The sequence below is a fragment of the Propioniciclava sp. LT294 genome (assembly GCF_059516005.1).
On the sequence record NZ_JCAKNG010000001.1, the window covers coordinates 454,608 to 512,278 of the forward strand.

Annotated in this window: 46 protein-coding genes, 3 tRNA genes and 4 pseudogenes (1 of these 53 only partly in view); 31 read left to right on the top strand and 22 right to left on the bottom strand. The window is 71.6% G+C overall.

What is annotated here, in order from left to right; all coding sequences use genetic code 11:
- Positions 1-50 precede the first annotated feature (50 nt).
- From AC5YDA_RS02125 to AC5YDA_RS02140, 4 genes are all read left to right on the top strand, one after another.
- Positions 51-794 carry a trimeric intracellular cation channel family protein gene (locus AC5YDA_RS02125; RefSeq protein WP_496189422.1) on the top strand — a complete coding sequence of 248 codons (744 nt, stop codon included), beginning with the start codon at positions 51-53 and terminating at the stop codon, positions 792-794.
- Between the two features lie 5 nt (positions 795-799).
- A complete protein-coding gene (locus AC5YDA_RS02130; RefSeq protein ID WP_496189421.1) occupies positions 800-1,711 on the top strand; it encodes a patatin-like phospholipase family protein in 912 nt (303 codons plus the stop codon).
- Positions 1,712-1,721: 10 nt separating this feature from the next.
- Positions 1,722-2,891: an amidohydrolase gene (locus tag AC5YDA_RS02135; RefSeq protein ID WP_496189420.1), complete on the top strand. Its 1,170-nt coding sequence runs from the start codon at positions 1,722-1,724 to the stop codon at positions 2,889-2,891.
- Positions 2,892-2,992: 101 nt separating this feature from the next.
- On the top strand, positions 2,993-4,903 hold the full coding sequence (locus tag AC5YDA_RS02140; protein ID WP_496189419.1) for a BCCT family transporter: 1,911 nt from the start codon (positions 2,993-2,995) through the stop codon (positions 4,901-4,903).
- A gap of 64 nt (positions 4,904-4,967) precedes the next feature.
- Here AC5YDA_RS02140 and AC5YDA_RS02145 read toward each other — a convergent pair whose 3' ends face one another.
- The 3 genes from AC5YDA_RS02145 to AC5YDA_RS02155 all read right to left on the bottom strand — a co-directional run bounded on the left by AC5YDA_RS02145 (position 4,968) and on the right by AC5YDA_RS02155 (position 7,847).
- Entirely contained in the window at positions 4,968-5,210 is a 243-nt protein-coding gene (locus AC5YDA_RS02145) for a hypothetical protein (protein WP_496189418.1), read from the bottom strand.
- Positions 5,211-5,308: 98 nt separating this feature from the next.
- Positions 5,309-6,382: a redox-regulated ATPase YchF gene (gene ychF, locus AC5YDA_RS02150; protein ID WP_496189417.1), complete on the bottom strand. Its 1,074-nt coding sequence runs from the start codon at positions 6,380-6,382 to the stop codon at positions 5,309-5,311.
- Between the two features lie 208 nt (positions 6,383-6,590).
- Complete coding sequence (locus AC5YDA_RS02155) at positions 6,591-7,847, bottom strand: M18 family aminopeptidase (protein ID WP_496189416.1); 1,257 nt, start codon at positions 7,845-7,847, stop codon at positions 6,591-6,593.
- 123 nt (positions 7,848-7,970) lie between these two features.
- Here AC5YDA_RS02155 and AC5YDA_RS02160 point away from each other — a divergent pair, with 123 nt between their 5' ends.
- The 6 genes from AC5YDA_RS02160 to AC5YDA_RS02185 all read left to right on the top strand — a co-directional run bounded on the left by AC5YDA_RS02160 (position 7,971) and on the right by AC5YDA_RS02185 (position 17,209).
- Positions 7,971-9,569 carry a DNA recombination protein RmuC gene (locus AC5YDA_RS02160; RefSeq protein ID WP_496189415.1) on the top strand — a complete coding sequence of 533 codons (1,599 nt, stop codon included), beginning with the start codon at positions 7,971-7,973 and terminating at the stop codon, positions 9,567-9,569.
- Between the two features lie 45 nt (positions 9,570-9,614).
- Complete coding sequence (gene ilvA, locus AC5YDA_RS02165) at positions 9,615-10,892, top strand: threonine ammonia-lyase IlvA (RefSeq protein ID WP_496189414.1); 1,278 nt, start codon at positions 9,615-9,617, stop codon at positions 10,890-10,892.
- A gap of 68 nt (positions 10,893-10,960) precedes the next feature.
- On the top strand, positions 10,961-11,410 hold the full coding sequence (locus AC5YDA_RS02170) for a rhodanese-like domain-containing protein (protein ID WP_496189413.1): 450 nt from the start codon (positions 10,961-10,963) through the stop codon (positions 11,408-11,410).
- Positions 11,411-11,451: 41 nt separating this feature from the next.
- Complete coding sequence (locus tag AC5YDA_RS02175) at positions 11,452-12,081, top strand: hypothetical protein (protein ID WP_496189412.1); 630 nt, start codon at positions 11,452-11,454, stop codon at positions 12,079-12,081.
- 45 nt (positions 12,082-12,126) lie between these two features.
- Complete coding sequence (locus tag AC5YDA_RS02180) at positions 12,127-12,729, top strand: hypothetical protein (protein ID WP_496189411.1); 603 nt, start codon at positions 12,127-12,129, stop codon at positions 12,727-12,729.
- Positions 12,730-13,069: 340 nt separating this feature from the next.
- Positions 13,070-17,209, top strand: a complete 4,140-nt coding sequence (locus AC5YDA_RS02185) for a pullulanase X25 domain-containing protein (RefSeq protein ID WP_496189433.1) — start codon at positions 13,070-13,072, stop codon at positions 17,207-17,209.
- Between the two features lie 79 nt (positions 17,210-17,288).
- Here AC5YDA_RS02185 and AC5YDA_RS02190 read toward each other — a convergent pair whose 3' ends face one another.
- The 5 genes and pseudogenes from AC5YDA_RS02190 to AC5YDA_RS02210 all read right to left on the bottom strand — a co-directional run bounded on the left by AC5YDA_RS02190 (position 17,289) and on the right by AC5YDA_RS02210 (position 21,373).
- On the bottom strand, positions 17,289-17,738 hold the full coding sequence (locus tag AC5YDA_RS02190) for a hypothetical protein (RefSeq protein WP_496189434.1): 450 nt from the start codon (positions 17,736-17,738) through the stop codon (positions 17,289-17,291).
- A gap of 22 nt (positions 17,739-17,760) precedes the next feature.
- Positions 17,761-18,057 (bottom strand): annotated as a pseudogene (locus AC5YDA_RS02195) (class I SAM-dependent methyltransferase); the annotation flags it as partial.
- Positions 18,058-18,063: 6 nt separating this feature from the next.
- Positions 18,064-18,816 carry a hydrogen peroxide-dependent heme synthase gene (hemQ, locus tag AC5YDA_RS02200; protein WP_496189410.1) on the bottom strand — a complete coding sequence of 251 codons (753 nt, stop codon included), beginning with the start codon at positions 18,814-18,816 and terminating at the stop codon, positions 18,064-18,066.
- A 74-nt stretch (positions 18,817-18,890) separates the two neighbouring features.
- On the bottom strand, positions 18,891-19,994 hold the full coding sequence (locus AC5YDA_RS02205) for a ferrochelatase (protein ID WP_496189409.1): 1,104 nt from the start codon (positions 19,992-19,994) through the stop codon (positions 18,891-18,893).
- The gene (locus AC5YDA_RS02210; RefSeq protein WP_496189408.1) at positions 19,991-21,373 is read right to left on the bottom strand and encodes a glutamyl-tRNA reductase; all 1,383 of its coding nucleotides are present in this window, start codon (positions 21,371-21,373) and stop codon (positions 19,991-19,993) included. The genes AC5YDA_RS02205 and AC5YDA_RS02210 overlap by 4 nt, the downstream gene beginning before the upstream one ends.
- A 99-nt stretch (positions 21,374-21,472) precedes the next feature.
- Between AC5YDA_RS02210 and hemE the strand changes: the two genes are divergently transcribed.
- The 7 genes and pseudogenes from hemE (at position 21,473) to AC5YDA_RS02245 (ending at position 29,816) form a co-directional block, all read left to right on the top strand.
- Positions 21,473-22,528, top strand: coding sequence for a uroporphyrinogen decarboxylase (gene hemE, locus AC5YDA_RS02215; RefSeq protein ID WP_496189407.1), 1,056 nt, complete (start codon positions 21,473-21,475; stop codon positions 22,526-22,528).
- On the top strand, positions 22,525-23,967 hold the full coding sequence (locus AC5YDA_RS02220; protein ID WP_496189406.1) for a protoporphyrinogen/coproporphyrinogen oxidase: 1,443 nt from the start codon (positions 22,525-22,527) through the stop codon (positions 23,965-23,967). Before hemE ends, AC5YDA_RS02220 begins: the two co-directional genes overlap by 4 nt.
- Positions 23,967-24,911, top strand: a pseudogene (gene hemC, locus AC5YDA_RS02225) (hydroxymethylbilane synthase); the annotation flags it as partial. The gene AC5YDA_RS02220 and the pseudogene hemC, both read left to right, overlap by 1 nt.
- A 66-nt stretch (positions 24,912-24,977) precedes the next feature.
- Positions 24,978-25,670: a uroporphyrinogen-III synthase gene (locus AC5YDA_RS02230; RefSeq protein ID WP_496192737.1), complete on the top strand. Its 693-nt coding sequence runs from the start codon at positions 24,978-24,980 to the stop codon at positions 25,668-25,670.
- Entirely contained in the window at positions 25,667-26,635 is a 969-nt protein-coding gene (gene hemB / locus AC5YDA_RS02235; RefSeq protein ID WP_496189405.1) for a porphobilinogen synthase, read from the top strand. Before AC5YDA_RS02230 ends, hemB begins: the two co-directional genes overlap by 4 nt.
- Positions 26,636-26,680: 45 nt before the next feature.
- Positions 26,681-28,039, top strand: coding sequence for a glutamate-1-semialdehyde 2,1-aminomutase (gene hemL, locus AC5YDA_RS02240; RefSeq protein ID WP_496189404.1), 1,359 nt, complete (start codon positions 26,681-26,683; stop codon positions 28,037-28,039).
- Between the two features lie 73 nt (positions 28,040-28,112).
- A complete protein-coding gene (locus tag AC5YDA_RS02245; protein ID WP_496189403.1) occupies positions 28,113-29,816 on the top strand; it encodes an FAD-dependent oxidoreductase in 1,704 nt (567 codons plus the stop codon).
- Positions 29,817-29,910: 94 nt separating this feature from the next.
- Here AC5YDA_RS02245 and AC5YDA_RS02250 read toward each other — a convergent pair whose 3' ends face one another.
- Positions 29,911-30,171, bottom strand: coding sequence for a metal-sensitive transcriptional regulator (locus AC5YDA_RS02250; protein ID WP_496189402.1), 261 nt, complete (start codon positions 30,169-30,171; stop codon positions 29,911-29,913).
- A gap of 133 nt (positions 30,172-30,304) precedes the next feature.
- Between AC5YDA_RS02250 and AC5YDA_RS02255 the strand changes: the two genes are divergently transcribed.
- The gene (locus AC5YDA_RS02255) at positions 30,305-32,161 is read left to right on the top strand and encodes a hypothetical protein (protein ID WP_496189401.1); all 1,857 of its coding nucleotides are present in this window, start codon (positions 30,305-30,307) and stop codon (positions 32,159-32,161) included.
- Positions 32,162-32,203: 42 nt separating this feature from the next.
- Here AC5YDA_RS02255 and AC5YDA_RS02260 read toward each other — a convergent pair whose 3' ends face one another.
- Positions 32,204-33,154 carry a 4-hydroxy-3-methylbut-2-enyl diphosphate reductase gene (locus AC5YDA_RS02260; protein ID WP_496189400.1) on the bottom strand — a complete coding sequence of 317 codons (951 nt, stop codon included), beginning with the start codon at positions 33,152-33,154 and terminating at the stop codon, positions 32,204-32,206.
- A 273-nt stretch (positions 33,155-33,427) separates the two neighbouring features.
- On the opposite strand from AC5YDA_RS02260, the gene AC5YDA_RS02265 reads away from it, so the two are divergent.
- A complete protein-coding gene (locus tag AC5YDA_RS02265; protein ID WP_496189399.1) occupies positions 33,428-34,306 on the top strand; it encodes an aldo/keto reductase in 879 nt (292 codons plus the stop codon).
- A 37-nt stretch (positions 34,307-34,343) separates the two neighbouring features.
- On the opposite strand, the gene AC5YDA_RS02270 is transcribed toward AC5YDA_RS02265, so the two are convergent.
- On the bottom strand, positions 34,344-34,907 hold the full coding sequence (locus tag AC5YDA_RS02270) for a protein-L-isoaspartate O-methyltransferase family protein (protein WP_496189398.1): 564 nt from the start codon (positions 34,905-34,907) through the stop codon (positions 34,344-34,346).
- A 67-nt stretch (positions 34,908-34,974) separates the two neighbouring features.
- Here AC5YDA_RS02270 and xseA point away from each other — a divergent pair, with 67 nt between their 5' ends.
- The 7 genes from xseA (at position 34,975) to AC5YDA_RS02305 (ending at position 39,049) form a co-directional block, all read left to right on the top strand.
- A complete protein-coding gene (xseA, locus tag AC5YDA_RS02275; RefSeq protein ID WP_496189397.1) occupies positions 34,975-36,207 on the top strand; it encodes an exodeoxyribonuclease VII large subunit in 1,233 nt (410 codons plus the stop codon).
- On the top strand, positions 36,204-36,404 hold the full coding sequence (locus tag AC5YDA_RS02280; protein WP_496189396.1) for an exodeoxyribonuclease VII small subunit: 201 nt from the start codon (positions 36,204-36,206) through the stop codon (positions 36,402-36,404). Before xseA ends, AC5YDA_RS02280 begins: the two co-directional genes overlap by 4 nt.
- 140 nt (positions 36,405-36,544) lie before the next feature.
- Positions 36,545-36,617, top strand: a tRNA-Glu gene (locus AC5YDA_RS02285).
- Positions 36,618-36,734: 117 nt separating this feature from the next.
- The gene (locus tag AC5YDA_RS02290) at positions 36,735-37,814 is read left to right on the top strand and encodes a Gfo/Idh/MocA family oxidoreductase (RefSeq protein ID WP_496189395.1); all 1,080 of its coding nucleotides are present in this window, start codon (positions 36,735-36,737) and stop codon (positions 37,812-37,814) included.
- Positions 37,815-37,921: 107 nt separating this feature from the next.
- A tRNA-Asp gene (locus AC5YDA_RS02295) sits at positions 37,922-37,995 on the top strand.
- Between the two features lie 21 nt (positions 37,996-38,016).
- A tRNA-Phe gene (locus AC5YDA_RS02300) sits at positions 38,017-38,090 on the top strand.
- Between the two features lie 98 nt (positions 38,091-38,188).
- Complete coding sequence (locus AC5YDA_RS02305) at positions 38,189-39,049, top strand: phosphatase PAP2 family protein (protein ID WP_496189394.1); 861 nt, start codon at positions 38,189-38,191, stop codon at positions 39,047-39,049.
- Here AC5YDA_RS02305 and AC5YDA_RS02310 read toward each other — a convergent pair.
- Positions 39,031-39,735, bottom strand: a complete 705-nt coding sequence (locus AC5YDA_RS02310) for a phosphatase PAP2 family protein (RefSeq protein ID WP_496189393.1) — start codon at positions 39,733-39,735, stop codon at positions 39,031-39,033. The genes AC5YDA_RS02305 and AC5YDA_RS02310 overlap by 19 nt on opposite strands.
- Positions 39,736-39,865: 130 nt before the next feature.
- Here AC5YDA_RS02310 and AC5YDA_RS02315 point away from each other — a divergent pair, with 130 nt between their 5' ends.
- Both AC5YDA_RS02315 and AC5YDA_RS02320 read left to right on the top strand, forming a co-directional pair.
- Positions 39,866-40,630 carry a DUF1206 domain-containing protein gene (locus AC5YDA_RS02315; protein ID WP_496189392.1) on the top strand — a complete coding sequence of 255 codons (765 nt, stop codon included), beginning with the start codon at positions 39,866-39,868 and terminating at the stop codon, positions 40,628-40,630.
- A gap of 79 nt (positions 40,631-40,709) precedes the next feature.
- Positions 40,710-43,115 (top strand): alpha-amylase family glycosyl hydrolase, encoded by a 2,406-nt coding sequence (locus AC5YDA_RS02320; protein ID WP_496192729.1) that lies wholly within the window; start codon positions 40,710-40,712, stop codon positions 43,113-43,115.
- Positions 43,116-43,164: 49 nt separating this feature from the next.
- On the opposite strand, the gene AC5YDA_RS02325 is transcribed toward AC5YDA_RS02320, so the two are convergent.
- The 4 genes from AC5YDA_RS02325 to purF form a co-directional block, all read right to left on the bottom strand.
- Positions 43,165-44,142, bottom strand: a complete 978-nt coding sequence (locus AC5YDA_RS02325; RefSeq protein ID WP_496189390.1) for an alpha/beta hydrolase — start codon at positions 44,140-44,142, stop codon at positions 43,165-43,167.
- Between the two features lie 64 nt (positions 44,143-44,206).
- Complete coding sequence (locus AC5YDA_RS02330; RefSeq protein WP_496189389.1) at positions 44,207-44,443, bottom strand: DUF3073 domain-containing protein; 237 nt, start codon at positions 44,441-44,443, stop codon at positions 44,207-44,209.
- 151 nt (positions 44,444-44,594) lie between these two features.
- Positions 44,595-45,665, bottom strand: a complete 1,071-nt coding sequence (gene purM, locus AC5YDA_RS02335) for a phosphoribosylformylglycinamidine cyclo-ligase (protein WP_496189388.1) — start codon at positions 45,663-45,665, stop codon at positions 44,595-44,597.
- Positions 45,658-47,133, bottom strand: a complete 1,476-nt coding sequence (gene purF / locus AC5YDA_RS02340) for an amidophosphoribosyltransferase (RefSeq protein ID WP_496189387.1) — start codon at positions 47,131-47,133, stop codon at positions 45,658-45,660. The genes purM and purF overlap by 8 nt, the downstream gene beginning before the upstream one ends.
- Positions 47,134-47,265: 132 nt before the next feature.
- Here purF and AC5YDA_RS02345 point away from each other — a divergent pair, with 132 nt between their 5' ends.
- Complete coding sequence (locus tag AC5YDA_RS02345) at positions 47,266-47,811, top strand: NADPH-dependent FMN reductase (protein WP_496189386.1); 546 nt, start codon at positions 47,266-47,268, stop codon at positions 47,809-47,811.
- A gap of 56 nt (positions 47,812-47,867) precedes the next feature.
- Here AC5YDA_RS02345 and AC5YDA_RS02350 read toward each other — a convergent pair whose 3' ends face one another.
- Positions 47,868-48,557, bottom strand: a complete 690-nt coding sequence (locus tag AC5YDA_RS02350) for a DUF4870 domain-containing protein (RefSeq protein ID WP_496189385.1) — start codon at positions 48,555-48,557, stop codon at positions 47,868-47,870.
- A pseudogene (locus AC5YDA_RS02355) lies at positions 48,554-49,996 on the bottom strand (AIR synthase related protein); the annotation flags it as partial. The gene AC5YDA_RS02350 and the pseudogene AC5YDA_RS02355, both read right to left, overlap by 4 nt.
- Positions 49,997-50,185: 189 nt before the next feature.
- Here AC5YDA_RS02355 and AC5YDA_RS02360 point away from each other — a divergent pair.
- On the top strand, positions 50,186-51,106 hold the full coding sequence (locus AC5YDA_RS02360) for an N-acetylglucosamine kinase (RefSeq protein ID WP_496189384.1): 921 nt from the start codon (positions 50,186-50,188) through the stop codon (positions 51,104-51,106).
- 2 nt (positions 51,107-51,108) lie between these two features.
- On the opposite strand, the gene purQ is transcribed toward AC5YDA_RS02360, so the two are convergent.
- Together purQ and AC5YDA_RS02370 are read right to left on the bottom strand one after the other, a co-directional pair.
- Entirely contained in the window at positions 51,109-51,786 is a 678-nt protein-coding gene (gene purQ / locus AC5YDA_RS02365; RefSeq protein ID WP_496189383.1) for a phosphoribosylformylglycinamidine synthase subunit PurQ, read from the bottom strand.
- Between the two features lie 88 nt (positions 51,787-51,874).
- Positions 51,875-52,753: pseudogene (locus tag AC5YDA_RS02370) on the bottom strand (phosphoribosylaminoimidazolesuccinocarboxamide synthase); the annotation flags it as partial.
- 250 nt (positions 52,754-53,003) lie between these two features.
- Between AC5YDA_RS02370 and AC5YDA_RS02375 the strand changes: the two are divergent.
- The gene (locus AC5YDA_RS02375; protein WP_496189382.1) at positions 53,004-54,248 is read left to right on the top strand and encodes a PQQ-dependent sugar dehydrogenase; all 1,245 of its coding nucleotides are present in this window, start codon (positions 53,004-53,006) and stop codon (positions 54,246-54,248) included.
- Here AC5YDA_RS02375 and AC5YDA_RS02380 read toward each other — a convergent pair.
- Positions 54,232-56,931, bottom strand: a complete 2,700-nt coding sequence (locus AC5YDA_RS02380) for a multicopper oxidase domain-containing protein (RefSeq protein WP_496189381.1) — start codon at positions 56,929-56,931, stop codon at positions 54,232-54,234. The genes AC5YDA_RS02375 and AC5YDA_RS02380 overlap by 17 nt on opposite strands.
- Positions 56,924-57,671, bottom strand: partial view of a DUF8744 domain-containing protein gene (locus AC5YDA_RS02385; protein WP_496189380.1) — the 3' portion only. The gene runs 356 nt beyond the window's last position; only the last 748 of its 1,104 coding nucleotides appear in the window; its start codon lies beyond the right edge, outside the window; its stop codon occupies positions 56,924-56,926. Before AC5YDA_RS02385 ends, AC5YDA_RS02380 begins: the two co-directional genes overlap by 8 nt.

A 57,671-nucleotide genomic window follows, 5' to 3' on the forward strand; every position in this document is an offset into this window, starting at 1 on the left:
TGGGGAAACTCCACCCGGAAATGCGTCACGGGGGATGAGAAGATCACCCTGTGATCTGGGATGCCGAGACTCTGTTCCGCATCGTCGACGTGACGGGGGTGGTCGCCAACGGTCTGCTCGGCGGTGCCGTGGCCCGCTCCCGGAGGTTCGACATCGTGGGGTTCGCCACGCTGGCGATCATCTCGGGGCTGGGCGGCGGCATGCTGCGCGACGTGCTGCTCGGTGCCGGCTACCCGGTCGCCCTGACCGACCCGGCCTACCTCTCGGGCGCCCTCATCGCGGCCACGATCGCCTACTTCATCCACCTCGAGGGAACGATCGCCCGCGGCGCCCTCGCCCTGGCCGACGTGCTCGCCCTGGGCTGCTGGTCGGCGACCGGCACCATCAAGGCCGCCTCCCTCGGCCTGCAGCTGATTCCGTCGATCATGCTGGGCGTGATCACAGCCGTCGGTGGGGGCATGCTCCGCGACGTCCTGGTCGGCAAGACCCCGGCCGTGTTCGGCGGGAACACGTTGTACGCCTCCCTCGCCGTCGTGGGCAGCATCGAGGCCCTGGTGTTCTTCCAGTTCGGCATGCGTGAAGTCGCCATGGGTTCGTCCATCCTGACCTGCGCCGTGCTCGGGCTGCTGGCGCGCCGGCTGGGCTGGATGCTGCCCGAGCCCGTCGACTTCAGCCTGCGCTCCGCGCTGAAACCCTTGGCCCCGCGCGCGAACATCACGCGCCTGAAGGGACTCGTCGACCGTCCCGAGGCACCACGCCCCGATCACCACGCCGACTCCCCCGAGGAGGATTGACACCTATGTCCCACCCCACACGGGGCTCCACCGTCTCCGTGAACGCCCCCGGGGTCGCGCTCGTCTTCGAGGGCGGCGGCATGCGGGCGGCCTACACGTCGGCCATGGTCGTCGCGCTGGTCGAGGCGGGCATCGTGTTCCCGTTCGTGGCCGGGATCTCGGCCGGGGCGTCCAACACCGTCAACTACCTGGCGGGCGACGCCCGGCGGGCGCGGACGTCCTTCACCACGTTCGCGGCCGACCCCCAGTTCGGTGATTGGCGGACGTTCCTGCGTGGCGAGGGCCTGTTCAACTCGGACTACATCTACCGGCGGACGTCCGGGCCGGGGCAGGCGTTGCCGTTCGACCTGGCCGCCTTCGACGCCCATCCGGGCGAGATGTCGATCAGCGCGTTCCGTGCCCGGGACGGGGCGACCGTCCGCTGGGGACGCTCCGACGTCCACACCCAGCTCGACCTGATGGCGCGGGTCCAGGCGTCCTCGACGATGCCGGTGGTGATGCCACCGGTCGAGATCGACGGCGACCTCTACGTGGACGGCGCCCTCGGCGAGACCGGCGGGATCCCCTTCGACGCCGCGCGCGAGGCCGGGTACTCGCGGTTCGTGGTGGTGCTCACCCAGGAGCGCGGGTACACCAAGAAGCCGCTGCCGAACCCGTGGTTCTACCGCCGCCACTTCCGCGACCACCCGGCGGTGGCGGAGGCCCTCCTCACCCGCTGGGCGCGCTACAACGCCGCCCGCGACGAGTTGTTCGCGCTCGAGCGCGCGGGCCAGGCGTACGTGTTCGCGCCCGAGTCGATGACGATCTCCAACGGGGAGCGCAACGTCGCGAAGCTGCAGGCCGCGCACGAGCGCGGGTTGGCCCAGGCCGCGCGCGAACTCCCCCGCCTGCGCGAGTTCGTGGGGCTGCGCGACTAGGCTCGACGCCATGAATGTCGCCATCACCGGAGCCCACGTCGTCCCCGTCACCGCCGACCCCTTCGACGGCACCGTCGTCCTCACCGACGGCCGCATCGCCGCCCTCGGCACGGACGTCGCCGTCCCGGACGGTCACGAGGTGGTCGACGCCGCGGGCGCGTGGGTGCTCCCCGGTCTGGTGGACGCCCACGTCCACCTCGGCGTGTGGGAGGAGGGCGAGGGCTGGGCCGGCCAGGACACCAACGAGATGACCGACCCGGTGATGGCCGGGGCCCGCGCACTGGACGCGATCAACCCCTACGACCAAGGATTCGCCGACGCCGTGGCCGGCGGCGTGACCGCGGTGAACGTGAACCCGGGTTCGGGGAACCCGATCGGCGGCCTCACCGTGGCGATCAAGACCTGGGGCCGCGTCGTCGACGAGATGGCGCTCCGCTCCCCCTCGGGGTTGAAGGCGGCCCTGGGAGAGAACCCGAAGAGGGTCTACGGCGAACAGAAGAAGACGCCCTCGACCCGGCTGGGCACCGCGCTCGTCATCCGGAAGGCATTCACCGAGGCCCGCAACCATGCGGGCAAGGACGACGCCGGGGGCAACCTCGTGCACGAGGCGATGCTCAAGGTGCTGAACCGCGAGATCCCGTGGCGCCAGCACTGCCACCGTGCCGACGACATCGCGACCGCCCTCCGGATGGCCGACGAGTTCGGCTACGAGCTGGTGCTCGACCACGGCACCGAGAGTTGGAAGATCGCCGACCTCGTCGGCGGGCGGGGCATCCCCGTCCTGTACGGCCCGCTCATCGTGACCCGCTCCAAGGTCGAGGTGCGGGAGCGGTTGCTCTCGGCCCCCGGCATCCTGGACCGCGCGGGCTCCCCCGTCTCCCTCATCACCGACCACCCGGTCGTCCCCATCGAGTACCTCGTGACGCAGGCCGCGCTGGCCGTCCGCGAGGGCATGGACGCCGCCGCCGCCCTGCGCGCCATCACGATCAACCCGGCCCGCGTGATGGGCGTGGCCGACCGCATCGGTTCGCTCGAGGTGGGCAAGGACGCCGATGTCGTGCTTTGGTCCGGGGACCCTCTGGAGATCGCCCAGAAGGTGCTGCGGACGTGGATCTCGGGCCGCGAGGTCTACTCCTACGACCCCGAGACCAGGACGCCGACCTGGCAGCCGCGCACCTGACCGGACGCGGGTCGGTTGCCAAACCGGAGGGCTCGGGGTGCTTATTTGCGCCAAGTGACATACGGTCGAACGGCTCTGTCCGCTATCCAGGAAGCATGCCCATGACTGACCAGGACCGCCCGACCGGGTCCACGCGGAGGCTGAAACTCACCCGCGCCAGCCGATCCCAAGCAGGGAGGGCCCGCGCCCGCCGCACCCTGCTGAACTCACACGCGAGCGCCGCCTTGGCCCGCATGACGGGCGAGGGAAAGGTGTTGGATGCCAACCACCCCGCCCTCGAACCGACCGCCGACCTGCGCAACGAACGCCCCGGCACCCTCGACAAGATCGTGTTCTCGATCACCGCCGTGGTGTCCTTGGCCTTCATCGCCTGGGGCTTGGTGTCCCCCACCAGCCTGTCGACCTCGGCGGCCACGGGTCAGGGCTGGGTCGTGTCGAACGCAGGCTGGTTCTTCGCACTGGCCGCGACCGGCTTCGTGCTCTTCATCCTGTGGCTGGCGATGAGCCCCTTCGGCAACATCCCACTCGGTCGCGACGGCGAGGGCCCGGAGTTCCGCACCTCGTCCTGGATCGCGATGATGTTCAGCGCCGGCATGGGCATCGGCCTGATGTTCTACGGCGCGGCCGAGCCGCTGGCGCACTTCGTGACACCCCCACCCGGGACCGGTGCCCCCGGCAACGAGAACGCGATCCGGAACGCCCTGTCCACCACGATGTTCCACTGGGCACTCCACCCGTGGGCGATCTACGCCGTCGTCGGCGTGGCCGTGGCCTACAGCGTGTTCCGCAAGGGGCGTCCGCTCACCATGAGTGCCGTCTTCGAGCCGCTGCTGGGCCACCGCCAGACCTACGGTCCGGCCGGGAAGGTCATCGACATCTTCGCGATCTTCGCCACCCTGTTCGGCTCGGCGACCTCCCTGGGTCTGGGTGCGCTGCAGATCCTGTCCGGCGCCCAGATCCTCGGATGGATCGAAGGTCCGAGCAACACCGCGCTGGTCATCCTCATCACCCTCCTGACGACCGCCTTCATCCTGTCGGCCGTGTCCGGGGTGAGCCGGGGCATCCAGTACCTGTCCAACATCAACATGGGCCTGGCCGTCGCCCTGGCACTGTTCGTGTTCGTCGTCGGCCCCACGGTGTTCATCCTGAACCTGCTCCCTGCCACACTCGGCACCTACCTGCAGAACCTGATGCAGATGTCGGCCCGCACCGGCACCAGCGGTGAGCCCGCGCTGCAGTGGCTCGCCGGCTGGACGATCTTCTACTGGGCTTGGTGGGTCAGCTGGACGCCGTTCGTCGGCATGTTCATCGCCCGCATCTCCCGGGGCCGTACCATCCGGCAGTTCGTCTCCGGCGTTCTGCTGCTGCCCAGCGCCGTGAGCCTGGTCTGGTTCTCCATCTTCGGCGGTGCCGCCATCGACGCCGAGCAGCACGACGCTGCCCTCAGCCAGATCGGCTCCGCCGAGGAGACGCTGTTCGTCCTGCTCGCGACCATGCCGTGGCCGTCCGTCACCGCGGTCCTGGTCATGGTGCTGACGTCGATCTTCTTCATCTCCGGGGCGGACGCGTCGTCGGTCGTCATGGGCACCCTGTCGGAGAACGGAACCATCGAGCCGTCACGCCCCACGGTCATCTTCTGGGGCGTGGCGACCGGCGCGGTGGCCGCGATCATGCTGATCATCGGCGGGAGCAAGGCGCTGGCGGGTCTGCAGTCGATCACGATCATCGCAGGACTCCCCTTCATGGTGGTGATGATCGGCATGGTGGTCTCGCTGATGCGGGACCTGCACGACGACCCGATGATGGTGCGCCGCCGCTATGCCGCCAAGGCGATCGAGGCCGCCGTCGTCGAGGGCGTGGTCAGCCACGGCGACGACTTCGTGCTGGCGGTCGACCCCACTCTCCCGGGTGAGGGTGTCGGGGCGCTCGTCCAGGAGGACGAGAGGGGCACCGCCGAGACCATCGTCGCGCCACCCCCCGCGGTGGGCGAGGACGAGGCGACGCAGGTCTGACCGGACGGTCAGCGTCCGGTCCCGACCAGGCGCCGCCCGGCAGGCTGACGCGGCGTCCGGTCGGCTAGGAACCGGCCCGGTGGGTCATCTCGTCGACGATCCACCGGGCCGTCTCGCGCTCGCAGGCGCCGGGTTCGAAGTTGACGGAGAAGATGCCGGTGACCTCGGTCAGTTGCGGCACTCCCTGGAGGCTGAGGATCTCGTCCGCCTCGCGCGCGTACTCGTCGCGCGGCGCGCCGGCCGCGATCAGGCCGACGGGGTCGGCCTCCGCCAGGATCTCGATCATCTGCTCGCGCGTGAGTGCCATGGGGTGCAGCCTACTGAGGCGTGGGGGTGCCACCATGCCACCGAGGTGCAGGACACGCCGTCAGAACGGGCCGTTGCCCGGCAGACTCTGACCAACGCTCACACGTTGAAACGGAACTCCACGACGTCGCCGTCCGCCATCACGTAGTCCTTGCCCTCCAGGCGCATCTTGCCGGCGGCCTTGGCCGCGGCCTCCGAACCGGCGGCGACGAGGTCACCGAACGAGACGATCTGGGCCTTGATGAAGCCCTTCTGGAAGTCCGTGTGGATGACACCCGCGGCCTCGGGGGCGGTGGCGCCCTTGCGGATCGTCCAGGCGCGCGCCTCCTTGGGACCGGCCGTCAGGTAGGACTGCAGGCCCAGCGTGTCGTACCCCACGCGGGCGAGCTTGTCGAGACCCGGCTCCTCCACGCCCATTTCGGCGAGGAACTCCCGGGCCTCGTCCTCGTCCATCTCGACGAGCTCGGACTCGAACTTGGCGTCCAGGAACACGGCCTCGGCCGGGGCGACCAGCGAGCGCATCCGCGCCTGGAGCTCGTCGTTGGCCAGCTCGTCCTGGTCGCAGTTGAAGACGTAGATGAACGGCTTGGCGGTCAGCAGGAACAGGTCGCGCAGCAGTTCGGTGTCCAGGCCGGAGGCGAACACCGTCCGGCCGGAGTTCAGCACCTCCTGCGCCGCCAGCATGGCCTCCAGCTTCGGCTTGGCCTCCTTGCGGATCCGGGCCTCCTTCTCCACGCGGACGAGCGCCTTCTCCAGCGTCTGGAGGTCCGCGAGGATCAACTCGGTGGTGACCGTCTCGATGTCGTTGCCCGGGTTCACGTCGCCGTCCACGTGCGTCACGTCGGCGTCCTCGAAGACGCGCGTCACCTGACAGATGGCGTCCGCCTCGCGGATGTTGGCCAGGAACGCATTGCCCATGCCCTCGCCCTGCGAGGCGCCCTTCACGATGCCGGCGATGTCGACGAACGACACCGTCGCGGGGAGCTGCTTCTCCGAACCGTAGATCTCGGCGAGCTTGGCCAGCCGGGGCTCGGGCACCCCCACCACACCCACGTTCGGCTCGATCGTCGCGAACGGATAGTTCGCCGCAAGGACGTCGTTGCGAGTGAGTGCGTTGAACAGGGTCGACTTGCCCGCGTTGGGGAGTCCGACGATTCCGATGGTGAGTGCCACGGGAGAGCATTCTAAGGCCCGGACCAGCGAAGGCCCGACCGCGGTTGCACGGGGCAGGCCCGGCCGAGCCCGCCGTGGGTTCGACGCTGCCGGACCCGCGCACCGCGGGCAGCCTCCCGACAGGTCAACAGGCGAAGGATGGAGTGAACTTGTTCCCCGACTGGGGGTGTCAAGTTCACGCTGTCCGCACGCCCGGCGCCGGGGAGGCTCAGGCCCCCGCGAAGTAGGCGGTCAGGGCCTCGGCCAGCCAACCCGGGTCGAGGACGCCGGCGAGTTCACGGGTGGAGTGCATGCTCAGCAGCGGGATGCCCACATCGCACATCACCAGTCCGAGGCGCTCGGCGGTCATGGGCCCGATCGTGGAGCCGCACGGCACCGAGTTGTTGGACACGAAGTCCTGGGTGGGGACACCGGCCGCCCCGCAGGCGCGGCGCCACAGGGACGAACTGGCGGCGTCCGAGGTGTAGCGCAGGTTGGCGTTGTGCTTCAGCAGCGGCCCGCCGTTCAGCAGCGGGCGGTGCTCCGGGTCGTGCAGCTGCGGGTGGTTGGGGTGGATGGCGTGCCCGGCGTCCGCCGAGATGCACGATGAGCGGGCCAGCATGCGGTGCCACCCGTCGGCGTCCGCACCCAGGGCGCCGGCGACCCGGCGCAGCACCTGCTCCAGCAGGGGGCCGGCCCCGCCGGAACGGGAGGATGAGCCGACTTCCTCGTGGTCGAAGCAGGCGAGCACCGTGATGTCGTCCCCCTCGGCGTCCAGCAGTGCGACCAGCCCGGCGTGGACCGAGCTGAGGTTGTCGAGGCGCGGCGAGGCGAAGAACTCCTCCTGGGGCCCGAACACGGCCGGGGACTCGGTGATGTAGCAGTACAGGTCGTGGCTCGCGACGTCGGCGAGGTCGAGATCGGCGTGGTCGGCGATCAGGTCCAGCAGGTCCAGGTCGGGGCGTCCGACCGCGAAGACGGGCTTGAGGTGGGCCTGCCTGTCGAGGCGCAGGGCCTCGTTCACCGAACGATCCAGGTGCGGGGCGACCTGCGGCACGCGCAACCATGCCGGCGTCCGGACCAGCACCTGCTCCCCCGCCCGGGTCACGATGCGACCGGCCAATCCGAGCTCGCGGTCCAGCCACTGGTTGAGCAGCGGACCGCCGTACACCTCGACGGCGGCCTGCTGCCACCCGTGGGCGGACGCCGTGGGTTGCGGCTTGAGCTTCAGCGACGGGGAGTCGGTATGGGCGCCCACGATCCGGAACCCGGAATCGGCGTCAGCACCGGACGGGACATGCCACGCGACGATGGCGCCATCACGCAGGACGTAGCCACCGCCCGGTTCGAGCGCGAAGCGGGCGTCCTCGGGCTGCTCGGTGAAGCCGGCGGCGTCCAGCCGGCGGGCGACCTCGGCCGCGGCGTGGAAGGAGCTGGGGGAAGCGGAGACGAAGGCGGCCAGGTCGTTGATGTGGTCCAGTGCCATGGCTCCATCCTGCCTCGCGCAGGAAGGGACAGGGGCCCGACTCGCGGCCCCGGGCTCGCCTCCCTCCCGCCCCGGCGGCGAGGCCTGACGAGAATTGTCGGAGCCCCCTGACAGGATCAGGGCATGGACAACTTCGCCATCCTCCTCGTCGCCCTGCTCGTCGGCGTCGCCCTCGGTGCCGCCGGGGCATGGCTGGTCCTGCGTCGGGCGTCCGACACGACCGCGGTCGAGGACGCCGCGGCCACCGAGCGCCTGCGCGCGGCCGAGTCCGCAGCGCGGGCCGACTCCGAACGCGCGCGCGCTGACATCGCCAACGCCGAGGTCCGGGTGAGCCAGGCCGAGATCAAGGTGCAGGAGGCACGCGCCGAGGCCGAGCGCGCCCACCGCGCTGTGGCGGAGGCCCGCGCCGAGGTGGCGAGCGCCCAGGCCGAGGCGTCCGAGCAGTCGGCGAAGGTGGCCGCCCTGAGCGCCCGGTTGGACGCGGCCCTGGCCGAGCGCGACACCGCCCGCGCTCGCGCCGAGGAGATCGCAGCCGACCGCGACGGCCTGGTGAAGGAGTTCAAGCTGCTGTCGGGCGCCGCGCTGGACGAACAGGGCAAGAAGGCGGACGCCACCGCCGAGACCCGGCTCAAGGCCACCGAGCAGTTGATGGCCCCGATCAGGGAGAGCCTGGCCCTGTTCAACGACCGCCTGACCGAGGTCGAGAAGGCCCGTGTCGCGATGTCGAGCGAACTCGCCCAGCAGGTGCGCGCGGTCCAGTTCACCGGCGAGCAGTTGCGCCGCGAGACGAACGCCCTGTCGACGGCGCTGCGGAAGCCACAGGTCCGGGGCGCCTGGGGCGAGCTGCAGCTCAAGAGGGTCGCCGAGCTGGCCGGCATGCTGGAGCACTGCGACTTCACGCAGCAGTCGACGTCGACGACCTCGGACGATCGCGTGATCCGCCCCGACCTCAAGGTCACCCTCGCCGAGGGGAAGTTCGTCTACGTCGACGCCAAGGTGCCGCTCTCGGCGTTCCTGGATGCGCAGGAGACGGAGGACGAGCGCGATCGTGAGCGCCACCTGACCCAGTTCGCCAAGAACGTGAAGGGCCACGTGGACGCGCTGGGCGGCAAGAACTACTGGAAGGCCGACCCCGGTTCGCCGGAGTTCGTCGTCATGTTCATTCCCAACGAGGCGCTCGGCTTCGAGGCGCTGCGGATGGTGCCCGACCTGCACGAGTACGCCAGCAGCCGCAACGTCGTGGTCGCGACGCCGACGGTGTTGATCGCCATGCTGCGCTCGATCGCGTACGGCTGGAAGCAGGCCAGGCTGGCCGAATCCGCCGCCCAGGTGTCCACGCTGGGCCGGGAGCTGTACGAGCGGCTCGGGACGATGGGCCACAACGTCGACAAGCTCGGCCGCGCGCTGGGCTCGGCGGTGAAGGCCTACAACGCCTCCGTCGGCTCGCTCGAGACGCGCGTGATGGTCACGGCCCGCCGGTTCCGCGACCTGAAGGTCACCGAAGAGGAGTTGGCCGAGCTCACTCCCATCGAGGAGCCGCTCCGCCAGCTCGCGGCACCGGAGTTGGTGGAGGACGCGACAGCCGTCCCGGCCGTGATCGGACGCAAGCCGGTCACGGAGCTGCCCGAGTCGCCCGTCCTCAAGCGTGGCGAGCCCGACCTGCTCGAGCTGGTCAACGAGTCCGACCCGGAGCCCGCACCGTCGGCGCGCAGGCACGCCTGAGTGGAAGACCGACCGTCCTCGTCCCGGCAGGGGCACAATGGGCGGGTGACGCACCTGCCCAGCCACGTGGTTGAACGACCCCTGCCCGTATCGGCCTCGGATGTGGACGCGGCGGCCATCCGCCTCGCCGGCGTGATCAACGAGACACCGCTGCAGTACAACGAGCGTCTGTCCGCCGCCACCGGCGCCGAGGTGTGGCTCAAGCGGGAGGATCTGCAACCGGTCCGGTCCTACAAGATCCGGGGCGCGTACAACTTCATCGCACAGCTGTCCGAGGAGGAACGCGCGGCCGGTGTGATCGCGGCGTCCGCCGGCAACCACGGCCAGGGCGTGGCGATGGCGTGCGCCGAGTTGGGCATCCACGGGCGCATCTTCATCCCGAGCACCACCCCCCGTCAGAAGCGCGACCGGATGTTGTACTTCGGCGGCGAGTTCATCGAACTCGTGGTCGTCGGTGACTCCTACGACGAGGCGTCGGCGGCCGCCACCAAGGCGGTCGAGGAGACCGGCGCCGTCATGGTCGCCGCCTTCGACGATGTGCGCACCATCGCCGGCCAGGGAACCGTCGCCAAGGAGATCGTCGAGCAGCTGGGCCGCGAGCCCGACCGGCTGGTCCTACCCGTGGGCGGCGGCGGCCTGCTCGCCGGTTGCCTGGTGTGGCTGAACACGTTCAGCCCTCACACCACCGTCGTCGCGGTCGAGCCCAGTGGTGCGGCCAGCATGGCCGCCGCACTGGATGCCGGTGGCCCGACCACGCTCACGAAGGTCGACACGTTCGTCGACGGCGCCGCCGTGCGACGCGCGGGCGGGCTCACGTACGCCATCGCCGACCAGCTGGCACCGCACGTCATCTCCGTCCCCGAGGGTGCGGTCTGCTCGGAGATGCTCGCGCTCTATCAGGCCGAGGGCATCATCGCTGAGCCCGCCGGGGCACTCGCATCCACCGCCCTGCGACTCCACCCACCGGAGCGGGGCGAAGTCGTGGTGGCGGTCATCTCCGGGGGGAACAACGACGTCTCCCGCTACGCCGAGATCGTCGAGCGATCCCTCATCTACGAGGGCCGCAAGCACTACTTCCTGGTCAACTTCCCGCAGGAGCCGGGGGCCTTGCGCCGGTTCCTCGACGAGGTGCTGGGCCCCGACGACGACATCACCTACTTCGAGTACGTCAAGCGCAGCAACCGTGAGGTGGGCCCCGCACTCGTCGGCATCGAGCTGGGCGATCCCGCCACCCTCCCCGACCTCCTCACGCGCCTCGACCGCAGCCCGATCCGGGCCGAGCCGGTGGATCCCGAGAGCCCGTTCTACCGATTCCTGATCTGACCGTTTCGGAATCACATACCCCCCGGGGTATGATTCCCCCATTGTCCGTCCGAGCCCGGGGAGTCACCATGCGCGTCCGTCGTACCGCGTCCGTCATCGTCGCCGCCGTGGTCGCCCTCACCGGGGCAGCCTGCACGGCCACGAGCCCGGGCGCTCCCGTGCCCGCGAGCAGCGCAGCGACGCAGGGAGCAGTCCCGGCCTTCGGTGCGGCGCTCAGCGCCCATCAGTTCAAGGCCTCCCTCGACGTGCCGGGCGTGACGGTCCTCGACGTCAGGACGCCCAGCGAGTTCGCCGGCGGCCACCTCGAAGGGGCGCGACTCGCCGACATCAACGGCGACTTCGAGAAGGCTGTCGCCGGACTGGACCGTTCGGCGCCCTACGCCGTGTACTGCCGCTCCGGCGCCCGATCCGCAGCCGCCCTGGCGGCGATGAAGAGGCTGGGCTTCACCAACGCCTGGCACCTCGACGGCGGCATCGGCGCCTGGCAGGCGGCCGGCAACCCGGTGGTGAAGGGCTGACCGACAGCCCCTGGGCCGCCCCCTGCGGCCATGATGAGGCCATGAGGTTCTACGCACGCCCCTCGTGGCAGTTGGCCCGTCAGGTCATCGGCGACCTGTTCCTCGTCCTGTGGGGTGCGACCTGGTGGCTCGTGGGCCGTTTCACGGACGGCACGATCCGCGCCATGGCCGAGCCCGCTCGCCAGACCGAGCGGATCGCCGGAGACCTCCGACGCCAGGTGGGCGACGCAGCCACACAGGCAGCGGGGGTACCGGTGGTGGGCGGGGGCCTCCGGCAGCCGTTCGACGGCATGTCCGCGACCCTGGGCGGCCTCGCGTCCGCGGCGGCCGACCAGGTCGTCCTGCTCGAGCGGGTGGCCACGGTGACGGGCTGGATCGTGTTCCTGATGCCGCTGCTGTTCCTCGCCGTCCTGTGGATCCCGCGCCGGCTGGCGTTCGCATCCCTGGCCGGCCAGACGCGCAGCCTGCTGCTCACCGGCCACGGCCACGACCTGCTCGCCCTGCGGGCACTGGCCAACCAGCCCCTCGCCGAGGTGCGCAAGGTGGCCGACAACCCGATCGCCGCCTGGCGCACCGGCGATCCCGAGGTCATCGCGCGGCTCGCCGATCTCGAGCTCGCACGGGCCGGGGTGGGCCGCCCGCGTCGGCGCGCGCCTCGCAGCGACGGCTAGGACGGTGCCCGCTGCATTTCCCACGGGGACGCCTACCCTTGTCAGGTGACCTCTCCCCAGCGCCCCCACCGACCCGTGCTGCGTTCCCCTGACGCCCTCGAGGCGCTGGGAGCCGGATCGGACCCGATCGCGCAACTCCACGCCGCGCACGAGACCGCAGCCGCCCTGCTCCACGTCGGGCGGGCAGCGGGCGATCCGGCGGTGACCGCGCGCCTGGTCACTCTGGTGGATGAGATCGGCCTGTCGACGCTCGCGGACCTCTGGGCGCACCGTCCAGCCACGTCCCTGCCCGGGGCGCTGTGGCGCCTCTACCTGCTGCGCGAGTGGATGGTGACCGACCCGGACGGCGTCGCGCGCGAGTACGCGGCCGGCGTCCGTTTCACCGAGCCCAACCACGCCGTGGCCGGCATCGATCCGCCCGGCCCCGACGAGGTGCGCCGTGTGGCGGATGAGATCCTGCGCGGGGTGTTCACCGGCGATTTCGCGATCGCCCTGGAGCGCGCCGCTGCGTTCTGCCACGTGGTCGCCTCCGGGCGCGCCGAGGTCGGGCGCGACCGCGCCGATCTGGAACGGGCGGCGCGGCTGCAGGACATGGCGTACGAGCTCGTCGAGTGCGCCCGGCTCTGGCGCAAGGGCGACCTCGACTGACCCCGCACTTGGTTCAGGCCGCAGGAACGCTTATCCTCGTAACCGCGTCGGGCTGCGGTAGCCCCGGGCTCCACTCATAGCCGCTGCGAGCGGCCACGCGCCGAGAGGCGCTCCCAGCCCGACGCCTCAGCATCGTCCGGCCGGTGGGGGCGGGGGCCGAACGCGCCCGGCGAGGCGGGGATCCGCACCCGCCGTCCTGACCGATTCTGGCCCATTGACGTGCTGCCGGGCCGGAGGGATGCTGAGCCTGTCATCCACCCTGACAGTGAGGCCCGTGATGCCATCCCGTCCGTCCACCAGGCAAGGCACGACCCCTCTTCTGGCCACGCTGCTCGGGGTGATGACCCTCGTGGGCGGCCTGCTCACCACCCTTCCCGCACGGGCGGACCACACTGCGGCACCGGCGAGTGTGACGGTCGCCGGCGACCTGCAGAGCGAACTGGGCTGTGGCGGCGACTGGGATCCCGGCTGCGCGGGGACCCACCTCACCTTCGACGCGAACGACCAGGTGTGGCAGGGCACCTGGTCCGTGCCGGCGGGGAACTGGAACTACAAGGCGGCGCTCAACGACTCGTGGGACGAGAACTACGGCGCCCACGCCACCGCGAACGGCGCCAACGTCCCGCTGCCCCTGGCCGCACCGTCCTCCGTGAAGTTCTACTACGACCACGCCACCCACTGGGTGACCGATGCGGCGACGAGCACCATCGCCACGGTGCCGGGCAGTTTCCAGTCCGAACTCGGCTGCGCGGGCGACTGGGATTCCTCCTGCCTGCGTTCCTGGCTGCAGGATCCGGACGGCGACGGCAGGGCCACCTTCTCGACAGCCGCACTTCCGGCGGGTACGTACGAGGCCAAGGTCGCGATCAACGAGTCGTGGGACGAGAACTACGGCGCGGGCGGAACCCCGGGCGGAGCCAACATCCCCTTCACGGTCCCGGCAGCGGGCACCCAGGTCACGTTCAGCTACGACGCCGCCACGCACGCGCTCACCATCAGCGCCACGCCGGGCGAATCGGGCCCGGACGACAACGTCGAGTGGGACGGCCTGCGCCACGACTCCCGCAGCGATGTCTACCGATCCCCCGGCGGTGCCGTGCCCGCGGGCACGGACGTCAGGCTGCGGTTCCGGACGTTCGCCGACGACGTGACGAACGTCAGGGCTCGCGTGTACTCGCTGCAGAAGGGCGGGCAGGAGATCCTGCCGATGTCGAAGGTCGCGGCAGGCGTCTCCTGCTACCAGCCCGGCCTCGAGAGCCGGACGTGTGACTTCTGGCAGGTGACCATCCCCGGTGACCACGCGGACAACCTGTGGTACCGCTTCGTCGTCACGGATGGCACCGACACCGACCACTACGCCGACGACACCGCGGCCCTCGACGGCGGCCTCGGCGCACCCTCCGACGACGACGTCGACCAGTCGTGGGCGCTGATGATCCACGAGCCCGGCTTCGAAGCCCCCTCGTGGGCGTCCGACGCGGTGATCTACCAGATCTTCCCCGACCGCTTCCGGGACGGCCGGGGCAACAACAACCCCAGGACGGGCGATCGGCGCTACGACGACCCCGTCCTCGCCCTGCCGTGGGGCACCCAGCCCGAGGGCTACTGCCGCAACTACGCCGACGCCGGGTCCCACTGTCCGTGGCGCTTCGACGACACGCCGCCGGCCACCAGCCCCACCAAGGAGCAGCCGCGGGGTCGCGACTACATGGGCGGCGACCTGAAGGGCGTGGACCAGCAGCTCGACCACCTCGCCTCCCTGGGCATCACCACGATCTACCTCAATCCGATCTTCGACTCCGGCTCCAACCACGGCTACGACACCCAGGACCACCTCCGCCTCGACCCGTACTTCGGCAACGAGAAGGACTGGGCGAACCTCGTCAAGCACGCGGACCGCCTCGGCATCCGGATCGTGCTGGACGGCGTGTTCAACCACCTGTCGTCCGACTCGCGTTTCTTCGACCGTTACGGCCACCACCCCACCCTGGGCGCCTGCGAGTCGGAGGGGTCCCCGTACCGTGCGTGGTTCACGTTCTCCCCTGAGGCGGGCGGCCCCTGCGCCGGACCGGACGGACCGAACACGATGACCTACGCCAGTTGGTTCGGGTTCGACTCGATCCCGGAGATCGACAAGACCAATCCAGACGTGCAGAGGTACTTCCTCACCGGGTCCGACTCCGTGACCAGGCACTGGCTGAAGGCCGGGGCGTCCGGCTGGCGCCTGGACGTGTCGGGCGACGCGTCGTTCCCGGACGGCTACTGGGAGTCGTTCCGCAAGGTCGTGAAGGCCACCGACGCGGACGCGCTCACCATCTCCGAGACCTGGCAGAAGGACAGCGCCCTCCTGCGCTCGATCCGCGGCGATCGCCTCGACACGACGATGAACTACCGCCTGCGGGACGCGGTGCTCGGCCTGCTGGCCCCGGGGTCGTTCGACTCCAAGGGGTTCGCGGATTCCGGTCGCATCATCGAGCCGAGCGAGTTCGCCGCCCGCATCCTGTCGGTGCGGGAGGACTACCCCGACGCCGCCTACTACTCGCTGATGAACCTGCTCGACTCGCACGACACCGAACGGTTGCTCTGGACGCTGACGCCGGGTGCCGAGACCACCGCGGACAAGGAGGAGAACGCCGCCAACGTCGCCGAGGGCAAGGCCCGCCAGCGGGTGGCCGCGCTGATCCAGTACACGATGCCGGGGGCCCCGACGGTGTTCTACGGCGACGAGGTGGGCATGACGGGCGACGACGACCCGGACGACCGCCGCACCTACCCGTGGCCGGCCAAGGACGGCACCGACGCCCGCGACCTGGACCTGCTGGCCCACTACACGGCGCTGGCGAAGGCCCGCGCCGCGACCCCGTCGCTGACGGCCGGTGGCATCCGCGTGCTGCTGGCCGACGACGCCGCCGACACCGTGGCGTACGGCCGTTCGACCGACGCCCAGGCGTCCGTGATCGTGGTCAACCGGTCGGGTGCCTCCCGCGACGTGGTCGTGCCGGTCGCGGACTGGCTGCCCGACGGCACCGCCCTGACCGCCCTCGTGGCGGCCAACGCGTCGGCGTCCGGCTTCGGGACGCCGACCGTGACCGACGGCGCCGTGCGCGTGCCCGTGCCCGCCCTGGGCGCGGTGGTCCTCACGTCCGGTGCGGTGGACCTCGCGCCGCCGACGGCTCCGACGGGCCTCGCCGCGGTCGAGGGCGACGCCCAGGTGTCACTGACCTGGACGGCGGTCGCCGGCGCCGCCGGGTACCGCGCCTACACCAGCCCGCTCAGCGGAGGTGGTTTCGTGCTGGCGGGCGAGACCGCCGGGACGTCGTTGCTGCTCGGGGGGCTGGCCAACGGGTCGCCGGTGAACGTCGTGGTCACCGCGGTCGACGAGCACGGCAACGAGTCGGGCTGGTCGGACGAGGTGTCGGCGATCCCGCACCTGCTCATCGATTGGGCGAACCTCCAGTGGCCCCCCACGCTGACGCACACGATCTCGACGGTCACCCGGACCGACGCCGTGTACGGCCAGGTCTGGATCGACGGGGTCACCGACCAGCCCGGCGCGACGCCCGGCCTGCTGGCCCAACTCGGCTACGGGCCGGCGGGCAGCGACCCGGCGAGCACCACGGGGTGGACGTGGGTGGACGCCTCCTACACCGTGGACTCGGGCAACAACGACGAGTTCAGGGCCTCGCTGCTGCCGGAGCTGGTCGGCGAGTTCGACTACGCGTACCGCTACTCCACCACCGGTGGCCGCGACTGGGTGCTCGCCGACCTGGATGGCAGCGCGAACGGCTACTCGCCCGACCAGGCGGGCTCCCTCACGGTGGTCTCCAGCGGCGACACGACACCACCCGACGTGCCGGCCGGGCTCCACGTCCTGAGCGCCTCACCCGATGGGGTCGACCTGGCCTGGGATGCGGTGGCCGGCGATGCGAGCCTGTACGGCTACGAGGTGCTCCGATCCGCGACGACCGGGGGCCCCTACACCGTGCTGGCGCGCACCACGGGGACGCAGTACACGGACGCCGCCGTGACGTCGGGGAGCACCTACTTCTACGTGGTCCGGTCCCTCGACCTGTCCTTCAACCGCTCGGCCGACTCGGCGGAGGTGAGCGCCACCGCGGATCTGCGGACCGTCACGTTGTCCATGAACGTCACGGTTCCGGCCACGACGGACGCCACCGGGCGCTCGGTGAACATCGCCGGCTTCCTGGATCGCCTCGACGGAAGCCACCCCCCGTGGGATCCGGCAGGCACCGCCCTCACGCGCGTGGATCCGACGCACTGGACGATCACCTTCACCGGCAAGGAGGGCACGCAGGTCGAGTACAAGTACGCCCTCGGCACGTGGGACCACGTCGAGAAGGGCGCCTCCTGCGAGGAGATCGGTAACCGCTCGCTCACGCTGGCGTACGGGAGCGACGGGACCCAGTCCGTCAACGACACGGTGGCGAACTGGCGCAACGTGAGTCCGTGCGGGAACTGACCCGACCTGTCCACAGATTCGGTCGGACGTTCCGACGGGACCGAGGGTGACCTGACCGGCGGGGGGGCGGCCGGACGGATCAGCCGCCGAGGCGGAACCGCCAGGCCCGGGTCGTGTAGGTCTGCACCACCTCGGGGGCGTCCAGTTCGGCGAGGAGTTCCTGCCAACGCGCCCGCCGGCGGGCCTGCTCGGCCTCCTCCGCCACCAGGAACGGAGAGTGGGTGGTGTACAGCGCCAGGTGGTCGGCGGCCGGCACCGTCCGGGACCACGACGTGGTGAAGGACTCACGCGGCCCGAACGGCGGGCGCGCGAGGTCGTCATCAGTCACCAGGTCGAGGCCGACGCGGGAATCGGGGGCGTCCTGTCCGTACTGGACGGCATGGAACTCCGCCTCCCAGCCCGGCTTGACGTCGCGCTGGTTCCAGACCATCGCGAGCGTGCCGCCGGACCGCAGGATGCGGGCGGCCTCGGCCGAGGCGGCCTCGGCGTCCATCCAGTGCCAAGCCTGCCCGACGACGATGGCATCCACACCGGCCGACCGGCAGGCCTGTGTGTTCAGCCGTGCCGGCCACGGCCCGCACCTCCGGGTGACGCTGCCGGAGCACCTCGAGCATCGACACGGACGGATCGACCGCGACCACCTCAAGACCGCGCTCCACCAGCGAATCGGTCAGCAGGCCCGTGCCCGCCCCCAGGTCGAGCACGGTGCGGACCCCTGCGGGCAGCATCCAGTCGACGACGTCGTCCGGGTAGCCCGGGCGCAGGCGGTGGTATTCCGCGCCGGTGGTCTTGAACGCGTTCGCGCGCCGCCGCCGGCTGTCCTGAGGCCCATCCCGGAGGTCAGCCATGGTCGGTCACTCGTGCGGCTGGGTCTCCACCCACGCCGCGAGCTCGACGCGCGGGCCGGTGAAGAAGGGCGTCTCCTCGCGCACGTGCAGGCGGGCCTCAACCGCTCGCTGGGCGCGCATGGCGTCGGTGAGACGGTGGAGTTCGTCGGCCTCGAAGGCGAGCAGCCATTCGTAGTCACCGAGGGCGAACGCCGAGGTCGTCGAGCCGAGCACGTCAGGGTAGTCCTTGGCGGCCATGCCGTGGGTTCGGAGCATGTGGGAGCGCTTGGACGAATCCATGTAGTACCACTCGTAGCTGCGGACGAACGGGTAGACGGTGAGCCACGGCCGTGGGGCGATCCCCGAGAAGCAGGCGGGCGTGTGGGCGTTGTTGAACTCGGCGGGACGGTGGACGCCCACGTTGCTCCAGCGCGGCTCGAGCACCTCGCCCAGCGTCGAGCGGCGGATCGCGTGGTACGCGGCCTGGAGCTTGGTCGGGTCGTCGGCGAGGAGCCACACCATGAGGTCGGCGTCCGCACGGAACCCGCTGACGTCGTACCAGCCGCGGATGGTCACGCCGGTCGCCTCGACGGCCTCGACGGCCCGGCGTGCGTGCTCAGCGCGCTCGGTGGCCTCCGCGGCCATGTAGCCCGAGGTCGTGAAGACCGAGTACATGACGTAGTGGGAGCCGGCGTTGACGTCCTCGGGGGCGATGTAGGTGTCGCGGGGGTCGCCGCTGAACGGTGCGCCGGGGCTCTTGCCGTGAGGTGCCTGGGACATCGGGTGCTCCTTGGGTGACGAGTCGGGTGACAGTTCGAAGGTTCGGAATGCGTGCGCGAGGGGTGCCCAGGCCGTCAGGGGGCGCCACAGGCGGCGGGCCGGACCGGCCCACCGGGGCGACCCGAGCCGCAGCAGGTGGCCGTGCAGGTGCGCAGCCCGCCCAGGGTGGACGCCGCGGGGTCGGCGCCGGCTCCGATGTCGGAAGGGCCGGGCGCGGCCAGGACGGCGTCGGCCAGCATCTCCACGAACGCCCGGTGGACGCCGACGGTGGCGGCGCGGACGTACGCGAGGTCGTGCTCGGCGGCCGTCTCGCGGGCCTGGGTGTCGAGGTCGTAGACGACCTCCATGTGGTCGTTGATGAACCCGAAGGGGACGGTGACCACCCTGCGCACGCCGGCCTCGGCGAGTTCGGCCAGGCGGTCGTTCACATCCGGCTCCAGCCAAGGGACGTGGGGCGCCCCCGACCGCGAACAGTAGGCGATCTCCCAGTCCTCCTCGGCGAGCCCGACCTCGGCGGCCACCGCCTCGGCGACCCGGCGGTGCTGCGCGGAGTAGGTGTTCTCGCGCGAACCGTCGGCCGACTCGGGTCCGGACGCAGCGTCCATCGCCAGCGGGATCGAGTGCGTCACGAAGAGCACACGCGCCCCGGGCAACGTCGCGAGGGCTGCGGCCACGGCGTCCGCGTTGGCGGCGACGAACCCGTCCGTCTCGGCGAACGGGCCGATCTTGGTGAACGCCATGCCCGCGGCGGCGTCCCCCACGCGCTCCAGGGCTGCGGCGAGGTCCTCCCGGTACTGGCGGCACCCGGAGTAGGAGGAATAGGCGGCGGTGGCGAGCACCAACACCCGTCGGGCCCCCGAGGCGGCGAGTTCGGCGAGGGTCTCGTGGACGTACGGCGTCCAGTTGCGGTTGCCGATCACGATCGGCACCTCGACCCCGCGCTCGGCCAGCGCAGCACGCAGGGCCTGGATGAGTTCGTCGTTGCGTTCGTTGATCGGCGACCTGCCACCGAACAGCTGGTAGTGGCCGGACACCTCGACGAGGCGCTCATCCGGGATTCCCCGCCCCCGCGTCGCGTTGCGCATGAACGGCAGGACGTCCTCGGGTCCGCGGGGACCGCCGTAGGAGAGGACGAGGATGGCGTCGTACCTGGACCGACCAGCGATGAGCCCGCTCACATGGCCTCCAGACGCGGGGTCTCCCCCAGGTCCGACAGGCCCAGTCCGGTGATGGGGCACGTCTCACAGTCGAGCCGGTCCGGAGGGACGAGGGCGTCGTGGTGGCCGATGTCCGGCAGGAGTTCGCGACCCGGCATGTGCCCGTCCACGGTCTCGAGGTTGCCCAACAGCGGCCGCACCTCCGGCTCGATCCCCCACAGCTCGGACAGGGCGGTGAGGTACGCGTCGACACGCCCCTCGTTGGCGGCCTTGCGGGCCCGCACGCTCGGGACGTGCACGAGCCGCGCGGCCAGGCGGCGCAGAGCGTGGGCGGCCTCCTCGCCGGTGATCGGGCGCCCCTGCGGCAGGCGGGCGACCTCGTCGGCGACCATCTCGTTCACGGTGTCACGCAAGGCGACCACGACCGGGTCCATCTCACGTCCCTTCAGGCGTCCGAGCAGGTCCCGGACACCTGCGTCCACCAGCGACCGTGCGTGGCCCAGCTCGCGGTGGGAGGCATCCGGCACATGGCGCTGGATCGTGGGCAGGTCGAGCAGCACAACCCCGGGCAGTCCGGCGACGGCGGGGTCGATGTCGCGGGCGATGGCGAGGTCGACCAGCGCCAGCTCGCCGCCTGCGCGTCGCGCCTGGACGGCGGCCACGTCGTCGCGCGACAGGATCGGTGCACCCAGGCCGCGGCAGGTCACGACCACATCCGCGTCGGCGACTGCGTCGAGGAGGTCGGGCCCCGCTTCGACCGTCCCGGGGTGCGTCTCGACGAACGCGCCCGCCCGGCCGGAGGCCGACCACACGGCCACATCCGTGGCTCCGCGCCGGCCCAGGTCGGCCACCACGGCCCCCGCGTACGCACCCGTGCCGACGAGCAGCACGCGGGTGCGGGACCAGTCGCGGCGCAACAGGTCGAGGCCGACCGACACCACCGAACGACCGGTCGCGGCGAGGCGGGTGAGGTGGGAGACCTTGCGGGACGTCCTCAGGGCCTGCTCGATCGTCTCGGTCAGGAGACCGGTCGCGAGGCCCTCCTCGCGCGCATGCCTCAGCGCGCGGCGGAGCTGCCCGGCGATCTCACGCTCTCCGACGACCATCGAGTCGAGGCCGGCGCCCACGTCGAACAGGTGCTGCAGCGCTTCGCCGTTCTCGCGGATCGTCATCGGGGTCGCGCCCAACTCGCCGCGGATGACCTCGGCGACGTGGCGGGTGGAGGCGTCGGCGTCCACGTACACCTCGACCCGATTGCACGTGGCCAGCACGACAGCGCCGCGCACGGCATCCGACGCCGCGACGACACGTTGGCCCAGACCGGGCACCGCCTCCGTGGCAGACTCCACCGCACCGAGGCCGTGCTCGGCGTGGTGGATCGAGATCAAGTGCAGCGCCATGACCTCTCCATTGAACCACCGCTGCGGCGTTGGTCAAACCGGACGCGGCCCTCCCGGCCGAACACGCGCGCACGTGCCCGGATGTCCGGGCCGCCACCTATGATCGGCCCCGTGACTCCGAATGGCCCGACACCACCGCTGCTGCGCGCCCTCTCCGGCGATCGCCCCGAGACCAACCCCGTCTGGTTCATGCGCCAGGCCGGGCGGTCGCTCCCCGAGTACCGCGAACTGCGCAGGGGGACGGCGATGCTGGAGTCCTGCCTGATCCCGGACATGGCCGCCGAGATCACGCTGCAGCCGGTCCGCCGCCACCGCGTCGATGCGGCGATCTTCTTCAGCGACATCATGATCCCGCTCAAGCTGGCGGGCGTGGACGTCGACATCGTGCCGAACATCGGCCCGGTCATCGCCGAACCCGTCCGCACCGCCGCGGACGTGGAGCGTCTGGTGGCCCACGAACTGGGCGACACCGGCATGATCACCGAGGCCATCTCGATCATCACCGCCGAGCTCGCCACCACCCCCTCCGGCGCCGCCGGCTGGACGCCGCTGATCGGTTTCGCGGGCGCCCCCTTCACGCTCGCCGCCTACCTCGTCGAGGGCCGTCCGAGCCGCGACCACCTCGCCGCCCGCTCCCTCATGCTCGCCGACCCGGACGCCTGGGCGAGGCTCATGGCGTGGTGCGCCGACCTGTCGGGGGCCTTCCTCTCGCTCCAGGTGGACGCCGGCGCCTCGGCCGTCCAGCTGTTCGACTCGTGGGCGGGCTCGCTGCCGCTGGCCGACTACGCCGCCTTCGTCGCCCCGTGGTCCCGCCGCGCCCTGGAGACCGTCCAGGGCCGCGTCCCACGCCTCCACTTCGGCACCGGCACCGGCCACCTGCTCGAGGAGATGGCCAAGGGCACGGACGCGCTGGGCATCGACTACCGCACCCCGCTCGACGAGGCCGCGGCCCGCCTGCCCGGCATCCCGTTGCAGGGCAACATCGACCCCGCCCGCCTGCTGGCCGGCTGGGATGCCCTCGAGCGTCACACCCGCGAGGTCCTCGATCGTGGCCGTGCCGCGCCCGCCCATGTCGTCAACCTGGGCCACGGCGTCCCCCCGGAGACCGATCCGGAGATCCTCACCCGTCTCGTCGCACTGATCCACCAGCCGTGAGCACGCGCGTCCCCTCGGTCGTCGTCGGCGGTGGCATCGGCGGCCTGCAGGCCGCGCTGACGCTGGCGAAGGAAGGCCACGCGCCGCTCCTGCTGGAATCACGGGGCACGTGCGGCGGTCTCGTCTTCGGCGCCCCGATCGGGGGTGTCTGGGTCGACCTCGGCGCGGAGTCGTACGCGAAGCGTTCGGTGGCGGTCGCCGACCTGTGCCGGGAGCTCGGGCTCGAGGTCGTGGATCCGTCCGGTCACTCGTGGCTGTGGTCGCACCGGCCCTCGACCGGCTCGGGCACCGGCGGCCACGCCGTCCGCATCCCGCACGGCGTGCTGGGGATCCCGACCGACCTGGACGATCCGATCGTGGTCGCCCTGCTCTCGGCCGAGGGCCTGGAGCGCGCCCGCGAAGACCTCACGATGGGCCCCGAGCGTGGCTCGGACGCCACGGACCTCGCCTCGTTGGTCATCGCCCGGCTCGGCGACGAGGTGCTGACCCGGCTCGTGGATCCGATCGCCGGCGGCGTCCACTCGGCGCACCCGTCCCAGCTGTCGGTCGACATCGTCTCCCCCGGGCTCCGGCAGGCGCTGGCCCGCGAAGGTTCGCTGGTGCGGGCAGCCGCCGCCCTGCGAGCCGCGGCTCCTCCCGGAGCGGTCGTGAGCTCCGTGTCGGGCGGCCTGTTCACCCTGCCTCGCGCGATGGCGACCCGCATCGCCGAGCTCGGTGGCACCGTGGCCACCCGTCGTGTCGTCACCGCGATCGAGCATGACGTGGCGGGATGGCAGGTCACCCACCACGAGGCCGGCCGCGCGCCGAACCCGGCCGACCCACCGATCCCCGTCGGCGAGCCCGAGGTGGTGACCACCGATCGCCTGGTCGTCGCCCTCGACGGGCGCGCCGCGCTCGACCTCCTCCGCCCCCTGACCGGCTTGGGGATCGGCGACTGGCAACTCCCCCGCGGCGCCGACCTGGCCCAGGTCTGTGTCGTCCTGGAGGCCCCCGAACTGGACGCGGGGCCACGCGGCTCCGGCCTGCTGGTCACCCCGGATGCCGAGGGGGCCGAGCGTCGTGTCGCCTGCAAGGCGGTCACGCACTACTCGATCAAGTGGCCCCGGGTCGTGGCGGGGACCGGCAAGCACGTCCTGCGCGTCTCGTACGGCCGCGCGGGGATCCCGACGCCGGAGCCCACCCTCGCCGAGGCGCTCGCCGATGCCTCCGTGCTGCTGGGCGTCGACCTCGCGCAGGAGCAGGTCGTCGGCCACGCGGTCGTCCACTTCCCGAACTCGCTGCCCCCGCAGACCCCGGCGCACCGTGTCCGGGTGGAGGACCTGACCGAACGGCTCCGTACCACCCCCGGCCTCGCCCTCACCGGGGCGTGGTTCGCCGGCACCGGCCTGGCCGCCGTCATCCCCCACGCCACCCGCATCGTCCAGGAGTTGTCACGCTGATGGTCACCACCACCCCCGAGGGCGGCTTGAAACTGCGCCTCGGCACCCGCGGCTCCGAGTTGGCCCGCACGCAGTCCGGCCACGTGGCCGACGCCCTGCGCGCGCTGGGGCACGAGGTCGAACTGGTGGTGATCCGCTCCGAGGGCGACGTCACCTCCGGTTCGCTGCTCGATGCCGGCGGCCTCGGCGTCTTCGCGGCCGCCCTGCGCCTGGCCCTGCTGCGCGACGAGGTCGACCTGGTCGTCCACTCCCTGAAGGACCTGCCCACCGCCGCCGTCGAGGGCCTCACCATCGCGGCGATCCCCGAGCGGGAGATCCCCTTCGACGCGCTGTGCGCCCGCGACGGCCTGACCTTCGACGAACTGCCCGCCATGGCCCGCGTGGGCACCGGCTCCCCGCGCCGCGCCGCCCAACTGCGCGCCCGGCGCCCCGACCTGACGGTCGTCGAGATCCGCGGCAACGTGGGAACCCGGATCGCCCGCGTCCATGGGCAGGGCACCACCCCGGGCGACCTGGACGCCGTCGTCCTGGCTCGCGCCGGGCTCGCCCGGCTGGGTCGCTTCGACGCCGCCACCGACACCCTGGACCTGCTGCCGGCTCCTGGCCAGGGCGCGCTGGCCGTCGAGTGCCGCACCGTCGATGTCGGCCTCCGCGAGGTGCTCCTGCAGTTGGACGACCCTGCGACGCGCCTGTGCGTCACCGCCGAGCGGACGGTCCTGGCCACGCTCGAGGCCGGCTGCGCCGCCCCGGTCGGTGCCTATGCCCGGATCGTCAACGGTCACGTCGAGTTCACCGCGTCGGTGTTCAACGCCGAGGGTTCCCGCGAGGCGACGGTGCGGCGCAGTGCCCCGCTGCCCGTCGACCCGGGTGAGTTGGGCCTCGACGTCGCCCGCGAACTGCTCGACCGTGGGGCCGCCGACGTCACGCCGCTGGGCGCGACCCGCGAGAGCCAGGTGGAGGACTTCCACCACGAGAAGGCCCTGTGGGCCCCCGGCACCGCGGCGGCGCTCGTGGGCCGCCGCGTCCTCCTGCCCCGGCCCGAGGGTCAGTTGGCCCAGGCGATCCGTGCCGCCGGCGCAGACGTCGACGCCATCCCCGTCACCGAGACGCGGCCGCTGCCCTACGCGCTGCCCGGCCGCGTGGACTGGCTCGTGCTCACGTCCCCCGTCGGCGTCCGGATGCTCACCGAGGCCGAGGTGGACCTCACCGACCTCGCCGACCACATCGCCGCCGTGGGCCCCGCCACCGCGGCCACGATCTCGGCGACCGGGGCACACGTGGACGTCGTCCCCGTGCACCGGTCCGACGCCGACGCCCTGCTCGCCGCGCTCCCCCAGGAGCCCGCGACCGCCCTGCTGGCCGGGTCCGCCCTGGCCAGCCCTGTCCTCCGTGACGGCCTGACCGGGCGCGGCTGGGAGGTCGAGGTGGTCCACACCTACACGACCGCCACGGTCGATGACGCCCCGGGCATCCGCCCGTGGGCCGAGTACGACGCCGTGGTCGTGACCGCCGGCTCGATCGCCCGCGCGGTCCTCGACCTCCTGGGCCCGCCCGAACCACACGTCGCCGTCGTCACGCTCGGTGAGCCGAGCGCCGCGGCCTCCGACGCCGTGGGCCTGCAGGTGGACGCCGTCGCCGCCACCCAGGACGGCCCCGGCGTGGTCGACGCCCTGGTCCGTGCCCTCACGAAGGAGAACCGATGATCATCCGCCCCCGGCGCCTGCGCACCACTCCGGCGATGCGCGCCCTCGTCCGCGAGACCCGCGTCTCTCCCGAGCAACTGGTGCTGCCGGTGTTCGTCCGCGACGGCATCACCGAGCCGGCCGCCATCGAGTCGATGCCCGGGGTCGTCCAGCACACGATCGGCTCGTTGCGCCGTGAGGCGGCCCGGGCCGCGGAGGCGGGTCTCGGCGGCCTCATGCTGTTCGGTGTCCCGGCGACGGGCGACAAGGACGCCGCGGGGTCGTGCGGCGAGGAGCCGGACGGCATCCTCAACCGCGGCCTGCGCGCGGTGCGCGAAGAGGTCGGTGACGCCGTCGTCGTGATGGCCGACACCTGCCTCGACGAGTTCACCGACCACGGCCACTGCGGGGTCCTCGACTCGCGGGGCCGGGTCGACAACGACGCGACGGTGGAGGCCTACGTACGGCTGGCGGTGGCCCAGGCGGATGCCGGGGCCCAGGTCGTCGGCCCGTCCGGCATGATGGACGGCCAGGTGATCGCGATTCGCCAGGGCCTGGACGCCGCGGGCCACGACGACGTCGCGATCCTCGCCTACTCGGCCAAGTACGCCTCGGCCTTCTACGGGCCGTTCCGCGAGGCGGTCGGCTCATCGCTGAAGGGGGACCGGCGCACCTACCAGCAGGATCCCGCCAACCGTCGCGAGGGCCTGCGCGAGGCGATCCTCGACCTGGCCGAGGGCGCCGACATGGTGATGGTGAAGCCCGCCTCGCACTACCTGGACGTGCTGGCCGACGTCGCCGCGGCGTCCGAGGTGCCGGTGGCCGCCTACCAGGTGTCCGGCGAGTACGCGATGATCCAGGCCGCCGCCGAGCGGGGCTGGATCGACCGGGACGCGGCAGCGGCCGAGTCGGTCACGTCGATCGTGCGCGCCGGTGCGGACGTCGTCCTCACCTACTTCGCCCTGGACCTCGCCGCGCGCCGATGAGGGAGCCCGATCGCGGCAAGGGCGCGCCGACGATCTCGTGGGAGGATGGCGCCCGAACCCGACCGAGAGGACATCATGCCCGGCCACCTGTCGATGGAAGAGGTCTACCGCCACGCCTGTGAGGTGATCCCCGGGGGCGTGAGTTCCCCGGTGCGCGCCTTCGGCAGCGTCGGGGGTACGCCGGTGTTCCTCAACGCGGCGCGCGGCGCCCACGTCATCGACATCACGGGGCGCGAGTACGTCGACCTGGTCTGCTCGTGGGGTCCGGCGCTCCTGGGCCACGCCCACCCCGAGGTCGTCGCCGCCGTCCAGGAGGCTGCCACGCGCGGGCTGTCGTTCGGCGCCCCCACGACCGCCGAGGTCGAACTCGCCGAACTGGTCCGGGCGCGGGTCCCGTTCGCGGACAAGGTGCGCTTCGTCTCGACGGGCACCGAGGCCACGATGACGGCCATCCGGGTGGCGCGCGGCGCGACCGGGCGCGACCTCATCGTGAAGTTCGCAGGCTGCTACCACGGCCACTCCGACGCGCTGCTGGCCGCAGCCGGCTCCGGTGTGGCCACCCAGGGCATGCCCGGTTCGGCCGGGGTGACCAGGGCCGCGGCGTCCGACACGATCGTCGTGGACTTCAACGACGTCGAGGCGCTGAAGGCCGTGTTCGCCGAGCGCGGCACGGAGATCGCCTGCGTGATCACCGAGGGCGCCCCCGCCAACATGGGCGTCGTGCCGCCGGATCCGGGCTTCAACGCCACGATCCGCCGGTTGACGCTGGAGCACGGCGCGCTGATGATCCTCGACGAGGTGCTGACGGGGTTCCGCGTCGGGCCCGCCGGCTGGTGGGGCATCGAGGCGTCCCTCGGCGAGGCGCCGGTGACGCCCGACCTGGTGACGTACGGCAAGGTCCTCGGGGGTGGCATGCCGCTGGCGGCGCTCGCCGGCCCCGCCGAGTTCATGGACCTCCTGGCCCCCGTCGGACCCGTCTACCAGGCGGGCACGCTCTCGGGCAACCCGCTGGCGACGGCGGCCGGGATCGCGACGCTGAAGCTGGCCGACGCGGGTGTCTACGCCCACGTCGACCGGGCGGCACAGCAGGTGCAGGACGCGCTGGGCTCGGCCCTGAGCCGAGTCGGGCTCCCCCACCGGATCCAGACCGCCGGGAACCTCTTCAGCGTGTTCTTCGGCGAGCATGCCGCGACGCACGGCGTCCGGACCTACGCCGAGGCCAAAGCCGCCGACACCTTCCGGTTCGCGCCGTTCTTCCACGCGATGCTGGAGGCCGGCGTGGCGCTCCCGCCCAGCGTGTTCGAGGCGTGGTTCCTCAGCGCGGCCCACGACGATGCGGCGTTGAACCGCATCGCCGAGGCACTGCCCGCTGCCGCCCGGGCCGCGGCGTCCGCCACGGCCTGACCCCGCCGGGCTGGCGCCCCCAGTTGGCGCCCCGAGTTGGCCCCAACATACCCCCGGGGGTATGTTGGGGGCCATGCGAGTCATCATCATCGGTGGCGTGGCCGGCGGAATGAGCGCCGCGACCCGCCTGCGTCGGCTGGACGAGTCCGCCGAGATCATCGTCCTGGAGCGCTCCGGCTACGTGTCCTTCGCCAACTGCGGGCTGCCGTACCACGTGGGCGGTGTCATCGAGAAGCGCTCCTCCCTGCTGCTGCAGACCCCCGAGTCGCTCGCGGCGCGCTTCCGCATCGACGTCCGGGTGGCCACGGAGGCGGCACAGATCGATCGGGGGGCCAGGGTCGTCCGCACGCGCAATGTGGTGACCGGCGCCACCGAGGATCTCCCCTACGACAAGCTGATCCTCTCCCCCGGCGCCCGCCCGGTGCGTCCGCCGATCCCGGGCATCGAGCGCGCCCTCAGCCTGCGCGACGTCGAGGACACCGACGCCATGGTCGCCGCCGTCGAGGCGGCCGCGAACGAGGCGCTGTACGCCGAGGGCTTCATCGGGCCCGAGGACTCCGACATCCTCGCCGGCAAGCCGGACGCCGCGGCCACCGCGGTCGTCATCGGCGGCGGCTTCATCGGCATCGAGGTCGCCGAGAACCTGGTCCACAAGGGCATGCGCGTCGCGCTGGTCGAGGCGATGCCGCAGGTCATGACCCCGCTCGACCCGGAGATGGCCGCGCCCGTCCACGACGCCATCCGCGCCGCCGGCATCGACCTGCGACTGGGCGCCGCGGTCACCGCCATCGGCGACACCACCGTCACGCTGGCCGATGGCTCGGAGTTGCCCGCCGACGTCGTGGTCGCCGCGATCGGCGTCCGCCCCGACACCACGCTGGCCGCGGAGGCGGGCCTCACCGTCGGCAAGCGCGGCGGCATCGAGGTCGACGACCACCACCGCACCTCCGACCCCGACATCTACGCCGTGGGCGACGCCGCCGAGAAGTTCGACGCCGTCGACGGGGAGGCCACGCTCGTGCCGCTGGCCAACACCGCCAACCTCGCCGGACGCCGCGTCGCCGATCACATCGCCAGCCTGCCCGCCTCGAACCGCCCCGTGCTGGGCACCGCGATCGTCAAGGTGTTCGATCTCACCGTCGCCTCCACCGGCTGGAACGAGAAGCGCCTCGTCGCCGCCGGGCGCCCTCACCGCGTGATCCACACCCACCCGGCCTCCCACGCGGGCTACTACCCCGGCGCCGAGGGCATGGCCCTCAAGCTGCTGGTCGACCCCGAGTCCGACGCGATCCTGGGCGCCCAGGGCGTGGGCAAGAACGGCGTGGACAAGCGCATCGACGTCATCGCCACCGCGATGACGGCCGGGCTGACCGCGTCCGCGCTGGCCGAGCTCGAGCTCGCCTATGCCCCGCCGTTCGGCTCGGCGAAGGATCCCATCAACATGCTGGGCCACGTCGCCGACAACCTCCGCAGCGGCACGACCCGCTCGCTGCAGTGGCACGAACTGGACGCCGCGGTCGAGGCCGGGGCGACGGTGCTGGACGTCCGGACGCAGGGCGAGTTCGACGCCGGTGCGATCCCCGGCGCGCTGCTGGTGCCCGTCGACGAGTTGCGCGCCCGCATGGACGACCTGCCCCAGGGCCCTCTGGTCGTGCACTGCGCCGTCGGCATCCGGGGCCACACGGCCGCGCGGATCCTGACCCAGGCCGGCCGCGACGCGGTCAACCTGGACGGTGGCTACAAGACGTGGGCCGCCGGTCAGGCCACCCGAGCCTGAGTTCCTCCAGATCGCGCTGATCGTGCCCGCCCTCGAGGCGGGCACGATCAGGGACGGGAACGCTCAGGGGCCGGAAACAGTCCGGCGACTCGCCTCAGGCCAGGGAGAGGAAGAGCTTCTCCAGCTTGGCGGCGTCCATCTCGCTGCTCTCGGGATCGACGATGCACTGGCGCAGACCGGTCGAGATCGTCAGGAACGCGGCACGGTCGACCGCCTTGCCAACGGCGGCGAGCTGCGTGACGATGTCCTCGCAGTCGCGTCCGGCCTCGATCATCGCGATGATCCCGCCCAGCTGGCCCTGGGCACGCTTGAGACGGGTGACGACCGAGGACATCTGCTCCGCGTCAAGCTGCATGGGAATCTCCTCCAGGGTGATGTGACCGACATCATACCCTACCGGGTATCCACAACCCAGCCCGACAAGGGTCGGCGCGGCCCCGCTCGCTAGTATGACAGCGCCCGTCCTTCCGTTGCTGAGGAGCGTTTCCATGGCTCAGGCCCCCTCCGACCTCACTGGTCGCCAGATCAAGGATTTGTCGTCGGAGGTCAAGAAGCTGCGCGGCTGGGCGGCGTCCGACGAGTCCGTGGCCGAGCGCCTCACCGACGCTCTCAACGAACTGACGGCGCAGCGGCTGATCGCCCGCCAGTACGTACCCGCCATCGAGGACGCCCAGGACGCGCTGACCCGCGCCAACAAGTTGGTCGCCGCGCACGGTGCGGTCGGCCCCTTCACGCCCATCGACGACGGGGTCCGCTTCTTCAGGGCGACGACCCACCTGGCCCTCACGCAGGTCGCCGTCGGGCAGCCGCAACTCGGGGGCCAGATGGCCCAGGCCCTGCGCGGCTGGATCGGCCTCCTCCCGCACGTGAACCTGATCCCCTTCGTCGGAGCCCGGACCGCCACCTGGCTGCTCGCCGCCCAGGCCCGTGCCGGGCTGGCGTCCGGTGACCTCGCCGCCGCCAACGCGTTCGCGGACGCCGCCGTCGCGCGCGCCCGCGAAGGGGGGTTGGCCGACGGTCCGGACGCGCCCGTCCTCGTGGAGGCGCTGCGCCTCGCCGCCGACGTGCGCTGGGTCTCCGGTATCACCCACGACGCCATCACGCTGTCACGTGAGGCGGCCGACACCGCGGCCGCGGTGGCCGAGCCCGTCCTGGGCGCCCCGGGACGCGTGGCGGACGCCTGGGCCTCCCGCGTCCTGGAGCCGCTGGTCGAGGCACGTCGCGACCTGGCCGACCGCCTCGTGTGCTCCGGTCAGGGCGAGGCGGGCATCGCGGAGCGCCGCACACTGGTCTCGCTGCTCGAAGGCCTGGTGGGGCGCTCCGGCGAGCCCGCCCGCGCCGCCCTGGTCCGGACGCTCGCGGACCTTGCCCACGACCTGATGGCGCTGGAGCGCGACGAAGAGGCCCTCGAGGCCGCCGGGCGGGCCGCCGCGGAGGCGGGCGACCTCACGGTGCAGGAGTCCCGAGCCGGCGAACACCTGGGCGCCCAGTTCGCCGCCGTCACCGCCGTGGCGCGGGCGCTGGTCCGCACCGGGGAGCACGGGGAGGCCGCTGAGGCGTTGGCGTCGCTGTTCGAGCGGTTCGGGTCCCTGCGGCGCCCCGCCGGTCACGAGGCCGCGCTGGCCGGTGCGACGCTGGTGCGCGCCGAGGTCGAGCGTGCGGCCGGGGACCAGCCCGCCTCCGAGCGTTCGCTGCGGGAGTTCCACGGCCTGGTCACCGCACTGCGCCATGCGATGCCGGCCGCCGCGCTGTACGCCGACGTCCCGGCCGAGGCCTTCGCCCGGGACCGCGCCCGTGGCGTGGCCACCCGTTCGCCGCTGCCGTCCCCGTCGTGGTCCACGCTGTCGGAGAGCGATGCACTCTCCCTCGCCACGCGCGCGCCATTGGAGATCCCCGAGCCGGAACAGCCCGTCGCCGAGGTCACCGAGCCCGTGCGCGAGCCCGAGCCCGAGCCCGAGCCGGAACCCACCGAGGAGCCCGCACCCAGGGACGAGGTTCGGCCAGAACCTGCCGCCGAACCCGTGCCGGAGCCCGAACCCACCCTCGTCCCCGCGCCGGTGTCGGAGCCCGAGCCCGCGGTCAACCCCACCGCGGCACTCGATGCCGCCCGGGACCAATGGCGAGCAGCCAAGGAGGCCGGGAACCGCCGCGACACCCTCACGGCCGCAACGGTCGTCGTGGACGCCCTGCGGCCGTTGGTGGCGTCCGATGCGCACACCTGGGGAGGGCAGCTGGTCGACGCGCTCGAGGAACTGGGCGAGGCACGGTTCCGGGCGGGCGACTGGTGGGGGTCCCGAGCCCCCAAGAAGGAGGCCCGGCAACTCGCGAAGGAGCTGGGCCTGTAGGACCCCGGCAGTGGCGGACGGCCACCAGGCCGGCGGACCGGGTCAGCCGCGCTTCTTCAGGTCCTTACGCAACTCCGGCGGCAGGGCGAAGGTGAGGTTCTCCTCGGTGAGGCGCTCCTCCACGGCGGCCGGGTAGCCCCTCTCCGTGAGGTAGTCCAGGACACCTTGGACGAGGTCGTCCGGCACGGAGGCGCCCGAGGTGACGCCGACCTTCTGGACACCCTCCAGCCAGGCCGGGTCGATCTCGCCGGCGTTGTCGACGCGGTGGGAGGCCTTGGCACCGGCTTCCAGCGCGACCTCGACGAGGCGCACCGAGTTGGACGAGTTCGAGGAACCCACCACGATGACCAGATCGGCGTTCTGCGCGATCTGCTTCACGGCGGACTGGCGGTTCTGGGTCGCGTAGCAAATGTCGTCCGAGGGCGGGTCCTGCAGCAGCGGGAACTTCTCGCGCAGCTTCGTCACTGTCTCCCAGGTCTCGTCGACCGACAGCGTCGTCTGCGACAGCCAGGCCAGCTGCGAGGGATCCTCCACCTCGACGCGGGCGACGTCGTCCGGGTGCTCGACCAGGATCGTGCGCTCCGGGGCCTCGCCCATCGTGCCCTCGACCTCTTCGTGGCCGGCGTGGCCGATGAGGAGGATCTGGCGGCCGTCCGCGGCGAAGCGCTTGGCCTCGTTGTGCACCTTCGTGACGAGCGGGCACGTCGCGTCGATGGTCTTCAGCCGGCGTTCGGCGGCCTGGGTGTGCACCGCCGGCGCGACGCCGTGGGCGGAGAAGACGACCGTCGAGCCCTCGGGAACCTCGTCGAGTTCCTCGACGAAGATGGCACCGCGGGCCTCCAGTGTCTCGACCACGTGCCTGTTGTGCACGATCTGCTTGCGCACGTAGACGGGCGCCCCATACAGGTCGAGTGCCTTCTCGACGGTGATGACGGCTCGGTCCACTCCCGCGCAATACCCGCGGGGGGCGGCAACGACAACGCTCTTGGTCATGGCGCCCAGTGTAGGCCGCCCCCGGTGGCACCTTGTTGCCACATCAGCTTGGGCGGCCATTTTTGATCTTCTACACTAAAAACATGCAGTTCATCTCCATGACCCACGAAACCGTGTCCCACTACATCGCCAAGAGCGTGACCGCCGACGAGCTGGTCATCGCCGAGCAGGAAGCCACCTCCAAGCACGGTCGCTGACCGTCGGGGCGACCACTTCCCCCCAACCGAGCACTGACCCGCCAAGCCCCTCCCCCGGGGGCGTAGGCTCACCCCCATGGAGTACCGCCGCCTCGGCCGACTCGGCCACGAATCCTCCGTCCTGATCTATGGCGCCGCCTCGCTCGGAGCGGTGACGCAGGAGGTGGCCGACGCGTCCATCTCCCAGGCCCTCGAGGCCGGGATCAACCACGTGGACGTCGCCGCGAGCTACGGCGATGCCGAGGTGCGTCTCGGCGCGATGATGGACGACCTGCGCCCACGCGTGTTCCTCGCCACCAAGACCGGCGACCGGGACGCGGAGGCGGCATGGGCGTCCATCAACCGCTCCCTCGAACGCCTGAGGACCGACCACCTGGACCTCATCCAGCTCCACGAGGTCGGCGCGATGGAGACCCTCGACGCCGTCACCCGCACCGGAGGAGCGCTCGAGGCACTCATCCGGGCCCGCGACGAGGGCCTGGTGACCGGTATCGGCATCACCGGGCACTCACACTCGGCCCCGGCGACCCACCGCGAGGCACTGCGACGCTTCGATTTCGACACCGTCCTGACGCCGCTCAACCGGCGGCTCTGGCGGGTCCCCGGCTACGCGGACGACTACAACGCGCTCGTCGCGGACATCAAGGCGGTGGACGCCGCGCTCATGACGATCAAGATGATCGCCAAGAGGAACTGGCCGGGCGAGCGCCACTTCGCGACCTGGTACGAGCCCTTCACCGAGCAGCAGTACATCAACGCCTCGCTGGCGTGGCTGCTGAACGGGCACCCCGAGGTCACCGGGCTGGCCACGGCCGGCGAGACCAAGCTGCTCGGCCAGGTCATCCAGGCCGAACGGGACCGCGCGACCATCTCCCCCGAGGACGCCGCTGCGACGCTCGACGCGCTCCCGGACGAGGAGTACGAGTCCGTCTACAACGAGAAGATGCCCCTCTGACCGAACCCCGCCGCACCGAGGCTCGGCGCACCTGGTCTCAGCGCAACGGGACGAAGTTGAAGCGGTCGCCCGTCGCGTGCCGCACGACCCGTCCCTCGGCGTCCTTCTCGACGACGACCATCTCCTGGGCGGCGGGCAGCACCATCCGCCCGCCGGGAGCCAGTTGCTCGACCAGTTCGTTCGGAACCCGCCGGCCATCGGCCGAGACGAGGATCCGGTCGTACGGGGCGCCAGCGGGCCAGCCGAGCGCGCCCCGGTCGGCGAGTTCGAGGCGGACCCACCCGAAGCGTTCCCCCAGCGCCTCGCGTCCCATGTCCACCAGTTCGGGGACGAGGTCCACGCCCACCACGCTTCCGCCGGGACCGACGAGCCAACCCAGCAATGCCGAGGTCCAGCCCGATCCGCTGCCGACGTCCAGGACCCGCTGGCCGGACGCGACACCCAACAGCGAGAGCATGTAGCGCACCGTCCACGGCTGGGAGTTCGTCGCACCGTACCCGATCGGCAGGGGCGCATCCACGTCGGCGTAGGGGCGCTGGTCGGGCGGGAGGAAGTCTGCGCGCGGAACAGCGGCGAACGCGTCATCGAGACGTGTGTTCATGACCCAGTGTCTCCCACCGTGGTCGGCTGCGCGAGGGTTTGTCGGATCCGCCCCCTAGGCTGGCAGGGTGCCCTTGACGAGTTCCCCCGAGCAACCGCAACCGTTGCGCGAGGTCGTCCGCCTGCTCAAGGGGTGGGTGGAGCGCACCGGCCCCGTGTGGGTCGAGGGCCAGGTCATCCAGCTGAAGCGGCGCGCCGGCAGCACGATCCACTTCCTGACCCTGCGCGACAAGCTCGCCGACGTCAGCGTGCAGGTGAGCGTCAGCACCGCGACGTTGGACGCCGCGGGTCCCATCACCGAGGGCACCCTCGTGGCAGCGCACGTCAAGGCGCAGGTCTTCCCGGCCAGCGGATCGCTGACCTTCGCCTGCAGCGACCTACGCCCCTCCGGCGAGGGCCGCCTGCTCGCGCACCTCGAGCAGCGCAAGCGCGCCCTCCAGGCCGAGGGCCTCTTCGATCGCGACCTCAAGAAGCGCCTCCCCTTCCTGCCGCGCAGCATCGGCCTGGTCACCGCCCAGGATTCGGCCGCCGAGCGCGACGTCGTGGAGAACGTGCGCCGCCGTTGGCCCGCCGCGGTGGTCGTGCCCCGCTACGCCCTCATGCAGGGCCTCCAGGCGGTGGAGCAGGTGACGGACGCGCTGCGCTGGCTCGACGCCCAGCCCCAGGTCGACGTCATCGTCATCGCCCGCGGCGGGGGCTCTCTGGAGGACCTGCTGCCGTTCTCCGACGAGGGCCTGGCCCGAGCGGTCTTCGCCTGCCGGACGCCCGTGGTCTCGGCCATCGGACACGAGACCGACACCCCGATCCTCGACCTCGTGGCGGACGTCCGGGCCTCCACCCCCACCGACGCCGCCAAGCTCGTGGTTCCGGACGCGGAGGAGGAGGCCCGCATCATCGCGATCGGCCGCGACCGGCTCCGGGCCGCGATCACGGGCCACCTGCGCCGGCAGCAGGAGGGTCTGGACGCCCTGCGGTCCCGTCCGGTCCTGCGCGATCCCTCGGGCGCGATCGTGCTGGCCTCCGAGCGGATGGGTGACCTGGTCGACCGGCTGCGCCGCGCCGTCCGCCGCTCGGTTGAACGCGAACAGGACCTGCTCTCGGGCCACCTCGCGCGGGTCCGGGCGCTGTCGCCGCGGGCCACGCTGCAACGCGGGTACGCGATCCTGACCACCGATGACGGCCGGACGGTGGCGTCCGTCACGGACGTGGAGCCGGACGACACCATCATCGCCCGCCTCATCGACGGCGACATCGCCGCCGCGGTGATCGACGTCGAACCCCAGGAAGAGGAGTCAGCATGAGCGACGAGAAACCCCGCTCCTACGAGGAGGCCCGTGACCAGCTCGTCGAGGTGGTGCGCCAGCTGGAGTCCGGCAGCGTGCCGCTGTCGCAGTCGATGGAGCTGTGGGAGCGCGGGGAGAAGCTGGCGGCGCTGTGCCAGCAGTGGCTGGACGGCGCCAAGGCGAAGATCGACGCGGCCCGGCCAGCCCCGGAGTGAGCCACCCCCGGGGTGCGGCGCACCGAGATGCGCCTCGCCCCGCACCACGTCCGTCTTTCGCCGACGTTCAAGCAACAGATGGGGTTCGGGTGACGGAAATTGGGGACACGCCCGGCTGTACCCTAAACTGGGCCAGCCCAGTCCCCATCGTCTAGCGGCCTAGGACTCCGCCCTTTCAAGGCGGCAGCGCGGGTTCGAATCCCGTTGGGGATGCGCCGTGGAGGCCCTGACCAGAGTGACTCTGGTCAGGGCCTCTGGCATTCCCCCGGCGCCGCCGCAACCCCATGACACTGCTCACGCCCACCCCGGACACCGGCCTACGATCCGAACGTGAGCACCAGAACCGAGACCTCGGGCACCGCGCCCCATTCCTTCGTCCTCGTCGGTTGGGGGTATCGCTCCCGCGCCTGGCTCGCGGCCGCGCAGGGCCTCGGGCTGCGCTGCGCCGGGGTGGTCGTCCGGACCCCGCGCGAGACGCCGGTCCCGGCCTTCTCGTCGCTGGGCGAGGCGCTGGACGCCAGCGGAGCCGGCTTCGTCGTGTCGTCGGTGAGCTGGGACCAGGCACCCGTCGTGGTCGCGGACGCCGTGCGCCGCGGCGTCCCCGTGATGACCGAGACGCCCCCGGCCGCGGACGCCGAGGGCCTGCGCCGGCTGTGGGGCGAGGTGGGGGCGTCCGGCCTCGTGCAGGTCGCCGAGCAGTACCCGCGCTACCCGTCCCACGCGGCCCGGCTGGCGCTGGTCCGCTCGGGCGTGCTCGGAACGCCCACGCAGGTGCAGGTCTCCTCGACGCAGACCTACCACGCGGTCTCCTTGATCCGCGCCCACCTCGACCTCCCGATGGGGCCGGCCACGGTGCGCGCGACGGCGGTCAGCGCACCCCTGCTGCAACCCCTCGCCCGCGGTGGCTGGACCGGCGCCACCGAGCCGGGCCCGGCCACCACCACGTACGGGGTCATCGACTTCGGCGGCCGCGCCAGCGGCGTCTACGACTTCACCGACCTCCAGACCCGCAACCTGCTGCGGCACCGGCGCCTCGTCGTGCGCGGCACGCACGGCGAGCTGGACGGGGACACGCTCGTCCGCTGGGGCGGCCCCGAGACGATCCTGACGTCCCGCCTGGAGCGCCGACAGTCGGGGCACGACCTGGACATGTCGGGCTTCGACTCCGAGACCATCAGCCACGGCGGCGACGTCCTGTGGCGCAACCCGTCGGTGGGCCGGCACTGGTCCGACGACGAGCACGCCACGGCAGCGATCCTGTCCGCGATGGCGGCCTGGGTGGACGGCAGCGGACCCGAGCCCTACCCGCTGCGCGACGGCCTGGAGGACGCCGCGCTCGGCTTCGCCCTCGAGGAGTCCGCCGCCCTCGACCGCCCGGTGGAGATCACCGATCAGCCCTGGTGGCGATGACCCCCTGACCACCGGGTGGCAACCACCCGGCGCCTCGATTTCACACCTGCGGAAACCCTGCGCTATGATTCTCAACGCTGTCCGAGAGGGCAGCGGCCTTCACAAGAGGCCCCGTAGCGCAGTTGGTTAGCGCGCCGCCCTGTCACGGCGGAGGTCGCGGGTTCGAGTCCCGTCGGGGTCGCTGCTCCACCAGGAGCAAGCCGGCCAGGTAGCTCAGTTGGTACGAGCGTCCGCCTGAAAAGTGGAAGGTCACCGGTTCGACCCCGGTCCTGGCCACCCCACCCCGAAACGCGGATCCCTCGGATCCGCGTTTCGCGTTCTGCGCGCACACCGTGATGGATGACCGACGAGAACCCGGTGACTACCCTGTGCGAATGAACTCCTCGCACCGCGAGCCCGAGTCCGACCCCGCGGCGGTGCCGGTTCGTCCGGACGAGACGATCGGCGCCCGGCCCCACACGGTCTGGCAGAGCCCCCCGGGACGCGCGCTGGCGGGGATGATCCGCCGCACCCGGGACTGGATCGCGGCCGACGTGGTGCTGGCCGTGATGTTGCTCACCTCCGTGGTCGTGCTCTGGTTCGTGACCTGGGGCTCGGGTGAGTTGTACCGCGGCCTCAAGGACGTCCACGGTCTCGTCCAGCTGGACCAGCCGGTCCTGGACTGGGTGCGCAGCATCCGGACGCCCGCCGCCAACGCCGCCGTCACAGCCTTCACCGACATCGGGGGGGCTGCGGCGCAGCCCTACCTCCTGACCCCGGTCGCCCTGTTCCTGGCGTGGCGGTGGCGCAGCTTCACCCCACCCATCCTCTGCGTGATCGCCGCGACCGGGGCGGGCATCCTCACCACGTTCGGGAAGGAACTGGTCGGGCGGGCGCGCCCACCCTTCGAGGCGGCGGTTCCCCCCTACGAGCTCTCTCCGGCCTTCCCCAGCGGCCACACGCTCACGGCGGTGGTGGTCGCGGGCATCATCTGCTATCTACTCCTGCACTGGTTCACGACGGCCGCGGCGCGCGTCGCGTGCGTGACGATCGCGGTCATCTACGCCTTGGCCATGGGCCTCTCACGCGTGTACCTGGGCCACCACTGGCTGACGGATGTCGCGGTGGGCTGGCTCGTCGGGCTGGGCTGGCTGACCGTGGTGGTGACACTCCACCGTTTGTGGCTCACGGCCCGTCGCAAGCACGGCGAGCAGCGTTTCGGCGTCCTCCCGAAAGGTCACACACCGGAGCGCTGAGCGTGGTGCGCGGCCACGGGGTTCCTTCGCAGGGCGAGCCACGCGATGATCGCGCAGGTGATGCCGTTGACGATCCCCATCGTGACGTCGGTGACGGCGTGCATGCCCTGGTAGAGGCGGGCCCAGACGACGACGCCCGTGTAGACGGCGGCCAGCGTCCATGCCGACACCGTCAGCAACCGGTTGTGCAGCCTGCTGAGCAGGAGGGCCACGATGACCAACTGGGTCAACGTGGCGCCGGTGTGCCCGCTCGGGAACGCGGCGGTGGGCGGGGCGAGGTCCAACTGCTCGACCCCCACCGGACGGAGCCGGTCGACGAGCCCCGACACCGCCATGTGCAGCACAGCCTGGAGGACCAGCGCCAGTCCCGGAAGGACCGCGACCCACCACTTCCGGGTCAGGAGCCAGATCAGGGACATCAGCACGAAGCACCCGATGATGTTGGTCGCCACCGACCCCATGGCCGATCCGAAGGCAGCCATCGCGTCGAGGGTGGCGGTCCTGCGGTCCTGCAGGTAGCGGTTCACCGCGACCTCCCCCAGGTTGCCGCCCAGAACGTGGACGATGAACAGCCCCACCGCGGCGTTCACCGCGAAGAGGGCGAGCAGGGGCGGGACCGCGCGCTTCAGCACGTCGAGGAGCCATGACCGGACGGCCGGTGGCGTCGCGTCGTCGTAACGCGCCAAGAATCGAGAGCGGCTCGTCCCTTCCATCCTGCTCCTCCCCGAGCACCGTGGTTCCGCTGCCGTGCACCCTAGAGCACGTGAGCGGCGTCCTGCACTACCCCGCACGGTCGCGATGCGCTTGGATGGGAGGATGAGCGGTGCCGAGAAGGTCGCGGACCATCCCGTGGTTCAGGCGGGAGCCCGACTCGGGTACGCCGTGAGCGGGGTGATGCACCTGGTCATCGGCTTGCTGGCGGTGCGCGTGGCGTTCGGCGACCGGTCCACCGAGGCGGATCAGGCCGGCGCCTTCCAGACGATGGCGGTCACCCCGCTCGGCTTCGCCCTCCTGGCGACCACCGCGGCCGGGCTCGGACTGCTCGGCGTGTGGCAGGCGGCGATGGTCTTCGTCCGACGCCAGACCAAGGACCGGGTCACAGCGGGGGCCAAGGCACTGGGCTACTTCGCGCTGACGGCCACGGCTGTCGGGGTCCTGGTCGGCGGCGACAACTCCTCCGAGCAGAGCTCGAAGGATGCCACGGCCACGCTCCTGTCCCTCCCCTGGGGTGTGGCGCTCGTGGTCGTCGTCGGGTTGGCCATCCTCGGCATCGGCGTCCACCACGTCGTGAAGGGGGCACGCCGCACCTTCCGCCGCGACCTGACCAAGGAGCCTCCCCAAGGGATCATCGGGGTGGGGGTCATCGGCTACGTCGCCAAGGGACTCGCACTGGGCACCATGGGCGGGCTGTTCGTCCAGGCGGCGATCGCCCACGACCCCCGCAAGGCCGGTGGCCTGGACGGAGCGCTGACCGCCCTGCTCCAGCTGCCCCAGGGGCCCCTGGTGGTGGGCCTGGTCGGTGCCGGCTTCGCCGCGTACGCGGTGTACTCCTTCGCCCGTGCGCGGTGGGCGCGCATCTGAGCGTCCCGCCCGCGTGGCGGCCCTGACCCGAGCGGGCGCGAGTGGCCAACGCACGCGGGTGCGTGACAAGGTGCTGGTCATGGTGACGAGGCGCTGGCTCGCGGGCGGGATCGCGGGGGCACTCGCGCTGGGGGCGCTGGGCTGCAGTGCACCGCGCCCGCCGGCCGAGTACACGCTGGTCGGAACCTTCCAGCAGGAGCTCGGCTGCACCGCCGACTGGGATCCGTCCTGCGCGACCACCGGCCTCCTCCCCGCGGGTGGCGCCCACGCGTACACGGCCGAGATCCCCGGCGGCCGGCACGCCTTCAAGGTCACCCGCGCCGGCGGGGGTGACAGCTGGGGCGCCGACGGCGAACAGGGCGGCGCCGAGATCCCCCTCGCGTTGGCCGGCCCGGCCCGGGTCACCTTTCGCTTCGACCCCACCTCGCACCGCGTCGTCGCCGAGCCCGCCGAGCCGACAGGACCGTCCGCGCCCGTCGACCCGGCCCATGCCCCGGACGCTCTGCGCGCCCACCTGACCGGGGAGCGGTTCTACTTCGTCCTCACCGACCGCTTCGCCAACGGCGATCGGTCCAACGACACCGGCGGCATCCCCGGCGACCGGCTCGCCCACGGCTTCGATCCGGCCGACAAGGGGTTCTACCACGGCGGCGACCTGCGGGGAGTCATCGACCACCTCGACTACATCCAGGGGCTGGGCACCACGGCGATCTGGCTGACGCCGTCGTTCGTGAACAGGCCGGTCCAGGGCCCGCCCGGGCAGGAGTCGGCCGGCTACCACGGCTACTGGACGACCGACTTCACCCGGATCGACCCGCACCTGGGTGGCAACGCCGAGATGAAGGCGCTGCTCGACGCCGCCCACGCGCGCGGGATGAAGGTCTTCTTCGACATCATCACCAACCACACCGCCGACGTGATCCGACCCGACGGCAGCACCACCTACGTCTCGAAGGAGGCCACCCCCTACAAGGACGCCGCGGGGAGGCCCTTCGACGACCGCGACCACGTGGGCGCGGCGGACTTCCCGAAGCTGGACGCCGCAACCTCGTTCCCCCTGCGGCCGGGCTTCGCCCGCCCCGAGGACGCCACGGCCAAGACCCCGGCGTGGCTCAACGACCCGACGATGTACCACAACCGGGGGGATTCGACGTTCAAGGGCGAGTCGGAGACCTACGGCGACTTCTCGGGTCTCGACGACCTCTTCACCGAGCGCCCCGAGGTCGTGCGGGGCATGATCGACCTCTACTCCACGTGGGTCGCGTTCGGCGTGGACGGGTTCCGGATCGACACGGTGAAGCACGTGAACCTCGAGTTCTGGCAGCAGTTCGGTCCCGCCCTGGCGAAGGCGGCCCGGGATGCGGGCAACGAGGACTTCTTCATGTTCGCCGAGGTGTACGACCCGCGCTCCGAGGCGATGAGCCTCTACACGACGACCGGAACGCTGCCCGCAGCACTGGACTTCGGCTTCCAGACCAAGGCGGTCCAGTTCGCCGAGGGCAAGCCGCCCACCTCCCTTGAGGGCTTCTGGGGTGCCGACGACCTCTACACGGACGCGGACAGCAACGCCCACCAGCTGCCGACGTTCCTCGGCAACCACGACATGGGCCGTGTGGGCCACTTCCTCGACGTGCTGTCCTCCGGTGACGAACTCCTCGCCCGGATGAAGCTCGCCCATGACCTCATGTTCCTCACCCGCGGCCAGCCGGTCGTCTACTACGGTGACGAGCAGGGCCTCCTGGGCAAGGGCGGGGACAAGGACGCACGCCAGAGCCTCTTCGCCACCCAGGTGGAGCAGTACGCCACCGAGGATGTGGCGGGCGCCCCGCCGGGCAGTCGCGACCGCTACGACACCTCCCACCCGCTCTACGCCCACATCGCCGAACTGGCCGCGCTGCGTGACGGTCACCGGGCGCTGGCCGACGGAGCCCAGATCGTCCGCCACGCCGACAGGACCCGTGGGGGTCTCGCGCTGTCACGCATCGACGCCGCGACCTCCACGGAGTACGTCGTGGTCCTCAACAACTCCCCGACCGAGACGTCCGCCGAGGTGCCGACCTGGTCGGACGGGGTCACCTTCGCACCGCTGTACGGCACGGACGCCACACCCACGGCCTCCGCCGACGGGACGCTGTCCGTGATGGTCCCACCCCTGTCCGCGGTGGTGCTGCGCGCGACCGCGCCCATGTCGCCACCGGACGCCGCCCCCACCGTCGCGCTCGACCTCACCCCGGGAGCCACCGTCAAGCAACGCGCTCCGCTGACGGCGACCGTGACCGGCGACACGTTCACCCAGGTGACGTTCTGGACGCGCCCGCTCGGCGCTCCTGACTGGACCCTGCTCGGTACCGACGACAACCCCGAGTACCGCGTCCATCCGGACCTGGGCGGGCTGGCACCGGGATCCCTCGTCGAGTACCGGGCGGTGGCCCGGACCCACGACGGGCAGGTGGCCGGGGCGTCCAGCTGGGGCGTGGTCGGGTGAGTGGAACCTCCTCGCGTGGCGCGGGAGCGCAGCACGCGGACGTCCGCTCCTACTCCTCCAAGGGGAGCGGCCGCGGCGCGTAGGCGCGGACCCAGCGCGCCACGGACGCGAACCACGCGGCCCGTGCCGGCTCGGGCGAGAGCGACAGGTCATGGGTGCCGCCGTCGATGCGCGACAGGGCGACCTCGGGCCCCAGGTTCCACGCGACGGCGCTGATGCGGTCCACGTCGAGCACGACGTCGGCCTGCCTGGCCTCGTCGCTGTACTTGCGGAGGAACACCGTCCTCGCCGAGGTCGACACGAGGACGGGGCAGTCGATCTGGAGGCCCTTCGCGACGCGGGCGTGCCCCTGGAGCACCGCCCGCAGCCAGCCGACGCGAACGGGCTCCCCCACCTCGGTCTTGAGGTCGAGCGACCAGTCCCACTCGCCCCCGTGGGAGGCGTGCAGGGACCGGACGTACACGTTCTCCTCGGACTCGGGCAGTGGGAAGACAGCCGTCGGCGCCCACTTGCTCCACTCCTTGAGCAGGGGGTTGAGCATGGCGGTGACCGCCGGCGGCCCCCACATGTCGAGCCACGGCGAGTTGAGGACGAGCCCTGCGAACGTCCCGGGACGGTCCGCCGCGTGGAGGGCCGCCGTCAGACCGCCGGTCGAGTGCCCACTCAGGATGACTGAGTCGTGGTCCGCGCGGACGAGCGCCAGGGCCGCGTCGAGTTCGTCGGCGTAGTCCGACAGGTCCTCGATGTAGCCGGGGAACTGCCCCTTGCGCAGGCTGCGCCCGTAGCGGCGCAACTCCACGGCGTGGAACGAGAAACCCTGACGATCCCAGAAGTCGGCCACATGCGCATGGAAGAAGTAGTCATTCCACCCATGCACCTGCACGATCGCGCGCCGGTGGCGCCGACGATGGGGATCCGCGGGGCGAACCACCGTGGCCCACAGGGGCTCGTCACCCTCACCATCGAACGGCGTCGCCTCCAGCATCAGCGAACGACACTCGAACCCGTCCAGCAGCACGTCGGGCACCCACCCATCGGTGGACGCGTGGTGGAGTGGACCTGGCACGGGAAGGGGTTCGTCCGGAACGGGCTCAGCGGTAGTCGCGGCCCTCGTCCGGGTACTCATCCTGGTCGTCTTCGTCCTCTTCGTCCTCCGGCGCGTACGGGTCGTCGTACTCGTCGGGGTCCTCACTCGCCTCGTCGTGGCTCTCGTAGGACTGTCCGCCCCTGAGTTCCCGTTCGAGGGAGGAGAAATCGGTGTCGAAGGTTCGGTACTTCAGATCGCGAGCGACTTTGGTCTGCTTCGCCCTTGCACGGCCGCGCCCCATGTCCGGGTCGACCCCCTTAGCGTCTTCTGGCGGTCTGAGCCGCGTGAGGATGTATTTATCGTGACGCCGATGGTACCCGAGTTCATAACGTGGACAAAGCAGGTTTCACCGCCACGCGCGCCGACGGGGCTCGCGCGGTGTCCTTCCCGCCTCAGCCGGCGTGGTCTCCGACGAGCTCCACGCGGGCAGCGCCCTCCGTCGCGGCGGTTTCACCCAGCACCCAGGCCGTCAGGCCCCGCTCGGACGAAGCGCGCACCAGGGCGTCCACCGAGTCGGCCGGGGCCACCAGGGCCATGCCGACGCCCATGTTGAGGGTCGCCTCGATGTCGGGCCGGCTCACCTGACCGAGCTGCTGGACGAGCGAGAAGATCGCCGGCGGCGTCCAGGTGTCGCGGCGCAGGGTCGCAGCCACGCCGGAGGGCAGGACGCGGGCGAGGTTGTTGGCCAGCCCGCCGCCCGTGATGTGGCTGATCGCGTGCACCTCGGCGGCCTCGACCAGGGCCAGGATGTCGCGGGCGTACACCTGGGTCGGCGTGAGGAGCTCCTCGCCGAGCGTGCGCCCCAGCTCGGGAACGTCGCGGTCCAGCGCCCAGCCGGCCCGGTCCAGCAGCACGTGGCGGACGAGCGAGTAGCCGTTGGAGTGCAGCCCCGAGGACGCCAGGGCCACGACCACGTCGCCGGGGCGGACGCGGTCCGGGCCGAGGATCTTCGAACGCTCGACGACACCCGTGGTGGCGCCTGCGATGTCGTACTCGTCGGCGCCCAGTAGGCCCGGGTGCTCGGCGGTCTCGCCGCCCAGCAGCGCCGCTCCGGCCACCTCACAGGCCGCGGCGATGCCCTTGACGATGTCCGCGATGCGTTCCGGGACGACCTTGCCGCACGCGATGTAGTCGGTGACGAACAACGGTTCGGCGCCCACGACCACGAGGTCGTCCACGAGCATGCCGATCAGGTCGAAGCCGATGGTGTCGTGCTTGTCCATGGCCTGCGCGATGGCGACCTTGGTGCCGACGCCGTCGGTGGAGGTCGCCAGGACCGGGTGGTCGTAGTCCTTGAACGCCGAAGCGTCGAAGAATCCGGCGAATCCGCCCAGGCCGCCCAGCACCTCGGGGCGCTGCGTGCGCTTGACGTGGGCCTTCATCAACTCGACGGCACGGTCGCCCGCCTCGATGTCGACACCGGCCGCCGCATAGGCCGACCGGCCCGTCGTCGCGTCACTCATCGTCTTCCTCCTGCTGGATCATGCGCATCTTCTCGGCGACGCCGAGCGGAACCGGAATGGGGTACTGACCGTCGAAGCAGGCCCGGCACAGGCGCCTCTTCGGCAGGCCCGTGGAGGCCACCAGGCCCTCAAGGGAGATGTAGGCCAGGGAATCGGCGCCGATGGACCGGCAGATCTCCTCCACGCTCATGCCGGGCGCGATCAGCTCGGCGCGGGTGGCGAAGTCGATGCCGTAGAAGCAGGGCCACTCCACGGGCGGGGACGAGATCCGGACGTGGACCTCTGCGGCCCCCGCCTCACGGAGCATCTTGACCAGCGCCCGCTGGGTGTTGCCCCGGACGATCGAGTCGTCGACCACGACCAGTCGCTTGCCCTCGATGACGTCGCGGATCGGGTTCAGCTTGAGCCGGATGCCCAACTGGCGGATCGTCTGGGAAGGCTGGATGAACGTGCGCCCGACATAGGAATTCTTGACCAGGCCGAGCCCGTAGGGGATCCCGGACGCCTCCGCGTAGCCGATCGCGCTCGGGATGCCCGACTCCGGGGTCGGGATGACCAGGTCAGCCTCGACAGGGGACTCCAGGGCCAGCGTCCGGCCGATCTCCACCCGCGTGGAGTGGACGCGGCGACCGGCGATGACGGTGTCGGGACGGGCGAGGTACACGTACTCGAAGAGGCAGCCCTTCGGCTTGGCCTGGGCGAATCGCTCCGACCGCAGGCCCCCGGAATCGATGGCGATCATCTCGCCGGGCTCGACCTCACGGACGAAGCTGGCGCCGACGATGTCGAGAGCCGCCGTCTCCGAGGCGACGACCCAGCCGTTGGCGAGGCGGCCGAGCACCAGCGGGCGGACGCCGTGGGGGTCGCGCGCCGCGTACAGCGCGTGGTCGTCCATGAACGTGAAGCAGAAGGCACCCTTCAGGCGGGGCAACACCTCGCGCGCGGCGTCCCACGTCGACTCCGTGGACGTCGCCATCAGCGCGGTGACGAGCCAGGTGTCGTTGGTGGAGTCCATCGAGTCCTTGGAGGCGACCTGCACCGTGGCGTCGCGCTCGTGCAGCCACGACCGGAGCTCCTCGGTGTTGGTCAGGTTGCCGTTGTGCGCCAGCGCGAGGCCGCCCGACGGCGTGGCCCGGTAGGTGGGCTGGGCGTTCTTCCAGACGGACGCCCCGGTCGTGGAGTAGCGGGTGTGCCCGATCGCGAGGTGGCCCGGCAGCGAGTTCAGAGCCGGCTCGTCGAAGACCTGGCTCACGAGCCCCATGTCCTTGAAGACCATGATGCGTTCACCGTTGCTGACCGAGATGCCCGCCGACTCCTGACCGCGGTGCTGCAGCGCGAACAGGCCGAAGTAGGTGAGCTTGGCGACTTCTTCACCAGGGGCCCAGACGCCGAAGACGCCACACTCCTCGTTCGGTTTCGGGTCTCCCAGCGGGTCACGTGCGGCAGAAGCGCCGCGAGGGTCCTTCACCTGACGGAGTCTAGCGGGGACGCCGGACAACCACGAAGACGACCGCAGGGAACACGGCCACGTCGGCGGCAAGAGACGCCAACAAAGTCAATAAAGTTGACGGCTCAACCATTTGCGGGCCATAGTTGAACCGTGAACAACCTGAGCATCATCGTGTCCTCCACCCGCCCCGAGCGCGTCGGCTCCCACGTCACCACGTGGGTCCGCGAGACCCTCGGCTCCGACTGGAACATCACCGTCCTGGACCTCGCCGAGATCAACCTCCCGTTCTTGGACGAGCCGCAGACGGCCGGCAGCGGCATCTACACCAAGCCGCACACCCTGGCCTGGAAGAAGCAGATCGACGCCGCCGACGCCATCGTCGTGGTGAACCCCGAGTACAACGGCTTCTTCCCGGCCCCGCTGAAGAACGCCATCGACTACCTCTTCGCCGAGTGGGAGAACAAGCCCATGGCGATCGTGGGCTATGGCTTCGGCGGTGGCGCCCGGGCAGCCGGTGCGCTCACCACGCTGCTGGGGAACCTCAAGGCCAACGTCGTCGGCTCGCTGGCCCTGTTCTTCAACCAGGACCTGAGCACCGCCGGTGAGATGACCGTCACCGACGGCAAGCCCGAGGAGCTCCGCGCCCTGTCGACGCAGCTCAGGGCCGCCATCGACGGGGAGGCCCAGGCCGCCTGACCGACCGCCAGGTTCCGGGCCCGACCTCTGCTTGGTCGGGCCCGGTTTCGCGTCCGTCAGCGGATGATGCGCAGGCTGAAGGGGTAGCGGTGGTTGCGGCCGCGGAACGCCTCCAGCGTCGCCGAGAGGCGCAGCACCACCGCCACGAAGGGCAGCATCACCAGGAACAGGTAGCCGATCAGCACGTACGTCAGCAGCGCGGCGACCAGGATGAGCAGCCAGATCGTCACCTCGAAGTTCAGTGACTCCTTGGCGTGCTCCCGGACCCGCGCGTTGCGCTCCCCGATCGTCAGCAGGACGACCAACGGTCCGAGCCACGTCGTGAACAGGGGCAGCCAGTGCACCGCGGGCACCCAGAAGCGCTCCTCGCCCGACAGCGGCGCACCGTTCCACGGATCCCGTTGGTCGGACAGCCGCGGCTGGGGCCACGGGCCGTACGCCGCGGACCCCTGCCAGCCCTGTCCCGGTGGGGGCGGCCAGCCGTTGTGCTGCGGAGGGGGCCAGGCACCCGGCGCCGACGGAGGCGCCCATCCCGTGGGCTGGGCCGGCGGTTGCCACAGGGGCGGCCCCCACTGGCCCTGGTCACCCCAGGGCCGCGCCTGGGGCGGGGGTTGGGGCGGGGGTTGGGTGCCCCACGGCTCCCGGTGCGCGTGCGGCTCCTGCGGGGGGTGCGCGGCGTACGGGTCGACCACGGTCGGCTCCTCATCGCCCTCGCGACGCTCCCCCGGGTCACGTCGGTCGCTCATCCGGACCCCCTCAGTGCAGCGCGGATGGGCGCCGCCCAGCGGGCACGTACCTCGGACAGGTCCAGCCTGAACTGTCCATGCACCTCGAGGACGGGCTCCTCGATCACCTCTCCGAGGCGCTCGAAGGGGACGCCGGCGTCCGTGCACAGCGCTACGAACTCGGCGTACTGCGGGCCGGCGAGCGACACGACCGCCCGGGCCGGCGACTCGGAGAACAGCTGGACCGTGGGGTCGCCGTCCGGCAGGGTCAACGCGACGCCCAGGCCGTGGCGGAGCGCGGACTCGACCAGCGCCTGGGCCAGTCCTCCCTCGGCCAGGTCATGGGCCGACGTCAGCAGGCGCCGCCCGGACGCCTCGACGAGCACGTGGGCCAGGGCCTTCTCCGCGGCCAGGTTCGGCATCGGCGGCATCCCGCCCAGGTGACCGTGCACGATGTCCGCCCAGACGGATCCGGAGAGTTCCTCCTTCGTCTCCCCCACCAGCACGACGGCGTCGCCGGGGTAGGCGAAGCCCAGCGGCGTCCGCCCGGCGACGTCGTCGAGGACGCCCAGCACGGCGACCAGCGGGGTCGGGTGGATGGACGGGCCCGGATGGTGCTGGAAGCCCACGGTGCTGTCGGTCACCGGGGTTCCCAGTTCGGCCGTGCCGTCCGCCAGGCCCAACGCCGACTCACGCAACTGCCATTGCACCGTCGGGTCGTCGGGGGGACCGACGTTCAGGCAGGTCGCGGCGGCGACCGGCCGCGCCCCCGTCATCGCGACGTTCCGGTAGGACTCCCCCAGCGCCAGCTGCGCACCCAGGTACGGGTTGAGCAGGCAGTAGCGCGGGTTGTTGTCCAGCGCCAGGGCGATCCCCCGTGCGGTCCGCTCGTCGACGCGGACGACCCCGGCGTCCTCGGGCTGGGCCAGCACCGTGTTGCCGCCCACATAGCGGTCGAACTGGTCGGTGATCCAGCTCCGGTCACACAGGTGGGGGGAACCGACGAGGCGCAACAGGTGCTGGCCCAGGTCCGCACCCGACGCCCGCGGGAGCACCTCGGCGCGGTCGGCGTTCAGCCCGTCGATCCAGTCCGGGCGCACCCCGGGACCGTCCGGCACGGGGTGCTCCTGCAAGGTCGGGGCCTCCCCGTCGGGGACGCGCCCGGTGTCGTCGACACTGCCCTCCGCGACACCCACGCACAGGACGTTGACGAGGGTGTTCCCCTGGTAGACGGGGTCGAAGACGACCTCACCGCCGATGGTCGGCAGCCCGAGGTCGTTGGCATGCCCGATGGCCGCCACGACGTCGGGCAGCTCCCCTCGGGTACCGGACGCGTCCAGCGGGCCCAGGCGCAGCGCGTCCATGACCGCGACCGGCCTGGCCCCCGTCGCCAGGACGCGACTGACGGCTCCCCCGAGGCCCGTGTGCGGATCGATCGTGAACGTGACCGCCAGGCCTGAGTCGGTCCACGGCTGGACAATCCCGGGGGCGGCGCCTGCGTTCTGAACGGTGTCGACCACATCCACAATCTAGCGTGGGCGTTCACAGCTCCACCGCGCGAGCGGAGTCGTGTTCCTGCGACGGGCCACCGGGGTAGTGTGGAGCCGTCCGCGATACCCCCTCATCGCGGACATGGATTGGGGGCCCGAATGTCCGAACACACGCACCTGGCCGTCCACGCAGGGCAGTCCTCGATCCGCCTGCGGCTGGTCGGCGGCCCCGACCGGCGGGAGGGCACCGCGCCCGGCGTGGTGGTCGACCGGTCCCTGCCCCCCCAGTGGGCGGCGGCCGTCACGAGCTTCCTCACCAACCACCCGGACGTGCACGTCGACACCGTCACCCTGGGCTGCAGTGGCCTCGGACGGCACAACGCGCACGAGGTCCTGCGGCTGATCGACCATGCGGGCATCAAGCGCGTGATCCTCGCGCACGACTCGGTGACCAACTTCCTCGGCGCGCTGGGTGACGGCGAGGGCTGCGTGATCTCGGCGAACACCGGCACCATCTGCCTCGCGGTCGGTCCTCGCGAGACCGCGTCCGTCGACGGGTGGGGCCACCTCCTGGGGGACGCGGGCTCCGCCTACTGGATCGGCCGGACCGCCCTCGAGGCCGCTCTTCGGGGCCACGACGGGCGTCGCCAGATGACCGCGCTCACCCGGGCGATGGCCGAGATCTTCCCCGACATCGAGCACGCCCACCTCGACCTGCAGGCGGCCCCCGACCGGGTCGCGCGCATCGCGTCCTTCGCCCGCGAGGTCATGGCGCTGGCGCCGACCGACCGCGTGGCCGCCAACATCCTGGACAAGGCCGCGGCCCACCTGTCCGAGGCCGTGCAGGCGGCCGTCCGGCGGGCCCACCTCACCAGTCCGGAACCGCCGCGGGTGTCCGCCTTGGGTCTGGTGTTCCGCAACGAGCAGGTGATCCGCCGGTTCACCGACTTCCTGACGCTGGAGTGGCCGTCCTTCGCCCTGACACTGCCCAAGGGCGATGCCTTGGACGGGGCCTCGGCGCTCCTGGCGCTGGAACCGAGCCACCCCCTGCACGGACGCCTGTCCGCGGCGGAGCGCTGAGTTCAGGACGCCGCAGCGACGAAGGTGAGGACACTCCTGAACACCAGGCGGCCGTCCTCGGACGGTCCGGTGAGGGCCTCGATGCCGTGTTCGGGGTGCGCCATGAGCCCGACGACGTTGCCGCGCTCGTTGGTGATGCCCGCGATGGCGTTCGCCGATCCGTTGGGGTTCTCCCCCAGGTAGCGCAGGACGACCTGGTGCCCGTCCTCCAGACGCTGCAGGGTGTCGGCGTCGGCCTCATAGCGACCGGCACCGCTCTTCAGGACCAGAACGATGTCCTGCCCCTCGTCCAGCGCGCACGTCCAGACGGTGTCACGGGTCTCGACCCGCATGCGCTGGTCGCGGCACAGGAAGGCGCCGCTGTCGTTGCGGCCCAGCCTGCCCGGCAGGACTCCGGCATCGCACAGCACGCGGAAGCCGCTGCCGATGCCCAGCACCGGGAGGCCCTCCTCGGCGGCGCGGACGACCTCGGCCATGATCGGGCTGGACGCCGTGAGCGCACCGCTGTCGTCGTGCTCGCTGGGAGATCCACCGGCCGGCAGGATGACGGCCTCGACGCCCTCGAGGTCGGCCACGGTGTGCTCCAGCAGCACTGGAGTTCCACCCGACAGGCGCACGGCGCGCACGACGGTCTGGTCGTCGATGGACCAGGGAAACGTCACGACGCCGATGCGCGTCATGGGTGGAGCCGACCTTCGGGCTCGAGCGTGTTCACATGCGGCATGGTCGGATACTATCGGCCCCCGCCTGCGCCTAGTTGAAGGGCAGGCCGGTCAGCCGCGCATACGCCTCGACATACCGGTCACGCGTGGCGGCGACCACGGACGCCGGCAGTGGCGGCGGAGGGACGTCCGAGTCCTTGTCCCAGCCGGACTCGTTGACCAGCCAGTCGCGGACGAACTGCTTGTCGAAGCTGGGCTGCACGCCGCCCGGGTGCCACTGCTGGGCGTCCCAGAAGCGGGAGGAGTCCGGGGTGAGCACCTCGTCGGCCAGGACGAGTGTGCCGTCGGGACGGCGTCCGAACTCGAACTTCGTGTCGGCCAGGATGACGCCGCGCTCGCGGGCGATCTCCTCGGCGCGGGAGTAGATGGCCAGGGACGCGGCGCGCAGCTCCTCGGCGGCAGCGGCACCGTGCAGTTCCACGATGCGCTCGAACGGGACGTTCTCGTCGTGCTCGCCCACCTCAGCCTTGATGGCGGGGGTGAAGATCGGCTCGGGCAGTCGATCCCCGTCGCGCAGGCCGTCCGGCAGTTCGATCCCGGTGACCGTTCCGGACTGCCTGTACTCCGCCCAGCCCGAGCCGGTGAGGTAGCCGCGCACGACGCATTCCACCGGTGTCATCGCGAGGCGCTCGGTGATGAGGGCACGCCCCGTGACCGGGCCCGGAACGTCCGTGGACACCACATGGTTCGGGATGATGTCGGCCAACTGCTCGAACCACCACACGCTCAGGCGGGTCAGCACCGCACCCTTGTCGGGGATCACCGAGGCCAGCACGTGGTCGTACGCCGAGATGGCGTCCGTGGCCACCATGAGGAACCGGCCCGTGGCGCGGCCGTCGTCCGAGGGCTCAGCGTCCGGCAGGGCATACAGGCGTCGCACCTTTCCGGCGTGCACAAGGGGGAGGTCCAACCCATAGTCGTCGATCACGCGCCGATCCTATGCCTTCTCGGTCCGGAGGAGGCGTGTGGTCGCCTGGGCGGGCGGCGCGACACTCACCTTGGCCACATCCGCGCCGGCCGGGATCGTCGACACTCACCGAGGTCACACAAAACCCAGTGGCGAACCCCCTCGAGAGTGGCAAGCCTGAGTGTCGGGCCCGGCCGGGTCCCCGGGCCGGGTCCCCGGGCCGAGCACCCCGGGCCGAGCGCTCCCGCCCCGCGGGTAGCCTCAGTGCATGGGACGACCACGGGGACTGGCCGCCGCCCTTGCCGCCGCGGCCCTGCTGGCAGGCTGCTCGACACCGGGCGTCAGCACGCCGACGACGTCCGCCGCACCACCGGGCGCGTCCGCCCCGCGCGGTGGCGACCCCTCCGCGGGGGCGACACCCGAACCCCGTCTCGCCCCCGACGGGCGCCCCTTCGTGGTGGCGGAGGTCGCCCGGCTGGACGAACCGTGGGCGATGGCCTTCCTTCCCGGCACGTCGCTGCTGGCCATCACCGAGCGCCCGGGAAGGCTCTGGCTCCGCGACCAGGATGCCGGCAGTCTCACCGCGGTCGCGGGCCTCCCCGCTGTCGTCGCTGCAGGCCAGGGCGGCCTGGGTGACGTCGTGCCCGGCCCCGGCTTCGAGACCGACCAGACCCTCTACCTCAGCTGGGTCGAGCAGGGCGACGGTGGCAGCGGGGCGGTGGTCGGACGTGCACGCCTCACCACCGGCGACACTCCTCGCCTCGAGGGCCTGACGAGGATCTGGCAACAGACCCCCAAGCAGTCCGGCAGTGGACACTTCAGCCATCGGTTGGCGTTCTCCCCCGATGGGCGGTACCTGTTCGTGAGCTCGGGGGACCGCCAGGCGATGGAGCCCGCGCAGGACCTGGGCAACACCCTCGGCACCATCGTCCGGCTCACCCCGGACGGGGACCCCGCGCCCGGCAACCCGTTCGCCGACCGCGGGTCCCCCTCCGACCAGATCTGGAGCCACGGCCACCGCAACCCGCTCGGCCTCGCCTTCGACGCGCAGGGTCGGCTGTGGTCCAGCGAGATGGGGCCCCAGGGGGGCGACGAGATCAACCTGATCGAGCGGGCCGGCAACTACGGCTGGCCACGCGTGTCGAACGGGTCGCACTACGGCGGAGGGGAGATCCCCGACCACCGGGACGGCGACGGCTTCACGGCCCCCGCGGTGTGGTGGAACCCGTCCGTCTCGCCCGGCTCGTTGATGATCTACTCCGGCTCCCAGTTCCCGCAGTGGCAGGGCGATGCCTTCGTCGGCGCGCTCTCGGGCCGGGCGCTCATCCGCGTCGACCTCGACGGCACCCGTGCGACCAAGGGCGACCAGTGGGACATGGGCCAGCGCATCCGTGAGGTCGAGCAGGGTCCTGACGGCTCGATCTGGCTGCTGGAGGACGCCCCGGGCGGGCGCCTGCTGCAGGTGACCGCGCCCTGGTCACTCGCCCCGGACGGGGCTACGCCTCGACCTTGACGATCCCGTGGGCTCCGCGCTCGGCGTCCACCATCACATGGGAGACGACCGCGTAGTGCCCCGGTTCGGGGAACGCCAGTTCCACGAATCCGCCCCCCGCCGGCTGCAGGGCCAGCACCTGGGCGCCGCCATCCGTCCCCCCGAAGGCCCCCTCGCCACGACGCAGCCTGTAGGTGCCTTCGGTCCAGACGGTGTCGAACTGCCCCCCGACGATGTGGAACGAGCTCGGACGGTTCGGTCCGGCGTCCAGCACCCAGAACCGGATGCGCTCGCCCACCCTCGCCTCGAAGGGGGCCAGGTCGTACTGGTTGGCGATGCCGTTGAAGACCACCCGGTCGGGACGCTCCGCGTTGATCTTCTCGACGTCGACCTCCCGTGCCTGAGCCCCTTCGTGCGCCGCGTTGGCCAGGAACACCTCGGACTGGACGAGGACGTAGGAGCGGTCCACCTCGGGGAGTCCCTCGGGCTCGATGATCACCGCACCGGCCATCCCCGCCGCGATGTGCGACGACATGGGCATGGTGGAGCAGTGGTACATCCAGATGCCCGCGCGCTGGGCGGTGAAGCGATAGACCAAGGACTCCCCCGGCGGGATCGTCCGCATGGGGCGGTCGGGCGCGAGCGCCCCGGCGTGGAAGTCGATGGAGTGCCCGATCGTCCCGTCGTTGACGAGCGTGATCTCGAACACGTCTCCGACGCGCCCGTGCAGCGCGGGTCCGATCGACCCGCCGTTGAACGTCCAGCGCGTCTGCCACAGGCCGGGCGCGACCTCGAGCGGCACCTCGGTCACCGTGAAGGTGACCCGGTGGACGCGCTCGGTCCCCAACGGCGGCAGGACGGGGTCGACCGTCGTGGACAGCGTGGCGTCCGGCACGCCGGGGATCGGCGTCACGCCCGTACCGCCGGCCCCGCCGTGCGTGCCGCGCCCATCGGCGGGCGCGGCGGCCGTCGCGTCGGCCGGGTCGCCCTCGACGACGATGTCCAGCACCATGCCCATCTGGCGGTGCCCGGCCACCGAGCACCAGCCCCGGGTCGAGGAGACGATGACGCCGGCGTCCAGTTCCGCCGTTTCACCGGGCTTGAGCCGCGGCGTCCGGGCGGCGCCGATGACGAGGTCGTGCGCGGTGGTCGCGTCGTCGTTGCGCAGGACGAGGACGAGGCGGTTCCCACGGGGGACGGTGATGCGGTTCGGCGAGAAGCTCATGCCCTGGCCGACGATCTCCACGCGGGTGGTGTTGCCGGTCGGCGCCACCTCGGACGCCGTGGGCACGGCCACCGTGGCGGGCAGGCCGGCGGCCGCCGGGTCCACGCCGATCCCGACCGTGATGGCCAGGACCAGCGCCGCGGCGGCGGCGATGGCCTGGCTGCCGGATCCCAGGCGGCGTTCGGTCTCGACGGGACCAGGACGGGCACCGGCCGGGGGGAGGGCGGCGCCCGCCTCCCCCTGCAGCAGGGCCCGCCGGGCCTTGGCGGACGCCCTGGCCCCCAGCACCAACAGGGGCAGGAACATGACGAGCGCGACCACGACGAGCGACGAGACCGCCACCCGCACCCACGACGGGGAGGGGACCAGCCACAGGAGCAGCCCGCCGTTGACGACCAGCAGACGCCACAGGGCCCACCGGTCGAACCAGGCCTGACCGGCGCGCACGACGGACGGCCCCCCGCCCATCACGCTCGGGATCAGGTAGGACAGCGCACCGAACAACAGCTGGGCGGCGAACCCGACGGCGAACACCGCGGCCAGGGTCAACGAGGCGTCCGTGATGGCCGTCCACGCGCGCGAGGTGGCGAGCAGCCAGCCGACCCAGGACAGCCCGACGACGGCCCACACGAGCGCGGCGAGGACGGACGCCGGGGCGAACTCGCGCAAGCCCTTCACCCTGAGCGGGAGGGCGAGGGCTCGCCCCCACCAGAGCAGGCCCGCGACGTGGCAGACGAGTCCCAGGAGGCCCAGCGGACGGCTGCCGGCGAGCGCCCCGGCGACCAGCAGCGCGAGACCCCCCAGCAACCACGGGAACGCCTTGCGGGCCAGGGCCTCGGCACGGTCGTCCATGCGTGCGCGCAGCAGGGTGGGCCAGAAGGTGATGAGGGTGCCGGTGACGGTGAGGCCGATCCAGCCCAGCAGGTTGGTCGCCATGTGGGCCATGAGGAACCGTCCGTGCAGTTCCTCGTCCAGGCCGAAGGCGAGTGCCACGCCGAAACCCGCGCCGATGGGCAGGCACAGCGCGGCGGCGATGTAGTAGCGGGTGACGATCCGGAACCGGTTCGGCAGGGCACCGGCCAACGTCGCGGCGAGGTGGAACGCGTGCCACAGCACGGACGCCGACACCAGGGTCGCGCCGGCGACCACGAGCGGCCACCACTCCCCCGGGACGCCGACGAACACCAGCAGCGAGCCGAGCCCGAGCAACCCGATGCGGATGCCCTGTCGGCGGCGTCCGTCCTCGTCGGGCAGGGAACGCAACAGGGTGTGGGCGAAGTGCTCGCTCCAGACCAGCGCCGAGTGCGACAGTGCACCGAGCAGGACGAGGTGAACCATGAGCCAGCCCGCCGATGGCACCCACCGGTGCACGATCGTGAGGATGAACGCGGATGCCAGCCAGACCAGGGCGACCTGGTCGCGCAGCCGGCGCTTCCGACCACCACGGTGACCTGCCCGGGGGCGTCCGACCTCACTCACCGCGGACCACCACCCCGACGGCCGTCACGGCGAACAGCACCAGCGCGATGACGGTCCCCACGGAACCGGCCGTCCACAGCGGGCCGCGTCCGGTCAGGTCGCCGAGCACACGGGCGAGCAGGGACGCGTTGAGCACCACGAGCGGGAGCCAGAGGACTCCCCGGTAGGGCAACGGGCGCGCGATGACGGTGGGGAAGATGATCGGCGCATGGGCCATGATCATGGACACTCCGAATCCCAGGAACGTGGTGTGGATGACGAGGTCGTACGTGGCGTCGTCGGACGGCATGCCGCCGACCAGCCAGGTCAGCCCGGCGACGGCGAGCCAGATGTAGCCGCCCAGCAGGGCCGTTCCGTTGTAACGGCGCAGCCCGACGGTGCGGATCATCCGCCGCGGGACGTCGTCGCGGAGCAGCCAGGTCGCGACGACGAGGACGCCCAACCCGAAGGCCCGGGCGCCGGCGTCCGGCCAGACGAGGGTGGACGCCGCGGCGAGCGCCACCCAGGAACCGAGCGCGACCAGGGTGGGGACGGCTCGCCGGCCCATCGTGAGCTGCGCCATCTCGGCCCGCTCGGCGGCGATCGTCAACACGAGGAACCCGGCCAGCAGGCAGATCAGCGCGGCGAGGTCGACGACGATCCAGAGGGCCGCCGCAGCACCGGCCAGGACGACCGACAACACCTGGACGGCCACCAGCGGCACGGGGGCGCGGCGCCACAACGCCAGGTGGACGGCCAGG

What these genes read in the sequence shown, in the direction of transcription:
- purQ (WP_496189383.1), bottom strand. Translation starts at nt 51,786, where the DNA reads ATGACGCGCATCGGCGTCGTGACGTTTCCCTGGTCCATCGACGACCAG.
- AC5YDA_RS02175 (WP_496189412.1), top strand. Translation starts at nt 11,452, where the DNA reads ATGAGGTTCTACGCACGCCCCTCGTGGCAGTTGGCCCGTCAGGTCATC.
- AC5YDA_RS02170 (WP_496189413.1), top strand. Translation starts at nt 10,961, where the DNA reads ATGCGCGTCCGTCGTACCGCGTCCGTCATCGTCGCCGCCGTGGTCGCC.
- hemL (WP_496189404.1), top strand. Translation starts at nt 26,681, where the DNA reads ATGGCGCCCGAACCCGACCGAGAGGACATCATGCCCGGCCACCTGTCG.
- AC5YDA_RS02210 (WP_496189408.1), bottom strand. Translation starts at nt 21,373, where the DNA reads ATGGCGCTGCACTTGATCTCGATCCACCACGCCGAGCACGGCCTCGGT.
- AC5YDA_RS02155 (WP_496189416.1), bottom strand. Translation starts at nt 7,847, where the DNA reads ATGGCACTGGACCACATCAACGACCTGGCCGCCTTCGTCTCCGCTTCC.
- purM (WP_496189388.1), bottom strand. Translation starts at nt 45,665, where the DNA reads ATGAGTGACGCGACGACGGGCCGGTCGGCCTATGCGGCGGCCGGTGTC.
- hemE (WP_496189407.1), top strand. Translation starts at nt 21,473, where the DNA reads ATGATCGGCCCCGTGACTCCGAATGGCCCGACACCACCGCTGCTGCGC.
- AC5YDA_RS02250 (WP_496189402.1), bottom strand. Translation starts at nt 30,171, where the DNA reads ATGCAGCTTGACGCGGAGCAGATGTCCTCGGTCGTCACCCGTCTCAAG.
- AC5YDA_RS02160 (WP_496189415.1), top strand. Translation starts at nt 7,971, where the DNA reads ATGGACAACTTCGCCATCCTCCTCGTCGCCCTGCTCGTCGGCGTCGCC.
- AC5YDA_RS02320 (WP_496192729.1), top strand. Translation starts at nt 40,710, where the DNA reads ATGGTGACGAGGCGCTGGCTCGCGGGCGGGATCGCGGGGGCACTCGCG.
- AC5YDA_RS02375 (WP_496189382.1), top strand. Translation starts at nt 53,004, where the DNA reads ATGGGACGACCACGGGGACTGGCCGCCGCCCTTGCCGCCGCGGCCCTG.
- AC5YDA_RS02315 (WP_496189392.1), top strand. Translation starts at nt 39,866, where the DNA reads ATGAGCGGTGCCGAGAAGGTCGCGGACCATCCCGTGGTTCAGGCGGGA.
- AC5YDA_RS02260 (WP_496189400.1), bottom strand. Translation starts at nt 33,154, where the DNA reads ATGACCAAGAGCGTTGTCGTTGCCGCCCCCCGCGGGTATTGCGCGGGA.
- AC5YDA_RS02330 (WP_496189389.1), bottom strand. Translation starts at nt 44,443, where the DNA reads ATGGGGCGCGGCCGTGCAAGGGCGAAGCAGACCAAAGTCGCTCGCGAT.
- AC5YDA_RS02280 (WP_496189396.1), top strand. Translation starts at nt 36,204, where the DNA reads ATGAGCGACGAGAAACCCCGCTCCTACGAGGAGGCCCGTGACCAGCTC.
- hemB (WP_496189405.1), top strand. Translation starts at nt 25,667, where the DNA reads ATGATCATCCGCCCCCGGCGCCTGCGCACCACTCCGGCGATGCGCGCC.
- AC5YDA_RS02245 (WP_496189403.1), top strand. Translation starts at nt 28,113, where the DNA reads ATGCGAGTCATCATCATCGGTGGCGTGGCCGGCGGAATGAGCGCCGCG.
- AC5YDA_RS02135 (WP_496189420.1), top strand. Translation starts at nt 1,722, where the DNA reads ATGAATGTCGCCATCACCGGAGCCCACGTCGTCCCCGTCACCGCCGAC.
- AC5YDA_RS02360 (WP_496189384.1), top strand. Translation starts at nt 50,186, where the DNA reads ATGTCCGAACACACGCACCTGGCCGTCCACGCAGGGCAGTCCTCGATC.
- AC5YDA_RS02350 (WP_496189385.1), bottom strand. Translation starts at nt 48,557, where the DNA reads ATGAGCGACCGACGTGACCCGGGGGAGCGTCGCGAGGGCGATGAGGAG.
- hemQ (WP_496189410.1), bottom strand. Translation starts at nt 18,816, where the DNA reads ATGTCCCAGGCACCTCACGGCAAGAGCCCCGGCGCACCGTTCAGCGGC.
- AC5YDA_RS02270 (WP_496189398.1), bottom strand. Translation starts at nt 34,907, where the DNA reads ATGAACACACGTCTCGATGACGCGTTCGCCGCTGTTCCGCGCGCAGAC.
- AC5YDA_RS02130 (WP_496189421.1), top strand. Translation starts at nt 800, where the DNA reads ATGTCCCACCCCACACGGGGCTCCACCGTCTCCGTGAACGCCCCCGGG.
- AC5YDA_RS02265 (WP_496189399.1), top strand. Translation starts at nt 33,428, where the DNA reads ATGGAGTACCGCCGCCTCGGCCGACTCGGCCACGAATCCTCCGTCCTG.
- AC5YDA_RS02145 (WP_496189418.1), bottom strand. Translation starts at nt 5,210, where the DNA reads ATGGCACTCACGCGCGAGCAGATGATCGAGATCCTGGCGGAGGCCGAC.
- AC5YDA_RS02140 (WP_496189419.1), top strand. Translation starts at nt 2,993, where the DNA reads ATGACTGACCAGGACCGCCCGACCGGGTCCACGCGGAGGCTGAAACTC.
- AC5YDA_RS02305 (WP_496189394.1), top strand. Translation starts at nt 38,189, where the DNA reads ATGAACTCCTCGCACCGCGAGCCCGAGTCCGACCCCGCGGCGGTGCCG.
- AC5YDA_RS02185 (WP_496189433.1), top strand. Translation starts at nt 13,070, where the DNA reads ATGACCCTCGTGGGCGGCCTGCTCACCACCCTTCCCGCACGGGCGGAC.
- AC5YDA_RS02255 (WP_496189401.1), top strand. Translation starts at nt 30,305, where the DNA reads ATGGCTCAGGCCCCCTCCGACCTCACTGGTCGCCAGATCAAGGATTTG.